We start from the raw sequence: 57,515 nt of genomic DNA, 5'->3' as shown, positions 1-57,515 counted from the left end.
CTGGCGGCGGTTTCATCCTGGAATGCCGCGTCCAGACGGCCTGCGGCCAGGTCAGAATAAATCAGGTCCTGGTTTGCATAAGCCACCACGTCAATGCCTTTCGGACGCCACTCGGCGTTAGCAAACGCTTCCTGAGTAGAGCCCTGCAACACGCCAACGTGTTTACCTTTTAGCGACTCAAGGGTCGGCCGGATTGGCGAGCCTTTGCTGGCGATCAGCCGTGGGTCAGCCGCATAGAGTTTGTCAGAGAAGGCGATTTCCTGCTGGCGCTTTTCAGTGATGGACAGCGAGGAGATAATCGCGTCGATTTTCTTTGCTTTCAAAGAAGGAATCAGCGCGTCAAAGTCGCTGCCTACCCAGGTACATTTGGTGTTGATGCGTTTGCAAAGCTCGTTACCAAGATCGATATCAAAGCCGACAAAATCCCCTTTCGCATCTTTAGAAGAGAACGGTGCATAGGTGGCGTCCGTACCAATACGAACGTTCTGCGGGATTGCTGCGTAAACGGTGCTGGTAAGGCCCAGCAGCAAAGACAGAGCGAGAACCTGCTTCTTCATAGATAACCCTCAAGTTGTCTCTTATTATGTGTGATGTCATGTGGTGTTGCGAACGAGGAGTTGCAGTTCTCATGCCACTTTTCCCTGCGTAAAAGAAAGTGCGTGGTTTTATGTTAATAAAACGTTGCAACTGCGTCGTCTGGTTGAAAGATAGCAGGTCTGACGAAGGGGCAAAGCCTTTACCAGGCAAAATGCGGACTAAATCTCGCAAAAGCGATCGGGGTTACAAAATTGCCCCAAATTGATGCAGACGGTTTTGTGACGCACCACGCTGGCGCACCCTTCAGGCACCCTGCCAGCGCGTAAATAAATCGGCAGGCAGATCGATGTCGAACTGATCCAGCACGCGGTTAACCGTCTGGTCGATAACGTCATTGAGCGTTTGTGGGCGATGATAGAACGCAGGCACCGGCGGCATAATCACCGCGCCCAGTTCAGCCGCCTGGGTCAGCAGGCGCAAATGGCCAAGGTGCAGCGGGGTTTCACGCACGCAAAGCACCAGCGGACGACGCTCTTTAAGCACCACGTCTGCGGCTCGCGTCAACAATCCGTCTGTATAACTATGAACAATGCCTGAGAGCGTTTTGATTGAGCAAGGCAATACGACCATGCCATGCGTCTTAAACGAGCCGGAAGAGATACTTGCGGCGATATCGCGGGCGTCATGCACCACATTGGCCAGCGCCTGCACGTCACGCAGGGATAAATCGGTTTCAAGGCTGAGGGTCTGACGGGCCGCATTGCTCATGATGAGATGGGTTTCCACCTCCGGTACCTGTTGCAGCACCTTAAGCAGTCGCACACCATAAATTGCGCCGCTGGCACCTGAAATTCCAACAATTAACCGTTTCATGTTTTTCAACCCGTAGTAATTATCTGGGCTGACTTTGCCGCAAGATGGGGATGGATGCAAGGAGCGGTCACTCTCGATCCAGTTCCCTCTCCCTTGAGGGAGAGGGTCAGGAGGATTCGCGAAAAGAAGTGATTAACCCTCGTTATGCATCTCTAAGTTTTCAACTTCGTTCTGACGCAGCAGCGCTTTGGAATCGTCGTTACGCAGGGATTCAAGGTATTCGAGATACTTGTGGTCAACGTCTTTGGTGACGTATACGCCGTTAAATACCGAACATTCAAACTGCGTGATATCCGGGTTCTCGACGCGTACCGCATCGATAAGATCGTCCAGATCCTGGAAAATCAGCCCGTCTGCGCCGATGATCTGGCGGATTTCATCTACTTCACGGCCGTGAGCAATCAGCTCGTTGGCGCTTGGCATATCAATACCGTAGACGTTCGGGAAGCGAATTTCCGGCGCGGCAGAAGCCAGGTAAACTTTCTTCGCGCCCGCTTCACGCGCCATCTCAATAATTTGCTCGGACGTGGTGCCGCGGACGATAGAGTCATCCACCAGCAGCACGTTCTTATCCCGGAACTCAGCGCGGTTGGCGTTGAGTTTGCGGCGCACGGATTTACGGCGTAGCTGCTGGCCCGGCATGATAAAGGTGCGGCCAACGTAGCGATTTTTCACGAAGCCCTGGCGGTACGGCTTATCGAGAATACGGGCGATTTCCAGCGCGATATCACAGGAGGTTTCCGGGATTGGAATGACCACGTCAATATCCAGGTCTTCCCACTCGCGGGCGATTTTTTCACCGAGCTTTTTGCCCATTTCCACGCGCGCGCTGTAAACGGAGATTTTATCGATGAAGGAATCCGGACGCGCAAAGTAAACGTACTCGAACAAGCATGGGTTGCTGGTCGGGTTGTCTGCGCACTGGCGGGTGAAGAGTTGCCCGGCCTCGGTGATATACACCGCTTCGCCCGGCGCGATGTCGCGCAGGAATTCGAAGCCCAGGGTATCGAGCGCCACGCTCTCGGATGCCACCATATATTCGGTGCGTCCGTCGCCCAGCTCGCGTTTGCCCAACACCAGCGGACGAATGCCGTTTGGATCGCGGAATGCGACCATGCCGTGTCCGATGATCATCGCCACGCAGGCATAAGCGCCGCGAATCTGGCGGTTAGTGGCGGCAATAGCGGCAAAAATGTTGTCCGCTTCCAGCGGATAATTGCGGAAGTTATCCAGCTCGCTGGCAAAGATATTGAGCAGAATTTCAGAATCTGAGGTGGTGTTAATGTGGCGACGTTTCTCTTCGAACAGCTTTTTACGCAGTTCGTGGGCGTTGGTCAGGTTGCCGTTGTGGGCAAGCGTAATACCGTACGGGGAGTTAACGTAGAAGGGCTGTGCTTCTGATGCGCTGGAGCTGCCAGCGGTTGGATAGCGGACGTGGCCGATACCCATATTACCCTGCATACGTTGCATGTGGCGGGCTTCAAATACATCGCTCACCAGGCCATTTGCTTTACGAAGACGGAAGCAATTTAAAGCATCAATGGTGACGATGCCTGCGGCATCCTGCCCACGGTGCTGAAGCACCGTTAACGCGTCATAGATCGACTGGTTGACCGGCATGAAACCGGCGATACCGACAATACCGCACATGTTGTCTTTTCCTCATTAAGCCACAACCCCCGCCTTATGACCGGGGCAAGAAACTTGACGAGCTTTGCAGATAGTCAAAGAACCATCTGATGATGAAACTGAATTGCGGGATAAGCTGCGACTTTTGCCAGTCATCACTTTTCGAAAAACCGGTGAATGTATCAAGAAAGAACAGAATGGCGGCGACAATCAGCGCACCGCGTAGCGCACCGAAACAGATCCCCAACACCCTGTCTGTACCCGACAGGCCGGTTTTCTCCACCAGCGCGCCAATCACATAATTGACAATCGCGCCGACGATAAGTGTCGCGATAAACAGTATCGCGATAGCAATCCCATTACGTACCAGTTCGTCTTCAAAGCCTGTGAACCAGACTGCCAGGTAAGTGTAGTAATGGCTGGCGACAAAAAAAGCGCATCCCCAGGTCACCAGCGATAAAGCTTCGCGGACAAAGCCACGAATCACACTAACCAGAGCCGAAAAGCCGATAACAGCAATAATGGCGTAATCTATCCAGACCATGACCAAATCTCGCGATAAATCGCCCTGACGTCCAGTTCGGGGCGCATTCTAACAGAAAAAGAAAACGTTTGCGTAGGGATTTCCTTCCCCCGCGTAAATAAATAATGGCGCTGAATTAATGTTCAACGCCATTAAAAAGTTGCCCTTCTGAGCCAGCTGATTCGCCTAGCGAACGGTGTAATTCATCACCACGCCGTTAAGCCCGGAAAGCGAACTCAGCTCCCCTAAAGAGGACTTCAGTTTGTCTTTTGAGGCGTCCGGCCCGACCAGAATACGGGTGACTTTTCCCTGAACCGGCGTAGACGGAGAGGTGTAAACCCGGAACCCGGCGCCACGCAGTTTAGCAACAATTTCATTCACTTTGTCGGCGTTTTTTAGCGCGCCCAGCTGTACGACATAAGCTTTCCCGGTTGGCGCAGGCTGCTCTTCGGGTTTGCCAGGTTTGTCTGTCTGAGGCGCTTGCTCGTTTTGATCAACCGCAGGCTTCGTCTGCGCTTTTTCGACCGCTTTAGGTTTCGGCTTCTCGGCAACAGGTTTAGGCTGCGGCGGTTTTTCGTGCGTGAGCGGAACTTCGTCGATATCCACGCCGTTCTCTCCTGGCAGCGTTGCCGAGTCTAAGCCTGGCGCAAACGCATTACCGGCCTGAACCTCTGCCGCCGCCCCTTCCGGGGGCTGAGAAGGCAGGGCCTGAGTTGCCGCAGGCAGCATGTCAGGCTCATCCGTATCGCCAGGCTTTGGCACCAGAGGAATCGCCGCAAATTCGTCCTGATAATGTTTTTTCTGGCCGTCAAGCAGGCCGGGCAGCACGATAACGCCCAGCGCGACCAGAATAATGGTTCCGACTAATCGGTTTTGAAACTTACTCGCCACCTGCTCTCCCCGCGTCCAGCGCTTCCATTACGTGGGCTACCGTGTGGAACGAACCACACACCAGCACGGTATCAGTCGCCGTGGCTGCCGCCATTGCCGCATGCCAGGCCTGCGCCACGCTGTCATAGACCTCTCCGACCCCCAGATGTTCCACCAGCTGTTGCGCTGTGGCACCGCGAGGCCCTTCCAGTGGAGCACAATACCAGCTATCGACCTGAGCCGCCAAACAGGCCAGCGTGCCCGCAATATCTTTATCATGCAGCATACCTATCACCGCCAGCACGCGCCCTTGTTTTGGCAGCCGGGCGAGCCGGTCAGCAAGGTAAGCCGCAGCATGTGGATTATGCGCCACGTCCAGAATAACGCGCGGCGCCTCAGAGATAATCTGGAAGCGCCCCGGCAGGGTAGCATTCTCTATTCCTGCGCGGATGGCGGTTTCGCTAACGTCCAGCCAGCTTGCGCGCAGCGCGGCCAGCGCGGTAGCGGCGTTCGGCTGCGGCACCAGCGGAAGCGGGAGCCCGGTAAGCTCGCCCTGCCCGTCTTTGAAGCGCCAGCTATTCTCCTCAACGCTATAAGACCAGTCCACGCCGCGGCGCAGCAGCTGTGCGCCCTTTTCAGACGCAACGTCTGCGATGGTATTCGGCATATCCGGTTCACCAACGACGGCGGGTTTTCCACCGCGGAACACACCCGCCTTTTCACGCCCAATACTTTCGCGATCCGGCCCCAGCCAGTCGGTGTGATCCAGCGCGATACTGGTCACTACGGCGACGTCGGCATCAACGATATTCGTTGCGTCCAGACGACCGCCCAGCCCAACTTCCAGGATAACCACATCAACGTTCAGCTGCTTAAACAGCAGCAGCGCACAAAGCGTGCTGTATTCAAAATAGGTGAGCGAGGTTTCCCCGCGCGCGGCTTCAATCTGCGCAAACGCTGCGGTGTGATAAGCCTCGTCCAGCTCTTCATTTTGTATACGCACGCGCTCGGTGTAGCGCACCAGATGCGGGGAGCTGTAGACGCCCACGCTGTAGCCGTCTGCAATTAATACGCTTTCCAGGATGCGGCAGGTGGTGCCTTTGCCGTTGGTTCCCGCAACGGTAAAGACCGTTGGGGCAGGCTTAAGCACATCGAGCGTCGCCGCCACTTTTTCCACGCGCTCAAGGCCAAGCTCGATGGCCCGGGAGTGGAGATTTTCCAGATAACAAAGCCACGTGGCCAGGGGCGACGTGGCTTGAGGGATGAGATGTTTTTCCATGATATCCGTTCTGCCTGCGGTTCAATACGGTTCAAGAAAAAAGGCAGTTCCGCGAGCGGCCCTGCCTTGGTTGTCTATCAGGCCTCTTGACCCTTTTCCGGCGCTGGCGGAACCACAACGGGTTCACCCGGCGCGTCCGGATCCGGTGCCGGCAGATTCATGAATTTAGCCAGCACGCTTGCCAGTTTCAGACGCAAATCAGGACGACGCACGATCATGTCGATCGCCCCTTTTTCGATCAGGAATTCGCTGCGCTGGAAGCCCGGCGGCAGTTTTTCACGCACGGTCTGCTCGATAACGCGCGGGCCTGCGAAGCCGATTAGCGCTTTTGGCTCTGCGATATTCAGATCGCCAAGCATCGCAAAACTTGCCGATACGCCACCCATGGTCGGGTCGGTCAGCACGGAGATATAGGGCAGGCCACGTTCCTGCATCTTCGCCAGTGCAGCACTGGTTTTCGCCATCTGCATCAGCGACATCAGCGCTTCCTGCATACGGGCGCCGCCGGAAGCGGAGAAACAGATCATCGGGCAGTTATCTTCCAGCGCCTGCTCAACGGCACGAACAAAGCGCGCGCCGACCACAGAACCCATAGAACCGCCCATAAAGGCAAATTCAAAGGCTGCGGCGACAACAGGCATACCGTGAAGCGTTCCCTTCATCACGACAAGCGCGTCTTTTTCGCCGGTTTCTTTCTGGGCGGATGCCAGACGATCTTTGTACTTTTTGGAATCTTTGAACTTCAGCACGTCTTTCGGCTCAAGCTCACTACCCAGCTCCACCATAGAGTCTTCGTCAAACAGACTATGCAGACGCTCGCGCGCCGCCATACGCATATGGTGATCGCACTTCGGGCAGACTTCAAGATTGCGTTCCAGCTCGGCGCGGTACAGGACCTGGCCGCAGCTGTCGCACTTGGTCCACACCCCTTCAGGGATGCTTGCCTTGCGGGTGGGAGTAATATTGCTCTTATTGAGAATTCGTTCAATCCAGCTCATTGATGACCTTTCTGCTTGAACCTGGTCGATGCCAGTTTTTCTGCGGCAGTGTGACCTGCCCCAGACCGTAAATGGTGCTCATTAAAACATAACGGCCCGCGACTTTGGATAAAAAAGTGGTCGAACCGCGCTATGGAGTTATTTTTGCAGGCGTGCCGCCGCGCGTTTATGGCGAATTATCTCGATGACGCCGGGCAATACCGACAGCAGGATAATCGCCACAATCAGCAGCTTCAGGTTTTCCTGCACAATCGGCAAATCACCGAACAGGTAACCAGCATAGGTAAACAGCAACACCCACAGCAACGCGCCAATGACGTTATACATCGCAAAATGACGATAAGACATATGCCCCATGCCCGCGACAAACGGTGCGAAGGTTCGCACAATCGGCACGAAGCGCGCGAGGATAATCGTTTTTCCGCCGTGACGCTCGTAAAAAGCGTGCGTTTTGTCGAGATAGCTGCGACGGAAGATCCTCGAGTTGGGATTACTGAAGAGCTTTTCGCCAAACAGCCGCCCGACGGTGTAGTTCACGGCGTCACCGGCAATGGCGGCAATCATCATCAAAATAGCCATGGTATGCACGTTCAGATCGTTGGTTGGCAACGCGGCAAGCGCCCCGGCTACGAACAACAGAGAATCCCCCGGCAGGAATGGCGTCACCACCAGACCCGTTTCGCAAAACAGAATCACAAACAGAATGGCGTAAACCCAGATGCCATATTGCGCGACCAGCTCCGCCAGATGCACATCAATATGCAAAATAAAATCAACGATAAAGCGGATAAAATCCATAGTGACTTACCTTTCTCGACTGCATCAGTCAGCTCAAAAACAGCGGACCCATAGGGGGTTCAGGTAACGCAAAACGTTCTGGATAATCAACGGATACCAGATATAAACCTTCTGCTTTGCCGGTAGCTGCCGCAAGCGTGCGATCTTTTGCCGCCAGCAGCTCGGCCATCCACTCTTCCGCCTGGTTGCCACAGCCGATTTCCATCAGGCTTCCGACAATGTTTCGCACCATATGATGGACAAAAGCGTTCGCTTTGATATCCACCACCACGTAGGCGCCATAGCGAGTAACGTTGATATGCATCAGGTTGCGCCACGGCGTGCGCGACTGGCACTGTACCGCGCGAAACGAGGTAAAATCGTTCTCGCCCAGCAGACACTGCGCGGCTCGCTGCATCCGCTCCGCGTCTAAAGGATGATAAAAATGCGTCACCCCCTGGGCGAGAACCGCCGGACGCAGACGCTGGTTATAAATAATATAGCGATAGCGACGCGCCGTTGCGCTGAACCGGGCGTGGAAATCGTCCGGCACAGCTTTAACCCACCGCACCGCGATGTCACCAGGCAAATTCGCATTTACGCCTAATGTCCACGCCGCATCTTTACGCTGCATACGCGTTTCGAAATGCACAACCTGACCGGTGGCATGCACGCCAGCGTCGGTGCGTCCGGCGCAGAACACGTTAATCGGCTCGTTTGCCACCTTAGAGAGCGCTTTTTCAAGCTTCTCCTGCACGCTGCGCACTTCATTCTGGCGCTGCCAGCCGTAATATTTACTGCCGTCGTACTCAATGCCGAGCGCAATCTTTTGCCGCGGCATTTCTGGCAACTCTTCGGACATCAGTACATATACTCCTGCACTAATTTTTCAGCCGTTTTCACCGCCATCAGCGCGCCGCCGAAACGGACGTTATCCGCAACGGACCAGAACTGGATCTGCTCAGGCATGCCATAATCGTTCTGTACGCAGCCGACAGAAAGGTGCGCGCTGCCGGAGGCGTCGGTCACCTGAGTCGGGAACTGCCCTTCCTCAGACAGCTCAAGGTCTTCGACCTGGCCGAAGGCATCACGCGCTTCTTCTGCGGCAAGCGGACGCATCGCTTCAAAATTTACCATCTGCGCATGGCCGTAGAAGATAGGCGCCTGTACGTAGCTTGCGGAGATCGGCAGGGCTTCATCCTGTAGCACTTTACGAACTTCATTAACCAGACGACGCTCCGCGCGTACGCTGCCTTCGGCGTCCGGCACCAGCGGCAGCATATTGAACGCCAGCTGACGACCAAACAGATCTTCTTCATCAATTGGCAACCCGTTAAGCAGACGGGCGCTCTGCCCCGCCAGCGCGTCAACGGCAGCTTTACCGCGCGCGGAAGCAGCCAGCAGGTTAGTCACCTGGATGCGCGACAGGCCGCCCTGCTCAATCAGCGGCTTCAGCGCTGTCAGTAGCTGGCTGGTCAGGCTATCCGCCACGGCAACCAGGTTACGATTACGGTAATCGGCGAGCACAAACGGGTTAACGTCCGGCACCACTAACGGCACGTCTGGCTCAAGGGCAAACAGGCCGCTTGAGTCAATGACCAGGCAGCCCGCATTGGCGGCTTCGTCGGCGTAACGCGCGGAAGCTTCAGCGCCCGCGACGAAAAAGGCCAGCTGCACCTGCGTCCAGTCAAACGCTTCGGCATCCTGCACCATCACCGTTTTGCCTTCATAACGCAGATTTTCCCCCGCGCTTTCGTTACGGGCGAGGGCGTATAATTCACCAACCGGGAACTGGCGTTCGGCGAGCAGTTCAAGAACAGCCGCGCCTACGGCACCCGTGGCACCTAAAACGGCAATATTCCAGCCTTCAGACATGTTGGTTTACTCCAGACTTAAAAAACAGTATCCCACCGGGGACAGCGACCGGTGGGACAGAAGATTAGGGTTAACGAGCGGTATGATAAACCGCGTTAAAGCCCAGTTTTTGCAGGGTAGTCGCCGCACTTTCATCATCACACTGAATATAAAGCGATGACCATTCACGGCGCTCCTGGTAATTTTTACGCAGCTTGTCGAACTCGCCCGGCTGGCCTGCCACTTTTCGCAGCGGCGCGTCATCGCGGCGCACATCATACACCAGATGAACCAGTCTTTTGAGCGTGGCCTGATCGAGCGGGCCATGGAACGTGATACGGCCAAATTCTGGCGCAGGAAGCAGCGTATCCAGCGCAACCTGTTGTCGTTGACCGATAAAATCGCTGAATGCTTCGAACACCTGCGTGGTGCCGCGAGCTTTACCTTCCAGCGTGTAGCCTGCGATATGCGGCGTGCCGATATCGACAAGATTAAGCAGCTCGACATTGAGTTCAGGCTCCGGCTCCCACACGTCGAGCACTACGCTGAGACGCTGGCCGTTTTTCAGGCACTTCAGTAGCGCGGCGTTATCCACCACCGGGCCACGACAGGCGTTGATTAATACAGCGCCAGGTTTAAGAGCTGAGATAAGCCGCTCATCGGCAAGATGCAGCGATTTATAAGGACCCTCTTTGAACAGCGGCGTGTGGAACGTCAGCACGTCGGCTTCACGCACAAGCCGCTCCAGCGGCTGGAAATCCTCTTCATCGCCGCGGTCGGCGCGTGGCGGATCGCAAAGCAGCGTGCGCACGCCGAAGGCTTGCAGGCGCGCCTGCAAGCGCGATCCCACATTACCCACGCCAACGATGCCCACGGTGCGGTCGGTCAGCCTGAAACCATCGCGTTCGGCCAGCATCAGCAGCGAGGAGAAAACATATTCCACTACGGCTATGGCGTTACAGCCGGGCGCCGCAGAAAACGCGATGCCCGCGCGCTCAAGGTAAGCTTCATCAATATGGTCCGTGCCCGCCGTGGCGGTTCCCACGAATTTGATGTCTTTACCATCGAGCAAATCGGCATTCACTTTAGTGACTGAACGCACCATTAACGCCTGCGCGTCGGCAAGTTCGGATACCGGGATCGGACGGCCTGCAACAGCGGTTACCTCGCCTACGCGGCTAAACAATTCGCGGGCATAGGGCATATTTTCATCAACGAGGATTTTCACGTTAGCTACCTGTCTGTTAATCGTCGAGAATAAGCCCGATAGTGTGCCATAATCTGGCGTCCGGGCATAACGAACTCCCATGTAATGTTTGCCGCTCATCAGGTCAGATTAAGGAAAAGTCATGCAACCCATTCAGGGGGCAACGCCTCGCCCTCCGGGAGAACCCGCTCCCGCGCCTTCTGCTACAGGCGAGTTACCGCTGTCATCTCAACAACGTACCGTGCTGGAACGCCTGATCACGCGTATCGTCGCGCTTAGCCAGTTGCAGAGCGCTGAGGTGTGGGCCGGGGTCAAACACGACCTGGGGTTAAAGAACGAGATGCCGCTCCTCTCGCGCCATTTCCCGGCCGCCGAGCAAAATCTCAACCAACGCCTGGCTGGCGTACAGACTACGCACGCCACGCGCCAGATTGTGCAGCAGCTCAGCGACCTGCTGCCGCAGGGAAATAATCGCCAGGCCGTAAGCGACTACATTCGCCGGGAGTTCGGCCACAGCGCGCTCAGCCAGCTTACGCCGCAGCAGTTAAAAAGCGTACTCACGCTGCTGCAAAATAACCAGTTAACCATTCCACAGCCGCAGCAGCGTCCGGCGACCGACCGCCCTCTGCTGCCTGCGGAACATAGCGCCCTGAATCAGCAGGTAGCGAAACTCACCGCGGCAACGGGTGAATCAGGAAAGCTTATCTGGCAGTCCATGCTGGAGCTGTCCGGCGTGAAGACCGGCGAGCTGATACCGGCTAAACACTTTACGCTGCTGACCACCTGGCTGCAGGCGCGCCAGACGTTAAGCCAGCAAGCCGCTCCCACTTTGCATGCCGTCCAGGCTGCGTTAAAACAGCCTTTAGAACCCGCAGAGTGGAAAGAGATAACGGACTATTCGCAGCAGCGTTTTCAGGCCACGCCGCAGACGCTGCTGACCACCGCCCAGGTGCAGGATATTTTGAACCAGGTATTTTTGAAGCGAGCCGAGCGCCACCAGGCGGCAGCGCTTGAAGTACAGAATATCCAGCCAATCTACAATCCCTTTATCGCGCCGTTCGTGGAGCCGTTTAAAGCCATTTCGGCACGGCCAGGGCTTTTGTTAATTGCGCTGATCGTAGTGATGGTTTTGTTGTGGATAGTTGTGTAACTTTGCCCCTCTTTGAAGGGGCAATGCCGCCGGGCGGCTGGCTTTGACGCTCATCCGCCCCGCCCTACAGCGTCCTTTAAATTACTTCCGGAAAGCCGCAAGCGTAACAACAATCCCTGCCACCGCAGAAATCGCGCCCGCCAGAAACACGGAAGAGTAGCCAAACGAAGTCGCTAATAGCCCCGCCAGCGGCCCGGTAATACCGTATGAGATATCCTGAAACGCGGCATAGCCGCCCAGCGCCGTCCCGCGAACCTGGGCGGGCACGCGTTTCACAACCTCAACGCCCAGCGCGGGGAAGATTAACGAACAGCCGCAGCCGGTTAACGCCGCGCCCAGCAGGGCAACCCAGGCAGCGGACGCCTGCCATAGCAGCACCAGACCAAGCGTCTCAATAGCTAACGAAACCAGCGCCACGCGCACGCCGCCAAAGCGGTCCGGCATCCAGCCGAATAATACGCGCATCATAACAAAAGCCCCGCCAAAGGCGCTCAGCGTAAAGCCCGCCCAGGCCCAGCCTTTTGCGGCAAAGTAGAGCGAGACAAATGCGCCGATAACCGCGAATCCCACGCCCTGTAATGCTAATCCCAGCCCCGGCTTCCAGATAAGGCCGACGACGGCGAACAGCGAAGGACGTTCACCTTTATGGGCCGGTACAGGATTAACTCGCCCGTTAAACAGCCAGGCGACTGGCGGCAGAACGAGGGTAGAGATCCCCAGCGCAACAAACCCCCACTGGCTGTTAAGAAACAGCCCCAGCGGGGCGCCAGCGGCTAACGCGCCATACATCGCCATGCCGTTCCACGACATGACTTTGCCCGAACGGGCCGGGCCAACCAGCCCCATTCCCCAGGTCAGGGTGCCGGTCAGCAGCTGGCTTTCGCCAAAACCGAGAATAAGCCGCCCGACGATAAGCAGCCCGAATTTGACCGCGTCTTCAACCGGCAGCAGCGCCGCCAACAGATAAGCGATGCCCGCCAGCGCACAGGCAAACATGCCCTGCATGGTTGAACGCTTTGCTCCTTGCCGATCGGCGAGTCGCCCCGCATAGCCACGCGTCAGAACCGTGGCAAGAAACTGAATGCCTACGGCGATGCCAACCATCATATTGCCGTAACCAAGCTGCTGATGAACAAACAGCGGAATAACGGGCAGCGGCAGGCCGACGGTCATATAGGTCAGAAAAATGGCAAAGGTAATTTTGAAAAGCTGTCGGTTAGCCGACTTCGTTTTTTTAAGGTGGGGCTCAGGTATAGCAGACATACTGCTTACTCCATTAACAGCAGAGTAAGGCGGGGAAACACCACGCCTCTCTATCTGATAGGTCAGATTAAAGGTGCGTTGGTTGACGTTAAACGCTTACGCATTATCGATAAAATAATGTTACGTCGGGCATAGTGCCTGCATTCAAACACAGCGTCAAGAAAGGTAAATATAAAAAAACGGGGCGTCCTGAGACACCCCGTTGCCAGATTTTACTGCGCTTATGCGTCGATTTTGCGCATCACCAGCGTGGCGTTGGTGCCGCCGAAGCCGAAGCTGTTGGACATTACCGTGTTCAGCTTACGCTCGGTTGTTTCGGTGATGATGTTCAGGCCTTTCGCCTGCTCGTCCAGCTCGTCAATATTGATGCTTGGGGCGATAAAGCCGTGTTCCAGCATCAGCAGAGAGTAGATAGCTTCCTGAACGCCTGCGGCACCCAGAGAGTGGCCGGTCATCGCTTTGGTTGCGGACATCGCCGGAGAGTTATCACCGAAGACTTCACGGATTGCGCCCAGTTCTTTCACATCGCCAACCGGCGTGGACGTTCCGTGGGTGTTCAGATAGTCAATCGACGTATCAATACCGTGCATTGCCATCTTCATGCAGCGCACCGCGCCTTCGCCTGATGGCGCAACCATGTCTGCGCCGTCGGACGTTGCGCCGTAGCCAACGATTTCAGCGTAGATGTGCGCGCCACGCGCCAGAGCGTGCTCCAGCTCTTCAACCACAACCATGCCGCCGCCGCCTGCGATAACGAAACCGTCACGGTACGCGTCATAGGTACGGGATGCTTTTTCTGGAGTTTCGTTGTATTTGGTGGAGAGTGCGCCCATCGCGTCAAATTCACAGGCCATTTCCCAGCCCAGCTCTTCGCCGCCGCCGGCAAATACGATGTCCTGTTTACCCAGCTGGATCTGCTCTACCGCATTACCGATGCAGTGTGCAGACGTGGCACATGCGGAGCTGATAGAGTAGTTCACACCGTGGATTTTGAACGGCGTGGCGAGGCAGGCGGAAACCGCTGAGCCCATCGCTTTGGTCACAACATATGGACCAACCGCTTTCAGGCCGCGCGGGCTGCGCATTGCGTCCGCACCGAATACCTGCGCTTTAGATGAACCACCGGAGCCGGCAATCAGGCCAACGCGCGGGTTGTTCTGGTAAACCTCTTCGCTCAGGCCAGCATCTGCGATAGCTTCCTGCATGGAAAGATAGGCATAGACAGAGGCATCGTTCATGAAACGAACCACTTTACGGTCAATCAAACCGGTGGTGTCCAGTTTGACGTTACCCCATACGTGGCTACGCATACCTGAATCTTTAAACTCTTCAGAGTAAGTGATCCCGGAGCGTCCTTCACGCAGAGATGCCAGGACTTCCTGCTGGTTATTACCGATGCTGGAAACGATGCCCAGGCCAGTAATCACTGCACGTTTCATTCAATACCTCTTCCACTGCACTATTTAGGATTTCGACTGGCACAATAGCGTACACTTGTACGCCGAACAAGTCCGATCAGCCAAATCGGCCTGAAATTTGCGCCGCTTCGCACACATCGTTACTATCGTTTCACTGCCTGCCAGACGAGTAACTTACGTGAAACACGCCCCTGTACAATCCGCCAGCCTTGGCTTCAACGAAGAGGGTACACCTGTATCCCGAGAATTTGATGACGTGTACTTCTCTAATGATAATGGACTGGAGGAAACTCGTTATGTCTTTCTGGGAGGAAACCGGCTGCCAGAGCGTTTCACAAGCCACGAGCGCTCACTCTTTACCGTAGCCGAAAGCGGCTTCGGTACTGGACTTAACTTTTTGACTTTATGGCAGACTTTTGAGGATTTCTGTGTAAAACAGCCTCATGCCACGCTCCAGCGTCTTCATTTTATTAGTTTTGAAAAATTTCCGCTCACCGTTGCCGATTTAGCGCTGGCACACGGCCACTGGCCGGAGCTGGCAGAGTTTGCCGAAGCGCTCCGGCAACGATGGCCGCTTCCCGTGGCCGGCTGTCATCGGCTGCTGCTGGCGCAAGGGCGCATCACGCTGGATCTGTGGTTTGGCGATATTAACGAACTGATACCCCAGCTGGATGACACTTTGACGAAACAGGTCGACGCCTGGTTCCTGGATGGTTTTGCCCCGTCGAAAAACCCGGATATGTGGACGCCAGGGCTGTTCAGCTCGATGGCGAAGCTGGCGCGCCCTGGCGGCACGCTGGCCACCTTTACCTGCGCCGGTTTCGTGCGCCGTGGGCTTATCGACGCCGGCTTCAGCATGACGAAAGCCAAAGGCTTCGGGCGCAAGCGCACCATGTTAACCGGAATAATGGAACAGGATCTCCTTCAACGGGCGCAAACCCCGTGGTATGCGCGCCCTCCGGCGCAGGGAAAAGAGGTGGCGATTGTCGGCGGCGGCATTGCCAGCGCCCTGCTCTCGCTTGCGCTGCTTCGTCGCGGCTGGCAGGTGACGCTTTACTGCGAAGATGAAGCGCCCGCGCAAGGCGCGTCCGGCAACCGTCAGGGCGCGCTTTACCCGTTGCTAAGCACGCATGACGCTTCGCTCACCAATTTCTTTGCCGCGGCTTTCACCTTCGCCCGCCGCCTGTATGATTCGCTGCCCGTTGAGTTCGATCACGACTGGTGCGGCGTTACGCAGCTCGGCTGGGATGAAAGAAGCCAGCATAAAATCGAGCAGATGCTAAGCCTGGCGTTTCCGCAGCCGCTTGCTCACGCCGTAGATAAAAAAACCGTTGCCGAAATTAGCGGGGTGGAAACAGGCTGCGGCGGCATCACCTATCCGCTGGGCGGCTGGCTGTGTCCGGCACAGCTTACCGCCGGCGCGCTGGAGCTGGCGCAGCAGCAAGGGCTGAAAACGTATTATCAGCATCGCGTTACGGCGCTGGATAAATCAGCCGCTGGCTGGAAGATAGAATTTGCAGACCAGGCGCCGCAACGGCACGCCGTCGTTGTGCTGGCGAACGGGCATAACGTTAATCAATTCCGGCAAACCGAAAAGCTGCCGGTTTCCGCAGTCGGCGGCCAGGTAAGCCATATCCCAACCAGCCCTGCCCTGGCAGCACTCCGCCAGGTGCTGTGTTACGACGGTTATCTGACACCGCTTAACCCGACCAATCAGCAGCATTGCATCGGCGCAAGCTACCACCGTGGCGTACAGGATATGTGCTACAGCGAGGAAGACCAGGAATATAATCGCCAGCGCCTGCTCAACTGCCTGCCGGAAGCCGACTGGCCGCAGGAGGTGGATATCACCGCAGGCGAAGCGCGCTGCGGCGTGCGCTGCGCCACACGCGATCATCTGCCGGTTATCGGCAGCGTAGCGGATTATAACCGTACGCTGGAAAGCTATGCTGAACTGGTTAACGGCAAAGATAACGCCGTCAGCGCGCCGGTCTACGACAATCTGTTTATGCTGGCAGGTCTGGGTTCGAGAGGCTTATGCACCGCCCCGCTGGCGGCAGAAATTCTGGCTGCGCAAATGAGCGACGAGCCGATCCCGCTTGATAGCGCAACGCTTGCGGCGCTAAGCCCGAATCGGTTTTGGGTGCGGAAGCTGCTGAAGGGGAAGGAAGTGCGTTAATTTTGTCGGAAGGCGCGGGTTGTCGGGTGGCGCTTACGCTTACCCGACCTACAAATTGTTGTGTAGGGTGGATAAGCGCAAGCGCCATCCACCGCCTGTGATGGATTACTGAAACTCCGCCTGCTGATACAGGTTATCCCACATGCCCAGCACCAGTGACTGGTCGCGCGGGGAAAGCTCGCCCGCCTGAATCGCTTTTGCCAGACTGCTGGAAACCATCGCGTGCAGCGCTTGCGGCGAGTGATCTTCCCCGTGCTCCAGCTCCGCTACCGCCAGCGTGAGATGGCCGCGCAGATAACCGCTGGCAAACAGCTCGTCATCCCCGGCGGTATCCACCATGCCATCAATTAACGCCAGAATGCGTGTTTCAAATTCCGCGATCATCGTACGTTCTTCCTCATTTGCAGGTAATTAGTTTAAATCTTCCGGCCAGGGGAACAGGTCTGCTGTTACCGGCGGGGTTTTATAATATTCACGCAGGGCGGCCATCAGGCGTGCCGGGCGTTCAGGGACGCCTTCCTCAAGCCAGGCCATGACCCGGGCGTGAACACGACGCTGAAACGCAACCCTGTCCGGCTCAAAATCACCGCTCAGATTGTCGCAGCTTACGTTAAACGGGAAGCCCGCCGCCACGCATAACAGCCATTCCAGCGCCTGGGGCTTCACTTCCACATCCTCGAACCTGCTTTGTGTCCCGGCATCGCGCCCGTCCGGGCAGTACCAGTAGCCGAAATCCACCAGTTCGCGGCGCGCTTTGCCGGCGATACACCAGTGTGAAATCTCGTGCAAACCGCTCGCATAATAACCGTGGGCGAAGACAATACGGTTGTACGGCACTTCTGCGTCTGCTGGAAGATAGATCGGTTCGTCGTCGCCTTTAATCAGACGGGTATTAAAATCGTCCTTAAAGCAGCTATCGAAAATATCGATCAGCTCCTGATAATGGTGTGCTGTGGTCATATTTACGCTACCCCCAACCAGTGGAGGATCTCCGTTCCATGGCTATCAAATAACAGTTTGGCACTCATCACCGCCGAGACAATAACTATCATCGGCCGGATAAGCTTCTGCCCCTTGCTTAATACCAGGCGCGATCCCATACGCGCGCCCAAAAATTGCCCGGCCATCATTACAAAGCCGGTTCCCCAAATCACTTTCCCGCCAATGATAAACAGCAGCAGCCCGCCGAGGTTCGACGTGGCGTTTAGCACTTTGGCATGCGCGGTAGATTTTGCGAGATTAAAGCCGCACAGCGTCACAAACGCCAGCGCGTAAAATGAACCCGCGCCGGGGCCGAAGAATCCATCGTAAAAACCTACGCAGCCACCCGCAATGAGCGCAAAAGGCAAGCCGTACAGGCGACGCTGCCTGTCTTCTTCACCGAGTTTTGGCATCAGCAAAAAGTACAGGCCGATACCGATCACCAGCAGCGGCAGGATCTGACGCAGCACGTCTGACTTAACGTGCTGAACCAGCAGCGCACCGGTTGTCGAGCCGAGAAACGTCATCGCGATATTGAGTTTCTGATCGGCAAGGTTTACCACTTTGCGACGAATAAAATAGAGCGAGGCTGAAACCGAACCGCCGCAGGCCTGCAGCTTGTTGGTGGCCAGCGCCTGCGCGGGTGACATACCGGCTGCCAGCAAAGCAGGCACGGTCAACAGCCCGCCGCCGCCCGCCAGCGCATCAATAAACCCTGCCAGCAGGGCGACAAAAAACAGCGCCACCAGCATCAGGGGCGAAACCATAAACCATTCCATCAGACTGATGACAAACCTCGTGCAGTTGGGAGGCGAAAAGTTCTCGCCAAAAAATTAACAAGGAAAACCAGTTTATTGATTTTCGTCTGCTTCCTAAAAACAAGGAAAAACAAAGGCTTCTCCTGCTTTGGCCGCAATTTTCATTCCATGAACTTATCCGTCAGAGCTCGTGGTTATCCAGTAAAGCCTGACAAGAGGCCGGAATGGGGGGAGGCGTTTTCTTTTTCGGCGGCGTACTGCCCGGAGCCGGAGGCGCAAACCAGCTTTGCAGTTCGGCACCGCAGCCGTCGCCAGGAGGCGGCAAAGGCTGATCTTCGCACTCAAGGCTGTCCGCCGGGCAGCGCAGGCGAACGTGCATATGCGCGCGATGGGCAAACCACGGACGAACTTTACGCAGCCAGTCGCGATCGGCCCCGGCGTTCAGGCAAAGCTGCTGCTTGATTGCAGGGTTGACGAAGATGCGCGTCACATCGTTATCCTTCGCCGCGAGCTTAATCAGGCTATCAATTTCCGGCTGCCACAGACGCTGGATAACGTGCTTGTCATCGCTCGCCACCAAATCCAGCGCCTGCGGTTTAAGCAACTGTGAAGATGTCCAGCGCGTTTTGGGCAGTTGCAGGAAGATATCGACATCCAGCCCGGTCTGGTGGCTGGCGTGTCCGGAGCTAAAGCGCCCGCCCGCGGCCATGCCCATATCGCCAATCAGCACCGTGCCCAGGCCAAGCTGATGCACCTGATTACTCAGGCGCTGAATAAACATCACTAAATCGGGATGGCCGAAATAGCGGCGCTGATCCTGACGCATAACCTGATAGCGGGCGTCGTTTAACGGCAGCTCGTGGGCGCCAACAATGCATCCATTGGAAAATGCGCCGATGGACTGCGGGCTGCCCGCAACCGGATGGCTGATTTTTTGCCACGGCGTGGCGGCAAGCGTTGCGGCGCTGGCAAGCAACGCCAGCAGCCCCACAAGAGCTATTTTCATCGCCTTACCAGCGCGGTAAAGAAGAGGTCACGTCGGCGTTTTGAGCACGCTGACGCAGCATGTGATCCAGCAGGACGATCGCCAGCATCGCTTCGGCGATCGGCACCGCACGGATCCCTACGCAGGGATCGTGACGGCCACGGGTGACCATCTCAACTTCTTCGCCTTCGCGGTTGATGGTGCGCCCGGGAACCATAATGCTGGAAGTGGGCTTCAGCGCCATATTCGCCACGATCTGCTGGCCGCTGCTGATGCCGCCGAGAATGCCGCCAGCGTGATTGCTCTGGAAACCTTCTTTGGTGATTTCATCGCGATTCTGGCTGCCGCGCAGGTTCACCACGCCAAAACCTTCGCCAATTTCAACGCCTTTCACCGCGTTAATGCTCATCAGCGCATGGGCGATATCCGCATCTAAACGGTCAAATACCGGCTCGCCCAGGCCCGGCGGCACGTTATCGGCAACCACGGTGACTTTCGCCCCGATAGAATCGCCTTCTTTTTTCAGCGCGCGCATCAGTTCGTCGAGGGTTTCGATTTTGTCCGGATCCGGGCAGAAGAACGGGTTCTGTTCCACCTGCTGCCAGTCTTTGATTTCAAGCGGCACGTCGCCCATTTGCGTCAGACAGCCGCGAATGGTGATGCCGTATTTATGCGCCAGGTATTTTTTGGCGATGGCGCCCGCCGCCACGCGCATGGCGGTTTCACGCGCGGAAGAACGACCGCCGCCACGGTAATCGCGCAGGCCGTATTTTTGTTCGTAGGTGTAATCAGCGTGCCCCGGACGGAACACATCTTTGATGGCGCTGTAATCCTGAGAGCGCTGATCGGTATTTTCAATCAGCAGGCCGATGCTGGTGCCGGTGGTTACGCCTTCAAATACGCCAGACAGAATTTTTACCTGGTCCGGCTCGCGACGCTGCGTGGTGTAGCGAGAAGTGCCCGGGCGGCGGCGATCGAGATCGTGTTGCAGGTCAGCTTCTGTAAGAGGAATGCCCGGCGGCACGCCGTCCACAATACAACCCAGCGCGATGCCGTGGGATTCACCAAATGTCGTTACGCGAAATACTTGTCCAATGCTGTTTCCTGCCATCACGGCTCCTTTCATACCGTTGTTGTCATTGTTGTGCTGCGAGCGAAATGGCGACGGGCCTTACGGCCCGCCTCAGACTGACGACAAAGCTCATCGAGTCGCAGGATAAGCCTGCATCACCAATCAAAAAACAAGGAAAATCAATTCATTGATTTTCGGCTGATAACGATAAAGAAGGGAAAACCACGCTTTTTCCTTCTTTGTCAGCAACCTTCGACGGGCCTTACGGCCCGCCTGCACAGATTAATCTTTATAGATGCTGAAATGTTCGCGAGCCGCAATAAGCTGCGATTTGGTCAGCATAAAGACGCCGTCACCGCCGTTATCGAACTCAAGCCAGGTGAAAGGCACGTCCGGGTACTGCTCCATCAGATGTATCATGCTGTTACCCACTTCACAAATCAGAATCCCGCCGTCGGCCAGATAATCCGGCGCGCAGGCCAGAATGCGACGCGCCAGTTTCAGGCCATCGCTGCCTGCCGCAAGCCCCAGCTCAGGCTCAAAGCGGAACTCGCCCGGCAGATCGGACATATCTTCCGCATCAACGTACGGCGGATTAGTGACGATAATATCGTACTGCACTTTCGGCAGGTCGCGGAACAGGTCTGAGCGGATTGGCGTCACCTGGTTTTCCAGACCGTGTTCGGCGATGTTTTGCTCGGCCACCGCCAGCGCGTCAAGAGAGATATCTACCGCGTCCACTTCGGTATTAGTGAATTCATACGCGCAGGCAATGGCGATACAGCCGCTGCCGGTACACATATCCAGAATGTGCTGTGGCTCGGCGTCGTAAAGACCGGCAAAACGGTTAGTGATCAGCTCACCGATCGGTGAACGCGGCACCAGCACACGCTCGTCCACATAGAATTCGTGGCCGCAGAACCAGGCTTTGTTGGTGAGGTAGGCGACCGGAATGCGCTCGTTCACACGGCGGATCACGCGCTCAACGATGCGATGACGCTCGCTGGGAGTCAGACGTGCGGTGCGCATATCTTCAGGAATATCCAGCGGCAGATAGAGGCTTGGCAGCACCAGCTGAACGGCTTCATCCCACGGGTTGTCGGTGCCGTGACCATACCAGATGTTGGCGGCGCTAAAGCGGCTGACTGCCCAGCGCAGCATATCCTGAATGGTGTGCAGTTCATTCACTGCCTCATCGACGAAAATTTTATCCACGTTGCCCTCCGCAGGCCGTTCGCGCTAATTCAATAATCGATTAGTTTGCCATGAAGGTCGCGACAAATCAGCATGCAATCACCGTAGCGGGGTGGAAATTTGCGTTTTATTTAGTGGTGAGCGCCAAAGCAGGTAAACTGACGTCAAAGCAGATGCAAGACGAGAAAGCGATGAAGAAGAAACCTCCGCTCAGCGTTGACGAAAGGAACCTTTTCCGTGACTTGATGAGCGGCACGAAGAAACTTGCCCAGGACACTATTGTCCACCGCCCGGTGCGCAAAAAGATCCAGGAAGTACCGGTGAAACGGCTGTTGCAGGAGCAGGCCGACGCCAGCCATTACTTTTCCGACGAATTCCAGCCAAGACTGGCGTCTGAAGGCCCTACTCGCTATGTCCGTGAAGACGTTAGCCATTTCGAATTAAAAAAGATCCGCCGGGGAGATTATTCCCCCGAGCTGTTTTTGGATTTGCACGGCCTGACGCAGCTTCAGGCAAAGCAAGAGCTGGGCGCGTTAATCGCCGCCTGTCGCCGTGAACACGTGTTTTGCGCCTGCGTAATGCACGGCCATGGTAAACATATATTAAAGCAGCAAACGCCGCTGTGGCTCGCTCAGCATCCGCATGTGATGGCCTTTCATCAGGCACCGAAAGAGTACGGCGGTGATGCGGCTTTGCTGGTATTGATTGAAGTCGAGGAGTGGCAGCCGCCGGAGTTGCCTTAGCTTCAGCATTGACTGGAACCCTCAGCCCTGAAGGGAAAGGGAGAAGAAAAGTGATAGCCTTCTCCTCTTCAGACAGGGAGAAAGTGATAACCCTCTCCCTGTCTAAGAGAGAAAAACAAGAAAAGCCGCATTTCGCGGCTCTTTTTTCATGCTTACGGCTGTCAGATAGCTTTCGCTATTTTCAGATTGCAGGGACTCATCTGCCAGTTAAACACCCCTTTTCCGGTTTGGGCATCCAGCGTTACGCTGGCGATAGCCGAGGTGCTGAACATCGGCGGGGTTTCTTCAGGACAGAGTTCAGACACCAGGTAACCCACCAACGGCAGGTGAGAAACCACCAGCGCCGATTCAACGCCTTCATTGGCCAGGGCCTGCAGATAGCAGCTTACCAGGCCAACATCGCCGCACGGGGTCAGTTCCGGCAGGATGTCTTCTTTTTCCGGGAGATTAAGCGCTTCCCGCACCACGCCCAGGGTCTGTTCAGCTCGCAGGTAAGGGCTCACCAGAACACGTTCGATATCCGCTACCTGACTTTTTAACCAGGTCGCCATAACACGGGATTCGTCACAGCCACATTGGGTCAAAGGACGTACCGAGTCGCTGGCGGCATCGAGTGCTGCGTCGCCATGACGCATGATAAAAACTTGCATATTGCACCGCTTTTGTTAACCAGGAATGCCGTAACACACCCTTTCAGCAGAGAGGATATATTCAGCAGCCGGGCATTGTGCCTTATTCGTATTCCGAATGAAACGCTGTTTTTTACTCCAATGCTGCAAGTATAGTCAATCATAGTTTACAAAATGATCGACCAGCGTCCGTTCACCGAGTTTATAACCCTCCCCCTGGGGAGGCAAAACTCATGCTTCTTTGACCCCAATTTCTGCTTCTTGTTTCAGCGAATCATTGAAAGCGAGGTTATTCCCGGCCATCGTTAACAGCCTGTCGCAGGGTGAAAACCGCTCGCCGTACTGGCTGGAAAGGCGTTGCAGCGTTGCGACAATTTCACCCGCGCCTGTGCTATCCATATAGCGGAACGGACCGCCGAGGAACGGCGGGAAACCAATACCAAATACGGCGCCAATATCGCCGTCGCGAGCGCTGCGCACAACGCCTTCATCAAGGCAACGGGCAGCTTCATTGAGCATCATCATCACGCAGCGTTCGGCAATAGCTTTTGCTTCCAGCCGCCCCTTCGGCGTTACGCCAATAAGCTTATAAATTGCAGGGTCGACCTGCTTTTTGCTTTTACGCCCTTTCGGGTCATAAAGATAGAAACCGCGACCATTTTTTCTCCCTTTGCGATCGTCGTTCAATATTGCTGCAATCGCATCCGGGGCGGCAAAGCGCTCGCCGTAAGCCTGCTGAAGAATTGGGCTAATTTTAGTTCCCACGTCGATTCCCACCTCATCCAAAAGTTGGATTGGGCCAACGGGGAAGCCAAATTTGACCAGCGCCTCGTCGATTTTATCGACGGGCTCTCCTTCTACCAGGCAACGCATCGCTTCGTTGACATACGGAGCCAGGATACGGTTAACGTAAAACCCTGCGCTGTCCCCAACCACAATCGGCGTTTTACCCTGTTTCTTCGCCAGGGCAACGGTTGTGGCAATCGTTTGTGCAGAAGTACCGGCATGGGGAATAACCTCCACCAGCGGCATTTTGTCTACCGGGCTGAAATAGTGCAGGCCGATAACCTGTTCCGGACGCGCGGCGTTAGCGGCAATATCTGCGATAGGCAATGAAGATGTGTTAGAGGCGAAAACCGTCTGCGGCGCGGCGTGCTGTTCAATTTCTGCCACCATTTTTTGCTTCAGCGCCAGATCTTCAAACACGGCTTCCACCACGATATCGCGGCTGTGAAAACCGCTGTAATCCGTTCCGCCAGAAATACGTGCCATCTCGCGCTGACGCTCTGCCGCTTTCATATGGCGGCGGCGCACTTTTTTATCCAGCAGATCCCAACTGTATTGCAGCGCGTGATTAATGCCTTCGTTGCCGATGTCTTTGATGCGCACTGGAAGATGGCCTTTCGTCGCCGTGACGTAAGCGATACCGCCGCCCATCAATCCGCCGCCCAGCACGCCAACCGCATGAATTGAACGAGGCGCAGCATCGCTGCCATGCTCTTTTTTCAGTTCCGTGCTGGCAAAGAATATCCCACGCAGCGCGGCGGACTGCGGCGTCATCGCCAGCTCGCCAAAGGCTTTTGCCTCAGCCTCGTAGCCGCTGTGCGCTCCCTGCTCCAGCCCGAGTTTTATCACCTCAAGCACGCGCCGCGTGGCCGGGTAGTTGCCTTTAGTTTTTTGTTCCGTTTTTTTGCTCACGATGTTGAACAACAGCGAGCGTCCAAGTGGACCGGCAAGAACCCGTTCGCGAACGGGTAAAACTCGTGCAGGCTTACGGCCCTTGAGCGCCAGCTCAACGGCGGCATTAAGCAAAATGGATTGCGGAACAACATCGTCAACCAGCCCCAGCTTCAGCGCCTGACGAGGGCGTAGCTGCTTGCCGGTGAGGATGGTGTCCAGCGCGTTGCTCACGCCAATCAGACGCGGCAAACGCTGCGTGCCGCCAGAGCCGGGCAGCAGGCCCAGCTGTACCTCCGGCAGCCCCAGCTTCGTTTTTTCATCGTCGGTACAGATTCTTGCATGACAGGCCAGCGCCAGCTCAAGCCCGCCGCCAAGACAGGCGCCATGAATTGCCGCCACCACCGGGACCGGCAGCGCGGCGATCTCTGCCATAATCTGCTGGCCCTGGCGCGCCAAATCCTGCGCTTCCTGCGCGGTCTGGCAGCCCGCAATCATATTGATATCCGCGCCCGCAATAAAGTTATCGGGCTTACCGGAAATAAACACCAGGCCTTGCAGGCTGTTGTTATCCCTCACCTGTTTGATAAGGGCGTGAACCTCAGGGCCAAACGATGCTTTGAGAGTGTTCATTTTTTCGCCTGGCACATCAATCGTGACCACCGCGACGTTGTCAGGTCGAATATGCAGTGAGAATGCGTTGATTTGTTCCATTATTCGACCTCCAGAACCATTGCTGCACCCAGCCCGCCCGCCGCGCAGGCGGTCACCAGCCCCAAACCTCCGCCGCGACGGCGAAGCTCATGCAGCGTTTGCGTAATCATGCGCGCCCCCGTTGCGGCAAAGGGATGCCCATAAGCAATCGAACCGCCGAGCACGTTAAATTTTGCCTCGTCCACTTCGCCGGTAGCATGAGATCGCCCCAGCACATCGCGTGCAAAGCGTTCGCTGGAAAGCATTTTCAAATTGGCGAGCGTCTGGGCCGCAAACGCTTCGTGCATATCAAACAGGGTTAAATCGTTAAGGGTAATACCCGCTCTTTCCAGCGCCAGCGGCGTGGCCCATGCCGGGCCTGACAACATATCTTTCCAGACATCGACCGCGGTGAAAGCATAGCTGCGCAAAAAACCCAGCGGTTTGAGGCCAAGCTCTTTGGCCCGGGATTCAGTCATCAGGATGACTGCGGCCGCACCGTCGGTTAATGGCGTGCTGTTAGCCGCGGTCACCGTTCCGTGTTTACGGTCAAAAGCCGGACGAAGCTTTGCGTAATCTGCAAGCGATGAATTTTTACGCACAACGTTATCTTCGCTAAGCGGCTGACGATATGGTGGAATAAAAGCCGTCATCACCTCATCGGCCAGCTTTCCTTCCTGCCAGGCGAGCGCCGCACGCTCGTGAGAACGGTGCGCGAGAGCATCCTGCTGTTCGCGAGTAATCCCGTGCGTTTTCGCCATTTGCTCGGCGGTATCGCCCATTCTCAGGCCGGTGGAATATTCAGCGACCGCCGGGGGAACGGGCAGGAGATCGCGTGGACGCAGGCGGGAAAAGAGTTTCAGACGCTGAGCAAAAGTGCGGGCTTTATTCACATCCACTAACGTGCGGCCCAGCTTTTTGCTTACGCCAATCGGCAGGACGGAAGACGAGTCCGCCCCGCCTGCAATGCCGGCGCGGATAGTACCGGCCAGCAGGCTTTCGGCTACGTTTGCGACGGCCTGAAAGCTGGTTGCACAGGCCCGGCTCACGCTGTAGGCGTCCGTGTGCACGCTCATGCCGGTGCCGAGGACGATTTCACGGGCGATGTTCGGCGCTTCGGGCATCTGTACAACCTGGCCGAAAACGAGTTGCTCGATGATTTCGGGGGAAATTTCACTGCGTGCCAGCAGCTCGCTGACCACCATATTGCCAAGATCGATTGCGGGAATGCCGTGGAACGTGGTCGCCTGACGGGCAAATGGCGTGCGCAAACCACTGACGATGGCAATGCGGTCACCCTGGCGGGTCACCAGCGGAAGTGCCTGACTCATAACGCTCCCCTGTTAAAAATTGTAAACAGACGCAAAGTGGTCTGACCTGATCACAGTTTTAACCAAAAAGTTACATTCAGCCAACCGGGCGACTAAAAAATTGGGAGGATGGACACGCTTTGGCAGAGGAAAAGACTGAGACTGATGACCAACCTCCCGGCGTCACAAAATTAAAGAAGGCGTCATTTAAAACCAAGCAAAATCAAGCCACTGATTTTCGGCTGATGACCGCAAAGAAGGAAAACCCATGCTTTTTCCTTCTTTGTCAGCAACTTAACGCTCCCGGCAACAGAGCGTGAGGAAAAATTAACGCAGGCCGAGCTGGAAGATCATGGTTTCAGCCTGGCAGCTGAAGACGAAGTCAATATCCAGACGCACGCCTTCGTCGGCCTCTGTATAACGCGGAACTATCTGGCATGGCTCAGATTCAACTTCACGGGCCTTTGCGCTCAGCGCGGCCAGCGTTTCGTCTGCCTGTGCTTTGTCGGCGAAAACGCGGCTGTACGTCGCGGTGCAGTCGGTGTTGTCAATAATGGAGCCGACGTCAATACAGCAGCAAACCGGGGTTTCATCGGCGGTATTTTTACTCATTATGATTTCCTCTGTATACAAAGCCAAAACGGATTCAACAATAGCTGCTTATTTTACGCTCCCCGTTGAAGCCTCTCCAGTCGTTAATTTTTCCTGCGTCCGTAAGTGACCAAAATCACACTTAAAAATGATCTAAAACAAAATTCATACCTTTGAGTGAATAGCCCTGGCCGCTATTTTGCCGGGCGGATCTCGTTTTCATGATCAACTTTGAAAAAATTTAGATACAAACTTGCAACATACCATCTGGTCAGACCTATACTCTCGCCACTGGTCTGCTTTCTCTGTATTCGATCGGTCCCTACTATTCGCGCTCCTGTTACCATGTGTAACGTTATTTGTATAAAAATAAATCTATGAGGTTTTGGTCATGAGCCAGAAAAACCTGTTTACAAAATCAGCCCTCGCGGTTGCAGTGGCAATTGTTTCCTCGCAGGCGTACTCAGCCGGCTTTCAGTTAAACGAGTTCTCTTCCTCTGGCCTTGGCCGAGCGTATTCAGGGGAAGGTGCGGTTGCGGACAATGCGGGCTCAGCCAGCCGTAACCCTGCTCTTATTATGATGTTCGACCGTCCGTCATTTTCCGGCGGTGCGATATTTGTCGATCCGGACGTCAATATCTCCGGCAGATCGCCATCAACCCGCAGCACCGACGCGGATAACATCGCGCCGACGGCCTGGGTACCTAACCTGCATTTCGTCACGCCAATTAATGAACAGTTTGGTATCGGCGCGTCCCTGACCTCCAACTACGGCCTGGCGACAGAGTTTAATAATGGATACACGGCGGGTTCCGTTGCCGGTAAAACTGACCTGGAAACGTTAAACCTGAACCTCAGCGGCGCTTACCGTTTAAACAATAACTGGAGCTTCGGCGTTGGTTTTGATGCGGTTTATGCCCGCGCGAAAATCGAACGCTATGCCGGTGACTTGCCGCAGCTGATCGCGGGTTCTGGTGCGCTGCCGCCAGCGCTGGCAGGCCCGGTATCCCAGATCCCAGCGGATACGCAAATCGCCCGTTTGAAAGGTGACGAGTGGGGCTTCGGCTGGAACGCCGGTATCCTTTATGAAATCGATAAAGACAACCGCTACGGCTTTACCTACCGTTCTGAAGTAAAAGTCGACTTCGACGGCGACTATAAGAGCAGCCTGCCTGCCGCCTACAACCCGTTGTTGTCTAACTTTGGCTTACCGGCTGGCACCAACGGACAAACTGTCCCTGGTTCTCTGACTCTGAACCTGCCTGAAATGTGGGAGCTGTCTGGTTACAACAAAGTCGCGCCGCAGTGGGCTATCCACTACAGCCTGACCTACACCAGCTGGAGCCAGTTCCAGGAGCTGAAAGCAACCGGCAGCGATGGCCAGACGCTGTTCCAGAAAGATGAAAAATTCAAGGATGCGTACCGCATTGCGCTGGGTACTACCTACTTTATGGATAAGAACTGGACCTTCCGTACCGGTATCGCATTTGACGATAGCCCGGTTCCGGCAAACAACCGTTCCATCTCCATTCCGGATCAGGACCGCCTGTGGCTGAGCGCGGGTACAACCTATGCGTTTAACGACGACGCGTCTGTTGACCTCGGCATTTCCTACATGCACGGCCAGCACGTGAAAATCCAGGATGGCCCGTATACCTTCAGTTCAGAAGGGAAAGCCTGGCTGTACGGCATGAACTTCAACTACGCGTTCTAACCAACGCGCAGAAACGAAAAAGGCGAACCGAGGTTCGCCTTAGCTTACTGACAAAGAAGGAAAAAGCGTGGTTTCTCCTTCTTTGTGGTTATCAGCCGAAAATCAATTGCTTGATTTTCCTTATTTTTTATTCGGTGGTATAGGTTCAACCTGTGCTGGTTGAAAGTTTGTCATCAGTCTGAGGCGAACCGAGGTTCGCCTTTTTTATGCCCGCCGTTTACTGCGAATCGATGTCTTTCAGATCGTCCTGAATCAACGCCGCATTCGGGTTGACCTGTGGAGCAAGCTTGCCGCCGTTGGCGATAAAATCATGGCGCTGGAAGTAGGCTTCACGCACCATAATGTACGGATCGGAAGACTGTTTAAGCAGCCCGTCAGAATCCAGCAGCTGCGCGCGGGTTTCGATACCTTCAATCGTCCATTTACCGATAGACATCGGCCAGGTCAGCCATGACAGCACCGGATAGAGCGTATCCGCATAATCGCCGCCTTCATCACGCAGCGTAAAACTGCCATAGAACGGCAGTTGAACATACGGGCCATAGCCGACGCCATAATGGCCAAGCGTTGAGCCAAAGCGATGCGGCTCTTCACGCTGCAGTTTCGTATTCGCCATGCCGGCCACGTCGATAAAACCGCCCATGCCAAGCAGGGAGTTCAGGAAGAAGCGGGTAAAGTGCACCATGCCCTGATACGGGTCGCCTTGCAGAAAATAGTTCACCATGACGGCGGGTTCTTCAAGGTTGCTGGTAAAGTTGCTTAACCCGTTACGCGCAGGTTGCGGCACATAATCACGCCAGGCAACGGCGACAGGACGAACGATATACGGATCCAACACGTTAAAGTTGAAGTTGTACATCGTGCGGTTGAACCCTTCAAACGGGTCCGAGCGCCCCTGTGGTTCCTGGTCGCCGGAGCTGGCGCAGCCGACTAATAACGTCGTGGCCAGAGCCAGCCCGGTCAGGCGAAAATTCATATGCGTCTCCCTGTTATTGTTTATCTACGCTCTCAGGTTTGATGATAGTCTGACCTGCCTGTGACTTCGCCTGTTCGATACTTCTTTCGACGACGGTGCGGCGCTGGTCGTTCGCCGGCAATATCCGCAACATTATCTGCCAGGCGCCAATCGCCTCGCGATACTGCTGTTGCTCAAAGGCGTTAAAGGCAAACAGGCTAAGCGCGCGCACATTAGTATGGTCGGATTTCAGCAGCTCACGCAAAAGACGTTCCCCCAGAAGGTTGTCTTGCGGATCTATAGAACGGGTCAACACTTCAGCATAGCCCAGCTTTACATCACCGTTAGCAGGCGACAGTTTATATGCATGTGCAAAGGCTTGTGTAGCGGTTGTTGCGTTATTTAACACCATACCAATTCGCCCAAGCATCAGCCAGCCTTCAATATTATCAGGCTCTTGCTGCAAACGGGTACGCAAACCTAATCCAAGACGCGCCATATCTTCCATATCCAGCGGCTCGGCGTTGGGATCCATGACGCGCTGTAACAATCGTGGCGTTTGCTGCGTAACCTGCTGCCATTCGCGCACCTGCTTGAGGCCTGAGACTTTCAGATAAACCCCAACGCTTATGACGATAAGCACAACGGCGCCCGGCGCAAAAATCCAGTAGCTGGCTTCAGGTAATGGCTCACACCGCTCGCGCCCTTCGCTTTCCTCACTGAAATAGACCCGCCGTTTGCGGCTGCGAACCACAATCACGCAAATCCCGCCGATAATAAATAGCGCCGGCAGGAGCCACAAAATAATCGTCGACGGGGTAACCGGCGGCTCATAAGTCACAAAGTTGCCGTAACGCGCGACCATGTAATCAATAACCTGCTGCTTGTTTTTACCCTGCTGCATCAGCTCATACACCTTCAGGCGCATGTCGGAGGCGATCATCGCGTTGGAATCGGCGATGCTATTATTCTGGCATTTCGGGCAGCGCAGTTGTTCGGTGAGCTGACGAAACTGCTGCTCCTGCGCTTCGTCTTTGAATTTATAGGTGTCGATGGCGGCACAAGCGTAAAAAGAAAACAGCAGCGCCGCGATAAAAAGCAAAACCCGCGTCATGCGCCCGCCTCCTTATTGTATTTATCCCACAGCGGCTTAATTTCCTGCCGCCAGACGCGATCGTTAAGATCGCCCGCGTGGCGATAGCGCACGATCCCCTTGCCGTCGATGAGGAAGGTTTCGGGCGCGCCGTAGACGCCCAGATCCAGCCCCAGCATGCCGTTGCCGTCAAATAAACTCAGCGCATAAGGGTTGCCCAGTTCGTTCAGCCAGTTAATCGCTTTCAGACGATCGTCTTTATAATTCATGCCGATCATGCGAATCCCCTGCGCCTTCAGGCCGTTCAGAAACTGATGTTCCGCGCGGCAGGTTGGGCACCAGGTCGCCCAGACGTTGAGCAGAACAGGTTTGCCATCCGTCAGCACCGCCCGATCGTAGGTTTTACCGGGGTTTTCAAGGGATTCGAGGCGGAACACCGGCACCGGTTTGCCGACCAACGCCGACTCAAGATCGGTAGGATCTTCGCCCTGCGCATTACGCGCAAGCTGCCACAGCAGCGCCGCCGCCAGCAGCAAAAACAACGCCAGCGGAATAAACAATACTTTGCGCTTCATGCGGCCTCCGGCATTTTTTTACGCGAACGGTAGCGGGGGTCGAACAGGCAGAAAATGCCGCCCAAGGTCATCAGTAATCCGCCAGCCCAAATCCAGCGCACGAACGGCTTGTAATACAGCCGCACCGCCCAGCTACCGTCATCCAGCTCCTCACCCAGCGCAGCGTACAGATCGCGGGTGAAGCCGCCGTCGATGGCCGCTTCGGTCATCATCGATCGGCTGCTGTTGTAGAAGCGTTTTTCTGCACGAAGCGTCGCTTCCGGTTTGCCGTTGCGCGTCACGTCGATAATCCCAACGCCGCCGCGATAGTTAGGCCCGGTCAGATCCCGAACGTCGCGCAACGCAAAATGGTACTGGTGAATATCGATGCTTTCACCGGCTTTCATACGCACGTCGCGTTCGATGCTGTAATTCTGGCTAAACGCGATGCCGACCACCGTCACCGCAAGCCCTGCGTGACCAAGCACCATGCCCCAGTGGCTGCGCGGCAGTTTCCACAAGCCCTGCAACAGGCCACGGCGGTGAGTCGCTCGCTCGTAAACTTCCATCAGCGCCAGCACAAAGACCCAGACCGCCATCAGCAAACCGACCACCGTCATTGCCTCAATGCGATCCTGCATCAGCCACGGCAGCGCCAGCGAGAGAACTACAGTGCCAGCCAGGGCAACGATCAGGCGCTTAGCCAGCTTCTGCGGCTCATCGCGACGCCAGCGCACCAGCGGCCCGATGCCGAGCAGCAGAGCAAACGGCGCCATCAGTGCGGTAAACATAGTATTAAAGAACGGCTCGCCAATGGAGATGCTGCCCAGCCCCAACTGTTTATGCACCAGCGGCAGCAGCGTTCCCAGCAGCACCACCAGCATGGCGGCAATCAGCAGCACGTTATTGCCGAGTAAAAACGACTCGCGCGACCACAGACTATTTCCCACCCGCGAGCGCACCTTGCTGCCCTTTACCGCATACAGCAGTAACGAACCGCCGATAACAATCACCAGAAAAGCGAGGATAAACATGCCGCGCGCCGGGTCGGAAGCGAACGAATGCACCGAAACCAGCACGCCGGAACGCACCAGGAAAGTCCCCAGCAGACAAAGTGAAAATGCGGTAATCGCCAGCAGCACCGTCCAGGCCTTAAAGCTGCCGCGCTTTTCCGTAACCGAAAGCGAATGAATCAGCGCGGTGCCCGCCAGCCACGGCATAAACGAAGCGTTCTCGACCGGATCCCAGAACCACCAGCCGCCCCAGCCCAGCTCGTAATAGGCCCAGCCGGACCCCAGTACAATACCGATAGTTAAAAATGACCAGGCGGCGAGCGTCCATGGACGAGTCCAGCGCGCCCAGGTCGTATCGAGCTTGCCCGCCATTAGCGCGGCAATCGAGAAAGCAAAAGCGACGGAGAAACCGACGTAGCCCATGTACAGCAAAGGCGGATGGAAAATAAGCCCGATATCCTGCAATAGCGGATTTAAGTCACGCCCTTCGACGGGAAAATCCGGCAGCGTGCGGGTGAACGGGTTTGAGGTGAAAATGATAAACAGCAGAAATCCGAAGTTAATCATCCCCATCACGGCCAGTACGCGCGCGAGGGCATCCTTTGGCATGTTACCGCTGAGCAACGCTACCGCAAACGTCCAGCCGCTCATCAGCAACACCCAGAGCATCAGCGAGCCTTCATGTGCGCCCCACGTCGCCGCCACGCGGTACCAGACCGGCAGCTCGGTATTGGAGTTGCTGGCGACATACGCTACGGTGAAGTCATTAATCACGAAGGCGTGAACCAGCAGCAGAAACGAGGCGAAAACCGTCAGGAACAGCGCCCAGGAAAGCGGACGCGCCGAGGCCATCAGGCGCGCATCGTTACGCTTCGCGCCCCACAGCGGATAAACGCCCAGCAACAGTGACCAGCCCAGCGCCAGGCAAAGCAGAAAACTACCGGCTTCAGGCATCATGGCGCGCTGTCCTTATAAGCCTGCGGCGCTCGCCGATGATTTTTGTTCATCGCCTCTTTTACTTCCGGCGGCGTGTAATTTTCGTCATGTTTTGCCAGCACTTCTTTTGCCGCGATGAGATTGTCTTTCTCCAGCACGCCCTGCGCCACCACGCCCTGCCCCTCACGGAACAGATCGGGCAGAATGCCAACGTAAGTCACATCCACCACGCCGTTAACATCGTAAAGTTTGAAGGTTACCTTAAGCGTTTGCCTGTCCCGCTTTACGCTGCCCGGCATCACCATGCCGCCCACGCGCAACCGTTGTCCGACCTCGGGCAACTGCTGGCTTTCGCCTTTGCCATAGAGAATTTCGCCCGGCGTATAAAAGAGATCGATATTGCTGCGTAGCGCATAGAGCAACAGCGTGATAGTGAGACCTAACCCCACCAGTACAGCCACCGCCAGATAAAGACGGTTTTTACGACGAGTATTCACTTACATTGCCTCTGTTTGCTTTTGCGCACGAATACGCCGCTCGCGCGCCTGCTGGCGTTCCACGCCATTGAGGATTTCACGACGCTGCAACCTTGTGTGCATCACCAACGCCAGCAGCGGAATGACCGTAAAAGCGACGGCCAGCCAGACATAAAATGCATAGCCGCCCATCGCAAAAAACTCAGCCCAACTGGTAAACGCACCGTTCATGTTTTGCTTCCTTTTTGTACCAGCGCCAGCACCCACGGGCGGCGACGTTCCTGAAGTAAAATGAGATTGCGCAGACGCATCAGCGTCAGCGTGATAAACAGCAGCAGGAAACCAAAGATGGCCAGGCGCAGCGGCGTACGCATGGAAGGATCAATGCTTTGCTGCATATTGGTTGAGCCCTGATGCAGCGTATTCCACCATTCCACAGAGAAGTGGATTATCGGCAAATTCACTACGCCCACCAGTACCAGAATACCCGCAGCGCGCCCGGCCAGGCGACGATCGTCAAAAGCGTTATAGAGCGCAATCACACCGATATAAAGGAACAGCAAAACGAGTTCTGAGGTCAGGCGGGCGTCCCATATCCACCAGGTTCCCCACATCGGTTTACCCCAGGCGGAACCGGTTATCAGGGCAATAAAGGTGAAAACCGCCCCAACCGGCGCCATGGCGGCAACGGCCAGATCGGACATCTTCATCTGCCACACCAGACCGATGAAGGCGGCAATCGCCATCGACGCGTAAATTCCCATCGACCAGATGGCCGCCGGGACATGCAGATACATGATTCGGTAACTCTGCCCCTGCTGATAATCGGCTGGCGCATAGACAAACCCCCAGATGCAGCCGACCGTCAGCAAAACCACGCTCGCGACGGCAAGCCAGGGCACGAATCGCCCGCACAGCTGATACAGCCGTTCTGGTTTAGCAAGCTGATGTAACGCTTTCCACATGATTAATCGCTCATAAAAATAGAAATAAGTTACTGCACGCTGACGCGCAGTGCCGCCGCCGTTGCAAAGGGGCTTAACGTTGCGCTCCCCGCAAGCAGCGCGCCGAGAATGGCCATATAGCCGTCAACCGGCAGATTCATCGATGCGGCGTCCATCGCAGCCGTGGCAAAAATCAGCAGTGGAATGGTCAGCGGCAGCACCAGCAGGCTAAGCAGAACGCCGCCGCGCCGTAGTCCCACCGTTAAACCCACGCCAGGCGCTCCAAGAAAACTCAGCGTTGGCGTACCCAGCAGCAGCGTTAACGCCATCACCTGCCAGCTATAAAAATCCAGCCCAAGCAGTAAAGCCGCCAGCGGCGAGAGGATCAGTAACGGCAATCCCGTAACCACCCAGTGAGCGGCTACTTTCGCCAGTACCACCATCGGCAAAGGCACGGGTAACAACATAAGCTGTTCAAGCGACCCGTCCTGAAAGTCGTCCCGAAACAGCCTGTCCATCGCCAGCAAAGATGCGAGCAGCGCCGCAACCCAGATGACCCCCGGCGCGATGCGCGCCAGCAACTGTGGTTCAGGGCCGATGCCCAGAGGAAACAAAGTAATAACGATAAGGAAGAACCACAGCGGGTTCGCAATCTCTGCGCCTTTGCGAAAAACCACGCGCAGCTCCTGCCAGAAAATTCTGCGCATCATGACTGCGCATCCTGTAAAACAATTTGCCGCACGCAAGAAAGGGCGAGCGGTTGATGCGTGGTGAGAATCACCATTCCTCCCTCTCTGGTATGCCGCATCATCTGCTGCGTGAGCTTTTCTATACCGACGACGTCAAGCGCGGTGAAAGGCTCATCCAGAATCCAGAGCTTTGCCTTACTCAGCCATAAACGCGCCAGCGCCACACGGCGCTGCTGCCCGGCGGAAAGTTGACTGACCGGCACATCTTCAAACCCGACTAAACCGGCCCCGGCTAATGCCTGCCAGCGCTGCGCTGCGGCGCAATCCCCATGAAAGAAACTGAGATTTTCAAAAGCGGTGAGCACGGTTTTAATGCCGGGCTGATGCCCGAGCCACAATAAATCCTGATGATAAATATCGCGGCTACGCCGCAGCGTTTTTCCCTGCCAGTGAACGTCGCCCTCTTCGGCCTGAGAAAGCCCGGCGAGAATACGTAATAAAGAAGTTTTCCCCGCGCCGTTCTGGCCTGCCACCTGAACCATCTCCCCTGCCGACACGGAAAACGACAGTTCGCTAAATAGCGTTCGCTCGTCGCGGGTGCAGGTCAATTTGATGGCATTAAGCATGGGAAAAATCACTACATTTCTTAGGGGCAGAAATAATACCACATCATCCAGGCCGCTCCAGGGCAGGCACAACGCCAGGGAGTACTCAAAAAGAGGTAATACACCCATATCAGATCAAACTTCGGGCGGATTATCCTCTAAGCCGGAACAAGCAGCTAAAAACCGCTACGCTTAACAGAACGGCAAAAGTGCGGAGTACTTCGAAAAATGGATAAATTAAAGGAAGAAAAAACCGGTCAACTCAGCGACGAACCGGAAGTGGAAAGCGAGGAAAACGCAAGCGGCGAGGACATTGATGTCGATGAGGAAAACCTGCCGTCCAAAGCGATGGCTATCCACGAGCATATTCGTCAGGACGGGGAAAAGGAGCTGGAACGCGACGCCATGGCGCTGCTGTGGTCAGCCATTGCCGCGGGGCTGTCAATGGGCGCTTCGCTGCTGGCAAAAGGCGTGTTTCATGTCCATCTTGATGGCGTGCCGGGCAGCTTCCTGCTGGAAAATCTCGGTTATACCTTCGGGTTTGTCATCGTGATCATGGCGCGTCAGCAGCTCTTTACCGAAAACACCGTCACCGCCGTTTTGCCCGTGATGCAAAAGCCCACCGGCAGCAACTTCCTGCTGTTGATACGGTTATGGGGAATGGTGCTGCTCGGCAATCTGATTGGTACCGGCATTGCCGCCTGGGCTTTTGAATATATGCCTATTTTTGATGAGCAAACGCGGGATGCGTTCGTCAAAATCGGGATGGAGGTAATGAAAAATACGCCGGGGGAAATGTTTGCCAACGCGATTATCTCCGGCTGGATCATCGCCACCATGGTCTGGATGTTCCCGGCGGCGGGCGCGGCGAAAATCGTGGTGATTATCATGATGACGTGGCTGGTTGGACTTGGCGATTTAACCCATATCGTGGTCGGATCCGTCGAAGTCCTCTATCTGGTATTTAACGGCACGCTTCACTGGAGCGACTTCTTCTGGCCCTTCGCCCTGCCAACGCTTGCAGGTAATATCTGCGGCGGCACCTTTATCTTCGCCTTGATAAGCCATGCTCAGATCCGTAACGATATGAGCAACAAGAAAAAAGCTCAGACAAAAGCGCAAGAGAAAGGCCGAAGAGAGGTTGAGAATGGAAAAGCGGAAAAAAGAGACAAAATGTGATGCCTGTCTGGTCACGTTTCAGGCAAACAGCCTGCCAGCCCCTTAACGTGACGCGAAAAGCGGGTATACTACGCCCGCTTGTCTCCTTAGTTAAATGGATATAACGAGCCCCTCCTAAGGGCTAGTTGCAGGTTCGATTCCTGCAGGGGACGCCATATATACCTCTCCTGACGCCTACCGAATTCAATAAAATCCCTTTATCATCAAAAAGAAGCACTTAATGCTGGCTATACGATCTCAACCGACGCAACCCAATTAGACGTAAACCAACTATCGTTTGGGGCTTCTGGTGAGGGCTCATCTTGTTCAACCTAAAGTGAGGCCCCCAAACTGCCTTTGAATGCGCGTCAGGTAGAAGCTGCAAAGCCTATAAACTTGCTGACGGAGGTGGGTTATACATTATGGCCAACACTAACGGCTCAAAGTACTGCGCATGAAGTATTGATTTGCCGGGAAAGAGAAAAAGTTATCATCTGGAATCTATCCCGACATATCACTTGCAGAAGCTCGCACTAGACGAGATGAAGCAAGAAAAACGTTGGCGAATGATAAAAATCCAGGCAGCCGAGCAGCTTGCCAAAAAACTCTTAATTACAGACACCTTTGAAGCATAGTTATTTTCCAGAAAGGTTAAATCCCCGACGGTCCACCTGGCACGGTTATTACGGTAACAGGCTGAATCACTTATAATTTTTAGCACCATTTTTACTCTGATGCATTCTGTTTTATTTCAGCATAGCGGGCTGCCAATTGTTTCAGATGCATCTCCAGTTGAGCCCTGGCAGCAACGGGTAAAGGTACTCCAGCAGGGATTTCTGACAATACCCGCAGTTGCTCTTCAGCCGGTATGGATTGATTAAAGGACTGCATAGTGGAAAAGACCACTGATTTCAGCTCACTGACCGTCATGTATTTTCCTTTCTGCTCATCCAGTCCGTTCAGCCTGTCACTCAGTTTCTGAAGCCTCGTCATTCCCTGATACCAGCCATTCAGATGTTCTGTAGGCAATACGGCGGCATTAAGTTGTTGCTGCCACTGCTGTGCCAGAGATTTTGCTTGCTCTGGCCACAGCGCCTCAGCCTGTTCTATAAGCTGTCGACTGTAGTCAATACTCCAGCCTGGCGAGAATTTGTCCAGACGGGTCAGTTGTTGCCGTGTCTGTGCGATAAAGTCCTGCGGTAGGGGAGTCTGCTGACGCAATATATTCACCTGTTCAGATGTGAGAGTTGCAGGTAAAGGAGCCAGGGATGCTGCAAGCTGAATTTGTAATGGGTCAGGCCGATGAAGATACTGCCAGCTCCACGCTGCGACGGTGCTTATCACCAGCATGGTACACATTCCGGCGACGAAGGATTTCCACTTTTTTACCGGAGTGGGCATTGCCGCCAGTACTTCTACATTCGCCTGGTGTTCCGGCTGCGCAACGTACACCCACTTCACTGCACTGTCAGACGTATTTTCAGGCGGACTACCAGCAAGGCCCCTCGTGGATGCTGCCGCATCATTCATCACGGTGGCAGGCAACACAATACCTGGCTGATTAGTCGCCATTGTACTGGTTGTATCATCGCTGTTTTCCAGCCGGACAGCGCTGTTGTGCATCAGAGCACGCAACGTATCGAACTGGCTAAGATGCTTAAGTTCCAGGTGCTGCAGCACCTCCCCCAGACTAGCAAGCAGTTGCTCCGCCCGATACAACTGGCTGAGGTCGCTGTAATTGAGCGGGAGCGAGCGCATCCGTTGCTGCAAACGCTGACTCAGGATGCTGAGGATTTCCATGCGGGCATGGACTGGCTGCGGCCACAAAGTTCCCCACTGATGGCTTATCAGCACCTCAAGTATCGCCAGACCTTCATTGAGCCCGAACACCCCGGCCAGTTGCGTACGGGCCAGCGTATACCAGGCCGCTGTCTGTAGCTCCACACCGTTCTGCTCAAACAGTGAGAGACAGAGTTTTTCGACATACCGCCAGTTCACATCCGGGCGAGCTGGATGTGTCAGCTTACCTAGCTCATCGCGCAGGGCGGCATAATCCGGCAGCGTGCGTGGGTCACCACCGGTTTTTAACGTTTTATGCATAGTCATCCTGTCGCTCCTGCAGGTCCACGCCAGCAAATTTCGTCAGCTGACGACTGATGCTGTTTTCTTTGTAGCAGGTCACCAGTAACGAACGCGTCGCACGGGTAAACGCTACATAAAGCGCCGGAATGGCTTCCGACTCATCCCCTGCAGCCTTATGGACAAAGGACGCATTGATGACGGCAACGTAAGGAAATTCAAGTCCTTTACTGCTCTGGAAGGTCATGAGGTGTACGACATCGTCGCGATGTGAGTAGACTTTTTTATCCCCGGAGGTAAAGCTGATGGCGGCAGGTATCTTATGCTGCTCCAGCAATCTGGTGAGTCTGTCTGCTGAATAACGCGTCGGGCACAGTACAGCCATGTCTCCCCAGCGACCTGCAAAGCGTCCATCCGATGTGCAGTGCGCGATACCGCCTTTTGAACCTGAACAGGGCTGCCTTCCACGCGCAGCATCGGCTTGTGCCGTGAACAGTATTCCTGAAAACAGAAGGAAGATTAATTTTCTCATTTCCATGTCCGTGATTTATTTTGTTATTTTGGGGCTCTGTTCCCCGTCAGCTAATGACTGCTTCGTCAGGTAAATACGCAATGACTAACAGGCAAAAAATAACTATTACTCATTCCGGTTCCGCTATGGAAGGAGCGCTAAAATCAGGCCAAAAAACGTGCTCTCATCAAAACCCTGCCCAGGGCGAGATAAAGCACCAGGCGGAGTAAAGGCCCAGTCACTCACAGTACCTGACCGCATAAATAAACGCCCCAGTGAAGTAACATGCCCTCCATCATGGAAGGTAGCCTCCACGCATCCGGTCACACCCTGACCATACAGGAATACCGGCACAAACTTTACGACCCGGTCGCCGTAACGCAGGAGGATAGCTGCAATCTCAAAAGCCCTGCCCTCCACCAGCAGGTCCGTGACGGATGCTGAGAGCGGTTCCACGTTCAGTCCGGTATCCATCAGCCATTCGTCCATTTGTTCCTGAAGCTGCCCCATTCGCAGGCGAAACTCTGCAATATCGGCCTGACTCTTGCTGACAGATGAAGCCGGAGCGGGCTGTCTGGTCTGCAGTTTTTTGAGAAACTGTGATTTGACTGACATGGTGTTATCAGGCCTTACATTCGGGTTGCTGTGTCGAGGTACTGCTGTTGCTTCAGATGGCGCAACAGGACCCGCCCTTCGGGCATAAACTCGGTGTCATAACGTACAAGACCGACATCTTTGAGTTCAGCATCAATGGCGTAACGCAATTGACCCGGGACACTCTGCTCCAGCAGGACAACGGCTATTTTTTTCAGACGTGGCTCATATTTGAGCAGGACGGCAGACAATGTGCCCATCAGTTCATGGGCCGTTCCCGGCATGCCCTGCAGGATTTTGGTCATATCCGGGAGACCATAATCAGGCAGGTGCGCCAGCGTACCTGCGCGGCAGTTGAGGATACGCTGCATATTGTCGAGCACAGACAGAATGACCTGGTTCTGCTCGCTGACCTGATGGAGGTCGAGGCCACCGGTGAAGTTGCCGTAGAGCATTTCATACAGTGAAGGACGGGCTGACTCACTCATCTTTCAGCGCCTGCAGGGTCAGTCGGTTGTTGCCCGCTTCGATGACGCGTGCCTTATCCGGATCAAGGACATCACGGCTGAGTACCACCCGCCAGGTGTTGTTCGCCTGATCCGGTGACATAAACATTCCGGCCACAGCCACATACTGGGCGCTCTCCTCCATCGGCATATCGACCATCACCGCTCCGCCCGGCTGCAGGCGAATATCTCTCTCCGCCACCAGGTCTGCTTTAATGGCCTGACTGTCAGCTTTAAACAGTGACGGGTAGTCCGTGCTGTCGAAGGTTTTGCGGTCTTTAAGCTGGTAGATACGCACTACCGTGGACAGCGCAACGCCGCCTGCATTGTTGTTGACCGCCTCACGGGCCTGGATATCGAGGTGCAGGGTTTTCACCTGCTTATAAAATATTGATTTGGTCACAGCAACCGTGCCATCTGTGACTTTTTGGGTTAACCCACAGCCTGCCAGCACCAGTGTGATACCGGCGACCAGCGCAGCCAGGGGGAATTTACCAGCGATAATCGCCATCTTCATCGGTCTCCCTGCGGTGAATATTTTCCTGTACTCGCTCATAGCGGCCAAGATTGATGGTTATGGTTTTGGGGTGTGCGGTGGTATTCGCCGCATTCAGCGGCCGCATCACGGCGGTGCCCCCCAGCTGAACAGCGCCTGCTTTGGGTTTCGTGCTCATCGTCGCGTTCGGTAGCAGGCTGCGGTCGACACACAACTGCAGGCGGACATCGAGGCGCGAGCCAAGATACACATGCAGCAGCGCCATTAAATCAGTGTGAAGCTCCCCGCCCGGTAACCAGCCCTGTACTTCAGTCGGGTCAGTGGTGGTCAGGCGCATCAGCGCCTGGCTGTTCACGTCGGTGGCATAGTTGCCCATCACCGGACGGTTTGTCAGGGTGACAGGCTGGCGCACGCTCATGGTCAGGGGCTTCTTCAGCGGCACACGGCGTTTGTCGTGGTGCCAGATTTTCGCCTGCGTGTTGGGTGCCAGCAGACGCACCAGAGAGGCCATACCTTCTGCAGTCCGTCCTGGCAGCAGCATGACCGGCAGCAGCGCCAGAAAGCGCGAAGCCGGGGTCGCGATACTGTCCGTGCAGCCGTCAATCCCGAGTCCTGCCAGCCCCAGCAGATACTGCGATGTTTTATCCTTACCACCTTCCTCAAAGGTTGCCGGATACGAATATTTCCGCCAGATGCGGTAGTACTGGGCAATCAGCCGGTGATTGAAGATATCGAGGAAATCGGCGGTTGCCTCGTACCCTTCCCGTCGCTGGGTGATGTCATTGATATAGTGCGTCGGCAGCGGAGACTCCACGCCGTAGAGCCCCATAAAGGTGATACGTACCGTCGGCGGCAGGTGCGGATGCTCAGGTAGCTCAACGCCTTTGATTTCAGAGGCCGGGAATCCCATCCCCGGATGGGGCCGGAAGCGCACCGGCTCATGGCGCACCTGCCAGGTGCTGCCGGTGACCGGTTTATCCGGCTGACTCTGCTCCAGCAACTGGCAGAAGCGGTAAAAATTTATGTACGGCAGCCTGTCATCCAGCTGCGCTATCAGCCGGGCAGGCGCGGACTGTGATTCTCTTTCCACCGGAGGCATTTTCCTTCTGGCTGAACGATGAGGGTGATCTGGTTGAACTGGTTCATATCGGCATACAACGCAAAGAACCGGTTAAGCATTTCACCGAACAGGTGAATATCGCCCTCGCCCGTAAATCCATTGCTGTCGAGGGTTACCTCAATATCCAGCCCCCGCAGCAGGAAGCCCTGCTCAAAACGTTGAAGGCGGTGGTGCTCTACCTGCTGAATCGCCTCCAGACGGCGGGTGTTCAGTTCATCTTCCTGCCAGTTATAGAGCGCCAGCGTCCCGCGCAGCACTTCGGCGGTGCTCATCATGTTCAGGAACCCGGAACCGAGATGGCTCAGCACCCGCCAGTGGAAACGGTCTTCCACAGGCGGATAAACCGGCAGCGTGGGTTTGCAGAGGTTTTTCACCGACAGCGGCGTCTGCACCACCTGCTCACAGCTGTCGAGCAGCGTGCTTTGCAGCGCCCGGCGCGGTAGCTGGCCGTTAGTCCCGGTGATTTGCAGCGAGACGGCTTCGCGCTCAAACAGCCGGTCATCCTCCCACTGATGACCGCCCAGAATCAGCCAGGTGTCGTACAGCCCGGTCACGCTGCGTTTTACGCGGGTGTGATAGTAGCGCGGCGGGGCATGGCGACGCATCATCCCGCCTTTGTGGCGGAAGCTGCTGAACGGCACGTACTCTGCGTCATTAGTCCGGTTTGAGCCGGTAACCGAATCCACGGCATAAATCTCGGTGTGTCCGTCCTGCAGCCGTTTGGGGCGCAGCAGGTACTCACTCTCAAGACCGGTGATGGTGAGCGGGTCAGCTTCCAGGGTGAACAAATTAATCACCGGTACGCAGTGGAGGCGAACGGCATCATCAGTGACCGGCAGGTCAGACGGCCACGGCGCGCTGAACACCACTTCAATATCAAAGTACTCCGCCCCGGCAGGTGGCGTAATGCCATCCAGGCCGTTGAGGTGGACAAACATAAACTTGTCGCGGAAGGTGAAGTACTCCAGCAGCAGCTGGTAACCACTGAAGGCAGTATCACCCTTCGGCCACAATCCGTCTTCCTCCGCAAATCCTCCCGGCGAGAAATACCCGTCAAGGTGAATGCGGTCGGTCTGCCCGGGCAGGCGCATATACAGGGCGTCCTGCCGTTTGGTCAGCATCAGGTGCAGCTGACTGCTGACGGGGGCATCCGCGCCGAGATAGAGGCTCAGGTGACTGAGGTCCGCATGTGACCAGTCCGCCTGCGCGCTGCAGGCAAAGCGCATCCGCAGCAGCGAACGCCCGTCAGGCTCAGTGGCCATGGTCACCCCTGAAATATTCAGCGGGTTGAGCATCACATCGCGGGTGGTGCGGTAGCGGCAGATCGTGTTTTTCGGCCCCACCGGGCGGGAGTACACTTCCAGACCCGCGGGCATCACTTCCGCCATCTTCACCGCCTGAAGCGCAGGCGTGAACGCCACCACCGAAAGCGATGGAATGGTACGCAGGTAGTATGGCCAAAGCATACTGACCAGCCCTTCGGTCAGTTCCGGCAGGTCGTCGTCAATCTTCTCCCTCAGCCGTCCCATCGAGAAGGCAAAACCTTCAAACAAACGTTCAACGTAGGGATCGGGTGTTCCGGCCTTATCAAGGTCGAGCATGGCGGCGCGGTCAGGATGGGTTTGCGCGAACTCTTTCGCGGCTTCACGCAGATAGCGCATTTCTGCATCGAAATAGCGCAGGGTCAAATCTTCCATTTATTTCTGTTCCTGTGGATTTAACCGCAAAGCACGGCGGCACGGGCAGGATCGACGGCGATCAGCCCGGCAAGTAACTGGTCCATTACCGGTGTAAGGCGGGCTTTATCAGCCTCACTGCGACCGGCTTTCAGCCGCAGGAGTTTCAGATGGCGGGCCTGTACCTCGAACAACAGCTCAGGCTCCCAGTCACTGAGGGTCACTTCTCCTGCACGCTCACCCAGCTCTGCAAACAGGTGCACCGCCAGGTCATTTTTACCGTACTGCTCGGCAATTCGTCCCATCAGCAGACGCAACAGCCATTTCTGACGATCGGTGGTCATACCCGGCCGGGTCTGTAGCCAGCCCAGCGCGGCATCCGGGCCTTCACTGTCGGCCAGCGCCACGGCTTCCGGCTCCAGCGCCAGAATGTCATCGTTACCGGCGGTGACCGGAGCGGATGAGGTGTCGTTGCCCCAACCGCCGACCGTATCCAGCACACCCTGCTGGATCCAGTTCAGCGTCACTTCGTCCGCAAACGGGGTACCGTCACTGAATGCCAACGTCTCCAGCCCGGACAGTCGCGACAGCAGCCCTTTCAGATCAGCGGCGACAATGTCGGCCAGCGTCTCCTGGCCGGATTTCGTCAGCGCCTGGTGGATATACCACTGCAAATCCAGCCACAGGTGATTAGCACCGCGGGAAAAGGTGCTGTCGGCCGTTTCCAGCATTTCAGTCCAGTTCTGTTGCAGGTAGAGGCGTTTGAGTAACGCGCGCTGATCCGCCCTTGGCGGCTCGATGCGCGTACGGCCCTGCGCATCCGGGGCAGGAATAGCCCGCAGGGTGTCATGGCGCAGGCTTTTCATCAGATGGTGCGCTGACAGCCAGCCATCCGGCTGCTCGCGCAGGTATTCGGTGAGTGTGCGGGCCTGGGCCAGCAAATCCTGACCGGACGTGATCCGCCCGATTGACGGCGCATCGCTGTGGCTCGCCGGAGGCGGTGTTTCTCCTGCACTGGCGTTCTGCGGTACCACGGCATCCACACCGCCGGCTTTCTGCAGGCGACTCTCCAGGGCGCCGTACAGCGCATTGAGTTCCGGGCGGGTTTCATCCTGCTCATTTTCGGTAAGCCCGGCTATCAGCAGAAGCGCACCGGTGGTACGCATCGCCTCTTCCCTGACCACTTCCGGGTACAGGGAAAGTGAGTCGGTCATGCGCGACCCCGCCAGCCATTCCAGTGCCGCCTTGCGGCTGCGGTCACGCTGCGGGTGCAGTTGTGTACCAAAGCGCTCCAGCAGACCGGCCAGCAGTTCGAGCCCTTCCGCCAGCCCCTGCTCGCCTTCGCGGTGCAGTTTCGCCCAGCAGTAGTACGTCGTCACACGAATATCTTTGGCGGTGGTGGTCAGTAACTTCTCCGCCAGCCGACAGATAAGCTCCGTGTCCGCCCCGGAGAGTTTGTTGACCTCCTCGCGCATTTGCTGGAAGTCATCGTCGTAACCCGGATCTCCACCAACGGGCGAGGGTCCGGACAGCGGCTGGAACCAGCTGTCCCACTGCGCCACACGCTCACGGGTGGCGGCAAGCAGCGGTGCCTGCTCGGTCTGGCAGGCACTGAGTAAGGCATTGAGCGTGCTCATCAGTACGCCTCCCCGGCATCATCGCCTGCACTGGCAACCGGGTCTGACGCTGTCGCGCCGGTTACGCTGAAGATGGTCTCCGGCAGACGGAAATTACGCAGCTTCAGCAGTGCCAGCGGGCCTTCTCCCGCTTCGGTGCGCAGGGTGTAATTGAGCGAGCGGCCGTCCGGGGCCTTCCAGCTCAGGCTGTAACTGCTGCCCACGCCCGGGTAAGCACTGACGGCGGCTTTATCGAGTAGGCGGATCCAGCCCCAGGCACCAGGAATATCTGCATACTGGCGGGTGCCCGCCTGTGTGCTAATCCAGCTCAGGTTTGCACCCGGAGCCTCAGTATCTGCAGGCCAGGTGAAGCGCTTCCACGCCGGTAGCTGGTTCACATAAGTCAGCTTCTGGCTGTCGATAATTATGTCGGTCTGCATCACGCCATCGGCAGTACCCGGACGCAGTTCGAAGTTCATGCCGGCATTGCCTTCGGTGAAGGCCATATCCGAGATATGACTCAGCGTGTTGATGGCGTTAAGGAACGCCGGGTTAAAGGCCAGCCCCTGCGAGTTGATGCTGTCCGGCACCCAGTGGTTGCCTTCCTTGTGCAGCACACCTTTAAGGCGGGTCTGCAGGAACTGTGCGATACGCCCGGAATCTGCGTTGAGGTATTTAGCCAGCAGCGGCAGTGAAACATCGCTGCTGGAATTGTTAAACGGATAACGGCCGCCAAAGGCACTGTTCCACTCAGCAACCACCGCCTGTTGCCACTGGGCATTGAGGCCGCCAGCCGCCGGGGTCAGAACCTGCTGCCAGGCCTGCTCCATCGGGCTCACAAACACCGTGCGACCAAAGCCGCTCCACTCCTGACCCAGACCGGCGGCAATCAGACTGCCGTAGTCACGGGTTTCTGTGAGGTCCACGGCTTTACCCTGGAATACGGTCTGGGCGATGGTCTGGGTCATTGCCTGAGGGTCAGCGGCATTAGTCACCTGCTGCAGGCGCAAACGCACCTGCGTCACGCGGGTCAGGTATGACTGCAAACTTTGCTCCTGCGCACCGGTACGATTCTTGTCCATCAGTGCCAGAACCGGGCCAAAGGTTGCATCCAGTGGACCGTGTACGCCGGCACTCTGGTCAATGGCATCCTTGTTGTCACCGCCCAGCAGATTTTTGGCTGATTTCACCAGGGAGTCTGAAATCGCCTCGCCAGTCTGCCCGGTGCGCCCCTGCACGTTCAGGGTGTTCATTAGCGCCACCAGAGGTGACTGGCGTACGTCGGCCATCAGTGTCAGCTGGTCAATAGAGTCCGACAGCGTGGCGGCCTGGTTCCAGCGCAGGCTGTTGAGAAACGCCAGCCAGGCCCCGCCGAAGTCGGCAAAGTAACGCTCAGTCAGGCGATTTTTCAGCGCTTCCGGGGAGGTATCATCCTGTTTATTCGCCTGCTGTTTGCTGTCCGTGAGCACCCAGTCCAGCTCATCCCGGCGCGCCTTCACCACTTTCTCAATGGCAGGCTGTACCGCCTGCTCCCATGCCTGTCGGGTAAACATCCCCGGTACAATTTCGGTGGTGCTGAACAGGCGGGCAGCATCGGTATCACCAGTCATCTCTTCAAGACGCATATCGACATACAGACGCGCCACCTGGGAGAGCATCTTCTGGTACAGGGTTGATTCGCTGTTACGTACGCCCATCAGGCGTACCAGCAGGGAGCGCGCCTGGCTGACCATGCTCTCATCCGCACGGAGCTTCCACTCAGTATGTGTCGCCAGTTGCGCGCCATAGAACGACAGCAGTGACGGGGCTACGCCCTGCCAGACACCGTCTTTCACGCCATCACGTTTTGGCCAGTCGTGCAGTAGCGCCGAACTGAACCAGGCGGCGTCCATGTGTTCCGGACGGGCCAGCATCAGGTAGAGCCTGAGCTGCTCCCAGGTGGTTTTTGCCATCTGTTCACGCAGCGGGCTGCCCGGCGGCAGCGCATTGAAGGCACTGAGCTGAGTCTGCAGATGGTCCGCTGCCGCATCGCGCAACAGAGGCTGGGCGCTGTTCTGGTAACGAGGCCAGAGTGCCGCCAGCAACGCATTGTTCTGGCTCAGCCCGGCCTTCTCGTACCACGGCACACCATGCTCAGAACGGTACTGCAGACGTGCCAGCGTTTTCTGGAGTTCAGACAGCGCGTGCAGGCGCTGCTCCAGCGGCTGATTCTGTCGGGCGGCAAGTGCGGCATGGGCATTAGCGCCATCTATCTGGCTGCGGTTGGTGACATACGCGATACCCATCCACACAGCCCAGCCCACCATCGCCAGGGCAGCAACTGACGCAAACACTTTGCGCCATGGAATGCCCGGTTTACGCGGTCGCAGTCCGGCAGGGAGCGTCCGGACAGACTCAGGCAGAACATCCCAGCGCTTATCCATGCCCCAGTGGTGCGGCACGGCGCGTTCGGCACCGGCAGAAGGCTGACTGAACACCACGCCGGCCAGCGGCAGCGGGCGGTACGGATTGAGCATCACCGACAGCGGCGCGGTCACGCTTTCCGGCTCACGAATGAGCTGGTCGGCAAGCGTCAGCAGGAAGTTATGTTTCACCGCATCGCAGGTCTGCTGCAGACCCTGTGAAGTCAAATCTGGCGTCAGGGCAGAGAGTTGCTCTGCAAGCCCTTCGGTACGGCAACCGTCAGGTAACAGACAACCGGTAGCCTGAGTAATGCGCCCTTCCGGTTTACCGGCGCGCGGGTGCAGGGACCAGACATACAGCGGGAGATGCCAGCCAAGCGCTTCCATACGTGCGCTGATGGCGTGAGACAGGGAATCCATGGTGCCTTCAGACGGTACCGGCAGCGGCTGTTCCAGCCCTGGTGCTGAGAGCTGGTCAAAGGCCGAGGTGACCCACACCAGCCCATCCACCGGGCGACGGCGCAGTTTGCGCAGCGCGGTCAGCCAGGCACTGTCAGCTGGCGTATTGAGGTCACCGCCCCACAGCAACAGCGTGCCGCGGTCTTCCTGCCAGAGCTGAGCCGTAAGACCCGGGGTCAACTGCTCCACTTCAGGAGCTGTACCGGTTATTAGCAGGATGCGGGTTTTACAGCCCCAGCGTCGACCGTAGAGGTTACGCATGGCGTCACGGATGGTGTCAACGGTAACGTTATGGGGGGCAGTCTGCTCAACACGCCCCTCATCGACGGGCAGAACATTTTTGCGTTTTGCCTGAAAGCGATGCCAGCCCTGTTTGATGGCAAGCGTAATGGTTTTGCCGTGGCGCAACAGCATCAATAAAATCAGGGCACCGGCAATGACCAACCCTTTAAGTAGCGGAGTATGCAGCCCCATTTGATCGCCAAAGTGCCAGATACCCCAGGCAATTCCGCCTGCTAAAAGCACGGAGAAGCCCAGTCTTCCCCAGCCTCCGCGCCATGCTGAATCACCCGTGGTCATCGTTTCGGTTCCCTGTTTGCACTGTATTAATAAATTTCTGCTCACCATCTGTAGAAAGCATCAGACAGTCTGCTTTTTGTATGTTCACGATATCGCTGGCGACTGCTGCCATTACCCATGGAGAAAAGGGGCCGCTGAGCCCGGCATATTTTTCCAGCCAGTGGAGTTGTTCAGGTTTCCAGTGACCGCCATAATCCTGTGTCGCTGCGAGCAAATCAGAAAATGCCTTACCCCATTCCACTCTGTCGCCGACAATACTGGCGGTGGCACAGGCCTGAGTTTGTGTCGAGAAAAATGTATCCAGCAATTTTTCTGAAATCGCCATATCAAAAGCCATTGGCCGCAAAAGACGGGCATTAAGCGAAAGATTGTATTTTGTGGCGACATCATCGGAGGTCAACAACAGGATTGCGAGTGCATCACTGTACGCGTCCCGTCCCTGTGTCTGGTGAATAAGGATTAAATCCACATCCAGCGTTGGTGATTTAATTCGCTCATCCAGTGAGAGGAAGGTCTTTGACGTAAGAATTGTCAACTGTGGAACAGGGAGATCCAGAATGGCTGGCTGCCAGGCCTGCGCAAATGCATCCTGCAATACCAGTATGTCATCGTGAGAATCTGTCAGTAGCGTGACCGCTGGTGCTAAATCTAAAGGCAACTTTGCCAGTACTGGACTTAACCCGGTCAACAGAACTGAAAAAAGCGTCTCATGATCTTGCAGACAAATTCGTTGGGTCAGAGATGTGCTCTGCTCCAACGTTGGCGGGGCTGCAATAAAATTTTGAGATGTCAGATTTGCAGGCAGCATTACACCACTGTGTAATACTGCGATATTGCGTCCAGACCACTCCATCCATTGTTGTTGCGCATACTCTGCCTCATTGGCTTCAAATTCGTGTCTGTCAAAAGCATTGTTATAGATCCAGCCACGCAGACACAAAAAGAAAAACCAGACAACTGCAGGGCCTGCGGTGACAGCCCAAAGATTAAATGTTTGAAGTGGCCCTGCCAGTTTATTGGCATGCAGGACAAACAGCAGTACACAACCGACCAGCGCGAAAACCCCCAACATCATCCACAGGATGAATGAAGGTTCTTCAGGCTTAGTCGATATTGTTGATTTCTGACGCTCCCAGCTCATTACTTATCCTATTACACAATCCGGTGCACTGGAGATCACCTGACAACCGCACTCACAGTGGCAACCATCCACAACCACGGCTTTACCGTCAGAGGTCCATTCAGGCGATCCTTCAATAATGGCATTAATGCCATGCCCATCTTTTGGGCAACTGACCTTATCACCCACGAGAGCTACCTTTTTTCCATTTACTACTATTGTTAATGAGGCAGAAATGACCTGGCCGCCATGCGTGGTTTTATCACCAATCAATACAAAGCCTTTAGACATACGAAACTCCACTTTTTTGATTTCCGCATATTCATTTCTTTATGCAGGTAAAAACATTATTTCTCTATATTAATTTCCTTTAACTTATCACACGCATTAGAATCACCTTCGGAGCAGCTTTTTTGGAACAGTGGGATGGCCTTACTTCTATTTACAGCTATCCCTTTACCATCAAAATACATCGTACCTAAATGATACATGGCTGAAGGCTCGCTTTGTTTAACTGCAATCTCAAGAAAATTTTTGGCTTTATCATAATCCACAGCGACGCCCTTTCCATTAAGGTATGCGTAACCTAAATACATCTGAGCTTTAGCGCTGTTATTTTTCGCAGCCTTCTCATACCAATAATTGGCCTTTTCGTAACTCTGAGAAATTTCTTCGCCAGAATAATACATATCACCTAAATCGACCTGAGCATCCGTGTTTCCGAGTTCAGCAGCGACCTGATAGAGTTCAAATGCTTTTTTCATATCCTTCGGAACACCCATGCCCATACGATACATATTGGCAATTGAGTTTGCATCGTCGGCTTTAGTTGTTGCGGACGTAGGGTCGATAACGATTGATTGAGAAAAAACAGGGATAGAGATAGACAACAAAAATAAGTAGAAAAGTGATTTCATAACCCCCCATTGCAGAACAATCACAAAAAATTAGAGACTGCTGGCAACCAACTTTCATTTTAAATAATGATAACTCACCAAGTTCCATAAGGATATTTTTTCCCACTTACAAATTTTTTTATACTCTCGCTATATTCATAGCCATTAGGAAAGTTCGTTTCACCTTTACACATATCAAGGTCTTTACCTGAAACTGTAGTTATTCTTGTATCATTTAAAGGAATATCTGAATGGCCATATTGTCTTAGCCAGACTCGTACTTTCCCCTCCGGGGCCAAACCTATCAGCATAGTCTGTCGGTATGCATTTTTTGCAGGTTCTAAGACATCAGGATAAGGGGTAGTCATCTTATTCCATGTATCTTGAGTAAAGAATAAAGTGGACTGATAAACCTTTTTATCAATGATTGAGTCCCAGCAAAATATCATTATCTGTAGCAATCTATCGGCTTTATTAAATTGTGTATTCCCCGCAGAGTTACGTTCACTCCATTTACCTACATTGATCCCTTGTGGCTGATCGATAGTCCGATACGTCGATGCATAACCATCAACATCCAAAAGCTTTAATAGTGTAACCTGTGCCGGTAAAGCTTTTGGGGTAGTAAAGGCGAAATACCATTTGCCCCAAGGGGTTTTAAGACTGTTAGGTTGCTCACTGGCACAGGCACTAACAGAACCCGCAAGTAATAAAAGCGAAATTAGTCTGGCGATTGATTTCATGATTTCCCTCCCTGCATATTCCAGACAGCGCCCCCCCAACCGAGGTTTGGATGATTCGCGGATATTTAGTGCACTACCGTCTTTTAAAGATGATGTTTCACCATAACCCATAAGGGTATTTTTTGTTTTTTATAAACCCTAAGATATCTTCATCATAACCATAACTAAAATTGCTTTTGGTTACCTCTTTACACATATCAAGGTCTTTACCTGAAACAGTTGTTATTCTTGTATCATTTAATGGAATATCCGAATGACCATATTGTCTTAGCCAGACTCGTACTTTCCCTTCCGGGGCTAATCCTATCAGCATCGTCTGCCGATATGCATCTTTCCCAGGCTCTAAGACATCAGGATAAGGGGTTGTCATCTTATTCCATGTATCTTGAGTAAAAAACAAAGTGGACTGATAAACCTTTTTATCAATGATTGAGTCCCAGCAAAATATCATTATCTGTGGCAACCTGTCGGCTTTATTAAACTGTGTATTTCCTGCTGAGTTACGCTCACTCCATTTTCCTACGCTTATGCCTTGTGGCTGATCAATAGTCCGATATGTCGATGCATAACCATCAACGTCTAACAGCTTTAATAAAGTAACCTGTGCCGGTAAGGCTTTTGGGGTAGTGAAGGCGAAATATCACTTGTCCCATGGCGTTTTGAGACTGTTTGATTTCTCACTAGCACAGGCACTAACAGAACCCGCAAGTAATAAAAGCGAAATTAGTCTTGTGATTGATTTCATGATTTCCATCCCTGAATATTCCAGGCTACTTAAACCGACCAAAAGTTCAGACGACTAGAGAGTATTGAACACGACACCGTCTTCAAAATACGATTATTCACCATAAACCATAAGGATATTTTTTACCCTTGATGAACTCTTTGGTTGTATTACTATACCCATAGGAAAAATCACTTTCCGTAACGCCTTTGCACATATTCAGTTCATTACCCGAAACCGTTGTGATTTCAGTGCCTGTTTGTTCAAGATTAGGTCTACCATTGTTTTTAGCCAAACCCTGACTTTACCTTCAGGTGCAAGACCAATCACTATATATTGAAAGTAACAAGTATCTTCAGAGTTATAGTTGCTGGGCTCCGTAGTAAGCATTTTATTTTTAGGTTCAGAAGAGAAAACTAATGTAGTTTCATAAACTTTTTTGTCAATAATTGAATCCCAGCAAAATTGTATAACTTGCGGGGGGGGGAAGATACTTTATTAAAAGGCGAAGTTCCTTTTCCGGCATGCTGGCTCCAGGTCCCCACACTTTGCCCTTGTGGTTGGTCTATTGTCCAAAAAACTTTTCCATAACCGTTGACATCAATAAGCTTTACAAGTGTCACCTGAGCAGGTAATGCTTTAGGTGTCGAAAAGGTAAAGTACCACTCATCAAAAGGGGCTTTAATCTTCCCTTGCTAGCCAGTGGCCGAACTACTGTTGCAGCCCACCAGAAAAACCAATGATAATAATGTGGTAATTAATCTCATGCTTTTTGTCCTTTTATATTCTATACCCATCATACTTCAAGCTGCAGGGGCGTTGGCTGCACTCTTTCCCCCAGCCACCTTCCTACAACTCGAATTATTTAGGGTAAATACAACACAAAGCCTATTTAATGTTGAGACTTTTAAATCCTTCGCTATTTTAATTTCTACCAAACACCGTAAGGATATTTCTTGCCTTTTATAAACTCTGGAGTATCTCCATAGTATGTAAATCCATTGGGATGGCCAGTTATGTTCTTACACATATCTAAATCCATCCCTGAAACCGTTGTAATTTCTGTGCTAGTTTGTTCAAGATTAGGCCTGCCGTTATTTTTTAGCCAAACCCTGACTTTTCCTTCAGGTGCAAGGCCAATCACCATATACTTAAAGTAATACGTGTCTTCAGGACTATAGTTATTGGGTTCCGTGCTAAGCATTTTGTTTTTAGTTTCAGAAGAGAACACTAATGTGGTTTCATAAACTTTTTTGTCAATAATCGAATCCCAGCAAAATTGTATAACTTGCGGTGGGGAAGATGCTTTATTAAACGGTGAAGTTCCCTTTCCGGCATGCTGACTCCATGTCCCCACACTTTGCCCTTGTGGCTGGTCTATTGTTCGAAAAACCTTTCCATATCCATTAATATCAATAAGCTTTACAAGTGTTACCTGAGCAGGTAATGCTTTAGGTGTCGAAAAGGTAAAGTACCACTCATCAAAAGGGGCTTTAATCTTCCCTTGCTGGTCAGTAGCCGAACTGCTGTTGCAGCCCACAAGAAAAGCAAATGGTAATAGAGTGGTAATCAATCTCATGCTTTTTCTCCTTTCATATTCCATACTGTGCGGGCCCAGCCGGGATTCGGACGATTAATAAATCCAAACACCTCTGTCGCTTTTACTGCCCCATATATAGTCCTAATATGATCACCATCAAGCCATACAGTTTTGAATTCAACGGGGTTCCAGTTTGCTGAGCAGTGAATATATTTACCTATCAGCTGAATTTCCGATGCGGTAAAAGGTACAGATGCATAACCGCTCCTTACCGCCTTTCCTTGAGCAATAGCTTTCTCACTTAGTGACTCAAGATCTGGTGGTAGCTTTATATCTGGAGATAAAGGATCATATGCATTAAAAACTAATCCAGCTTCCTTTGCGGCATCCAGCATTACCCTTAAGCTGACCTTGCTCCAGTCATTAGGGACAACTCGCTTAAGCGTCACAGCAGCGCCGACGCGTTTCTCTATTATCTCCTGACGCCGTTTATCATGGTTTACCAGATAATCATACCAGGCTTCAGTTTTTACCTCTCCACTGGACATTACAGAGGTTAGGTTAGGAAATGTCCTCAAATCAGGTGTTTCAGCTGCAGTCTGTCGATAAACGTCAGTAATCCCTGGGGGAACACTATCCCTTACCGTTTCATTTTTCGGCTTAGTTAAAAAATAATATTCCTGTTCATTTGGGTTGTAGCCGCCGCCAATATCGGAATGTACCCCGGGGAGAGATAGTTCTGGCCACGATTCTTTTATACTGTTCAGGCTAAAGTTATATCGACACTCGTGCATCGCCGCTATCTGGAAAACTTTCTGTGCGATATCGGGAGGTAAATCCAGATCTACTCCCGGATTTATGGCATCGTGCGGGTCAAGCCCAACGGCGCAAACGGTGTCAAACAATCCGATAAACCGCACTTCACCGGCAGGCTGACCATGCTGATTTCGGCCATCAAGCCCCTTAGTGATTGCCAGTTGTATCGCCTTATCATTATTTCTGACGCGATTTGCAAAATGACGGGCTGCTGCTGCACCCCGACTGAAACCAAAAATATCGAACTGAATTTTTTCAATTGCGCTCGTTATGCCATTTCCTTCACCCAGCAAAGTTCGGATTTCATTTGCGATTTGAGAAACATCTTCATCGGTCTTATCAACCACACCTTCTGATAAAGTCCCGGTCCCCATTGCTACCAAGCTGTCTTCTTTGCCTTTTTGTGTGCCAATACCTTGAACGTAAACAGCACGCTGGAATTGATTTTTATCCTCAACAACCTCATCATCAACGAAATAAAGTGTATTTAACCAATGAATATTGGAATAATATCCCATAAAGCTACCACTGCCATTTACACTCATTCCCAGCTTTTTGGTACAAAGCTCAAGATCTTCTTTTTTGAGACCAACATCAAGGTGAGTACAACTTTTCAATAAGCGCTCATCTGTATTGAAAACATTATTACCTGTACCATCAAAAAACATCCCAATAGTAATGGTAATACCAGGAACAGGCTTTCGTTTACAAACGATTGTTTTTTCTGAGATGTTTACATCAGTGAAATGTTCGCAATCATTGGCCTCCCATGCATGGTAATCTGTCATGCTTTATTACTCCTTGCTGAATTGCCGGTACCCAGTATTTCAATGTTAAGTTTGCCAGGCATAGAGGTATAAATAGGCATTGTTTTGCCACTTTCGTCAGAGATACCAGTAAAGATCTGACCTTCGGCGGTAGTAACTTTGTACTCAGTCTTCGGAATGATGTTTCCACTCTCATCATTAAGAGCATAAACACCTCCATAACCTTTAGGGAATTCATGTGGAGGTGAACTTATCGTCGCTGGTCCCATTTTCTGCGCATTAGCGCACTTCCACAAAATATTTCCTTCGCAGCCCAAAATAATATTCTTACCTTGTACCTGAATAAATGAACCATCGAGGTTTTTTAGCACTATATCTTTCGCTGCGGTGATTTCCACTCGTCCTTCTGTGCTGGTTACAGTGACATCTTTTTTGGCTATTGCATCAAGCGCATCGTCCTGAGCCTGGATATCTACTTTTCCCTTAGCCGCAAAGAGTTTCATTCCGGCCTTTCGGGCCAGCATGCTCACGGCTTCACCCGCAGCCACTGTAAAGCGCTTGAGTGCACTGATATCAGTGTTTTGTTGTGACATGATCCCGACACTGGCGCTTCCCGAGGCCATACGAACTGCCTGAGGGCTGGTGATGCTCACACCTTCTGGTGCATTCAGTACCATCCCGGGCTGAACCAGTTCTTTCAGGGCGTCATTCAGTGCCACCTGGCTCTGAATATCAGCAGGCAGGGCATCTGCCGTTTCTGCGGCGTCAGACAGGCTACGGGCAATACTGAGCGCGTTTTCCAGCTGGGAAATAGCTTCTTTCATCGAGAGCATTTTATCGCCAGCAAATGGCTGTTTATCGGCCGTAATGAACACGCCAGCCCCTCCGCGAATGGAGACGTGTCGGTCTGTGCGAAGCTCTGCCCCCTCACCACGAAGGGCCCTAGAAGCATCGACATTGTGACCTAAATTAAGTTGGGTCTTACCACCGTACACTGTACTGAGCTTCACATGCTCTTCGCCGCGCTTATCCTCCATCCGCAGTTTGTTCAGACCGGCAGTGCGTATTACGTTGCGCGTACTGTTCAGTTCGGTGACATGGTCCACATGGCGGGAGTCGTGCAGAGCATGGGCAATATACGGACGATCCGGATCGCCCTCATGGAACGCAATGGCGACTTCAGTGCCCTGGATCAGCGGGAAGTGGAAGCCGTACTTGTCACCACCGTAAGGCTTGGCAAAGCGTACCGGCATACTTTCCATGCCCTGGCGTTTATCGTCGCGGTCAGCATCGAATTTCACGCGGTACATCCCCGATGCATCCTGCCAGGCGTAAATGTCGTTATCCCTGGCGCTGGTCACGCGCGCCATCAAAGTGCCGCTGACCACCGGGCGCTTTTTAGCTGCAGGACGCCAGCAGCGGTTCTCGTAATAAGGCATCCCCTCCCACATCACTGTCAGGGCATCTTTACGGCTGGCAATATAGCCCGTGCGGGTAATGATTATGCCGTTGTCTGTTTCTGATGGCAGTGTCGGCGGCACCGC

55 protein-coding genes, 1 tRNA gene and 3 pseudogenes (1 of these 59 running past the window's edge) are annotated in these 57,515 nt (G+C 54.4%); 7 read left to right on the top strand and 52 right to left on the bottom strand.

Translation table 11 applies throughout. The features are described 5' to 3' along the window. From argT to pdxB, 11 genes are all read right to left on the bottom strand, one after another. Window positions 1–557 carry the 5' portion of a lysine/arginine/ornithine ABC transporter substrate-binding protein ArgT gene (gene argT / locus E2L00_RS00280; protein WP_167605468.1) on the bottom strand. Its footprint begins 220 nt before the window's first position, so the window shows 557 of its 777 coding nt (coding positions 1–557); its start codon is at window positions 555–557; the stop codon falls past the left edge of the window. A gap of 283 nt (window positions 558–840) precedes the next feature. Continuing rightward, window positions 841–1,410 (bottom strand): UbiX family flavin prenyltransferase, encoded by a 570-nt coding sequence (locus E2L00_RS00275; RefSeq protein WP_167605466.1) that lies wholly within the window; start codon window positions 1,408–1,410, stop codon window positions 841–843. Between the two features lie 132 nt (window positions 1,411–1,542). Continuing rightward, a complete protein-coding gene (gene purF / locus E2L00_RS00270) occupies window positions 1,543–3,060 on the bottom strand; it encodes an amidophosphoribosyltransferase (RefSeq protein ID WP_167605464.1) in 1,518 nt (505 codons plus the stop codon). A gap of 34 nt (window positions 3,061–3,094) precedes the next feature. Further along, window positions 3,095–3,583, bottom strand: coding sequence for a colicin V production protein (gene cvpA / locus E2L00_RS00265; protein WP_167605462.1), 489 nt, complete (start codon window positions 3,581–3,583; stop codon window positions 3,095–3,097). Window positions 3,584–3,748: 165 nt separating this feature from the next. Next, window positions 3,749–4,453: a cell division protein DedD gene (gene dedD, locus E2L00_RS00260; RefSeq protein WP_167605460.1), complete on the bottom strand. Its 705-nt coding sequence runs from the start codon at window positions 4,451–4,453 to the stop codon at window positions 3,749–3,751. Next, window positions 4,443–5,711: a bifunctional tetrahydrofolate synthase/dihydrofolate synthase gene (gene folC / locus E2L00_RS00255; protein ID WP_167605458.1), complete on the bottom strand. Its 1,269-nt coding sequence runs from the start codon at window positions 5,709–5,711 to the stop codon at window positions 4,443–4,445. The genes dedD and folC overlap by 11 nt, the downstream gene beginning before the upstream one ends. 77 nt (window positions 5,712–5,788) lie before the next feature. Further along, window positions 5,789–6,709 carry an acetyl-CoA carboxylase, carboxyltransferase subunit beta gene (accD, locus tag E2L00_RS00250; protein WP_201279248.1) on the bottom strand — a complete coding sequence of 307 codons (921 nt, stop codon included), beginning with the start codon at window positions 6,707–6,709 and terminating at the stop codon, window positions 5,789–5,791. Between the two features lie 138 nt (window positions 6,710–6,847). After that, the gene (locus E2L00_RS00245) at window positions 6,848–7,507 is read right to left on the bottom strand and encodes a DedA family protein (RefSeq protein WP_167605456.1); all 660 of its coding nucleotides are present in this window, start codon (window positions 7,505–7,507) and stop codon (window positions 6,848–6,850) included. A 28-nt stretch (window positions 7,508–7,535) separates the two neighbouring features. After that, on the bottom strand, window positions 7,536–8,348 hold the full coding sequence (gene truA, locus E2L00_RS00240; RefSeq protein WP_167605454.1) for a tRNA pseudouridine(38-40) synthase TruA: 813 nt from the start codon (window positions 8,346–8,348) through the stop codon (window positions 7,536–7,538). Next, window positions 8,348–9,361, bottom strand: a complete 1,014-nt coding sequence (locus E2L00_RS00235) for an aspartate-semialdehyde dehydrogenase (RefSeq protein ID WP_167605452.1) — start codon at window positions 9,359–9,361, stop codon at window positions 8,348–8,350. The genes truA and E2L00_RS00235 overlap by 1 nt, the downstream gene beginning before the upstream one ends. Before the next feature lie 70 nt (window positions 9,362–9,431). Beyond that, window positions 9,432–10,568 carry a 4-phosphoerythronate dehydrogenase PdxB gene (gene pdxB, locus E2L00_RS00230; RefSeq protein WP_167605450.1) on the bottom strand — a complete coding sequence of 379 codons (1,137 nt, stop codon included), beginning with the start codon at window positions 10,566–10,568 and terminating at the stop codon, window positions 9,432–9,434. Window positions 10,569–10,689: 121 nt separating this feature from the next. On the opposite strand from pdxB, the gene flk reads away from it, so the two are divergent. Next, window positions 10,690–11,697, top strand: coding sequence for a flagella biosynthesis regulator Flk (gene flk, locus E2L00_RS00225; protein WP_167605448.1), 1,008 nt, complete (start codon window positions 10,690–10,692; stop codon window positions 11,695–11,697). An 81-nt stretch (window positions 11,698–11,778) separates the two neighbouring features. Here the strand turns inward: flk and E2L00_RS00220 are convergent, their stop codons facing one another. Next, window positions 11,779–12,960, bottom strand: coding sequence for an MFS transporter (locus E2L00_RS00220; protein ID WP_167605446.1), 1,182 nt, complete (start codon window positions 12,958–12,960; stop codon window positions 11,779–11,781). 221 nt (window positions 12,961–13,181) lie between these two features. Beyond that, window positions 13,182–14,399, bottom strand: a complete 1,218-nt coding sequence (gene fabB, locus E2L00_RS00215) for a beta-ketoacyl-ACP synthase I (protein ID WP_167605444.1) — start codon at window positions 14,397–14,399, stop codon at window positions 13,182–13,184. A 157-nt stretch (window positions 14,400–14,556) separates the two neighbouring features. Here fabB and mnmC point away from each other — a divergent pair, with 157 nt between their 5' ends. Then, complete coding sequence (gene mnmC / locus E2L00_RS00210) at window positions 14,557–16,557, top strand: bifunctional tRNA (5-methylaminomethyl-2-thiouridine)(34)-methyltransferase MnmC2/FAD-dependent 5-carboxymethylaminomethyl-2-thiouridine(34) oxidoreductase MnmC1 (RefSeq protein WP_338031866.1); 2,001 nt, start codon at window positions 14,557–14,559, stop codon at window positions 16,555–16,557. 105 nt (window positions 16,558–16,662) lie between these two features. Here mnmC and E2L00_RS00205 read toward each other — a convergent pair whose 3' ends face one another. From E2L00_RS00205 to prmB, 6 genes are all read right to left on the bottom strand, one after another. Further along, window positions 16,663–16,941, bottom strand: coding sequence for a YfcL family protein (locus E2L00_RS00205; protein WP_167605440.1), 279 nt, complete (start codon window positions 16,939–16,941; stop codon window positions 16,663–16,665). A gap of 27 nt (window positions 16,942–16,968) precedes the next feature. Then, window positions 16,969–17,517 (bottom strand): elongation factor P hydroxylase, encoded by a 549-nt coding sequence (locus E2L00_RS00200; RefSeq protein WP_167605439.1) that lies wholly within the window; start codon window positions 17,515–17,517, stop codon window positions 16,969–16,971. A gap of 2 nt (window positions 17,518–17,519) precedes the next feature. Beyond that, on the bottom strand, window positions 17,520–18,317 hold the full coding sequence (locus E2L00_RS00195) for a sulfite exporter TauE/SafE family protein (RefSeq protein WP_167605436.1): 798 nt from the start codon (window positions 18,315–18,317) through the stop codon (window positions 17,520–17,522). A gap of 160 nt (window positions 18,318–18,477) precedes the next feature. Then, window positions 18,478–19,302, bottom strand: a complete 825-nt coding sequence (gene mepA, locus E2L00_RS00190) for a penicillin-insensitive murein endopeptidase (RefSeq protein ID WP_167605434.1) — start codon at window positions 19,300–19,302, stop codon at window positions 18,478–18,480. Window positions 19,303–19,306: 4 nt separating this feature from the next. Further along, entirely contained in the window at window positions 19,307–20,392 is a 1,086-nt protein-coding gene (gene aroC, locus E2L00_RS00185) for a chorismate synthase (protein ID WP_167605432.1), read from the bottom strand. Between the two features lie 243 nt (window positions 20,393–20,635). After that, window positions 20,636–21,568, bottom strand: a complete 933-nt coding sequence (gene prmB, locus E2L00_RS00180) for a 50S ribosomal protein L3 N(5)-glutamine methyltransferase (protein ID WP_167605430.1) — start codon at window positions 21,566–21,568, stop codon at window positions 20,636–20,638. Window positions 21,569–21,738: 170 nt separating this feature from the next. On the opposite strand from prmB, the gene smrB reads away from it, so the two are divergent. After that, on the top strand, window positions 21,739–22,290 hold the full coding sequence (gene smrB / locus E2L00_RS00175) for an endonuclease SmrB (RefSeq protein WP_167607468.1): 552 nt from the start codon (window positions 21,739–21,741) through the stop codon (window positions 22,288–22,290). Window positions 22,291–22,451: 161 nt separating this feature from the next. Here smrB and sixA read toward each other — a convergent pair whose 3' ends face one another. From sixA to E2L00_RS00155, 4 genes are all read right to left on the bottom strand, one after another. After that, window positions 22,452–22,940 (bottom strand): phosphohistidine phosphatase SixA, encoded by a 489-nt coding sequence (gene sixA, locus E2L00_RS00170; protein WP_167605428.1) that lies wholly within the window; start codon window positions 22,938–22,940, stop codon window positions 22,452–22,454. Between the two features lie 210 nt (window positions 22,941–23,150). Then, the gene (gene fadJ / locus E2L00_RS00165) at window positions 23,151–25,310 is read right to left on the bottom strand and encodes a fatty acid oxidation complex subunit alpha FadJ (RefSeq protein WP_167605426.1); all 2,160 of its coding nucleotides are present in this window, start codon (window positions 25,308–25,310) and stop codon (window positions 23,151–23,153) included. Then, window positions 25,310–26,620 (bottom strand): acetyl-CoA C-acyltransferase FadI, encoded by a 1,311-nt coding sequence (gene fadI, locus E2L00_RS00160; RefSeq protein WP_167605424.1) that lies wholly within the window; start codon window positions 26,618–26,620, stop codon window positions 25,310–25,312. Before fadI ends, fadJ begins: the two co-directional genes overlap by 1 nt. A 306-nt stretch (window positions 26,621–26,926) precedes the next feature. Beyond that, the gene (locus E2L00_RS00155) at window positions 26,927–27,211 is read right to left on the bottom strand and encodes a YfcZ/YiiS family protein (protein ID WP_167605422.1); all 285 of its coding nucleotides are present in this window, start codon (window positions 27,209–27,211) and stop codon (window positions 26,927–26,929) included. A 370-nt stretch (window positions 27,212–27,581) separates the two neighbouring features. Here E2L00_RS00155 and fadL point away from each other — a divergent pair, with 370 nt between their 5' ends. Beyond that, complete coding sequence (gene fadL, locus E2L00_RS00150) at window positions 27,582–28,904, top strand: long-chain fatty acid transporter FadL (RefSeq protein ID WP_167605420.1); 1,323 nt, start codon at window positions 27,582–27,584, stop codon at window positions 28,902–28,904. A gap of 217 nt (window positions 28,905–29,121) precedes the next feature. Here the strand turns inward: fadL and mlaA are convergent, their stop codons facing one another. From mlaA to ccmA, 9 genes are read right to left on the bottom strand one after another with little or no spacing between them, the layout of a single operon-like run. After that, a complete protein-coding gene (gene mlaA, locus E2L00_RS00145) occupies window positions 29,122–29,880 on the bottom strand; it encodes a phospholipid-binding lipoprotein MlaA (RefSeq protein ID WP_167605418.1) in 759 nt (252 codons plus the stop codon). 13 nt (window positions 29,881–29,893) lie between these two features. Beyond that, window positions 29,894–30,973: a cytochrome c-type biogenesis protein CcmH gene (locus tag E2L00_RS00140; protein WP_167605416.1), complete on the bottom strand. Its 1,080-nt coding sequence runs from the start codon at window positions 30,971–30,973 to the stop codon at window positions 29,894–29,896. Next, on the bottom strand, window positions 30,970–31,527 hold the full coding sequence (gene dsbE, locus E2L00_RS00135) for a thiol:disulfide interchange protein DsbE (RefSeq protein ID WP_167605414.1): 558 nt from the start codon (window positions 31,525–31,527) through the stop codon (window positions 30,970–30,972). The genes E2L00_RS00140 and dsbE overlap by 4 nt, the downstream gene beginning before the upstream one ends. Continuing rightward, window positions 31,524–33,476, bottom strand: coding sequence for a heme lyase CcmF/NrfE family subunit (locus E2L00_RS00130; RefSeq protein ID WP_167605412.1), 1,953 nt, complete (start codon window positions 33,474–33,476; stop codon window positions 31,524–31,526). Before E2L00_RS00130 ends, dsbE begins: the two co-directional genes overlap by 4 nt. Continuing rightward, a complete protein-coding gene (gene ccmE, locus E2L00_RS00125) occupies window positions 33,473–33,952 on the bottom strand; it encodes a cytochrome c maturation protein CcmE (RefSeq protein ID WP_167605410.1) in 480 nt (159 codons plus the stop codon). Before ccmE ends, E2L00_RS00130 begins: the two co-directional genes overlap by 4 nt. Further along, window positions 33,953–34,162: a heme exporter protein CcmD gene (gene ccmD, locus E2L00_RS00120; protein ID WP_167605408.1), complete on the bottom strand. Its 210-nt coding sequence runs from the start codon at window positions 34,160–34,162 to the stop codon at window positions 33,953–33,955. It abuts the gene before it with no gap. Then, on the bottom strand, window positions 34,159–34,896 hold the full coding sequence (locus E2L00_RS00115; RefSeq protein WP_167605406.1) for a heme ABC transporter permease: 738 nt from the start codon (window positions 34,894–34,896) through the stop codon (window positions 34,159–34,161). Before E2L00_RS00115 ends, ccmD begins: the two co-directional genes overlap by 4 nt. Before the next feature lie 29 nt (window positions 34,897–34,925). After that, entirely contained in the window at window positions 34,926–35,585 is a 660-nt protein-coding gene (gene ccmB / locus E2L00_RS00110) for a heme exporter protein CcmB (RefSeq protein ID WP_167605404.1), read from the bottom strand. Next, window positions 35,582–36,190, bottom strand: coding sequence for a cytochrome c biogenesis heme-transporting ATPase CcmA (gene ccmA / locus E2L00_RS00105; RefSeq protein WP_167607466.1), 609 nt, complete (start codon window positions 36,188–36,190; stop codon window positions 35,582–35,584). The genes ccmB and ccmA overlap by 4 nt, the downstream gene beginning before the upstream one ends. A 207-nt stretch (window positions 36,191–36,397) precedes the next feature. On the opposite strand from ccmA, the gene E2L00_RS00100 reads away from it, so the two are divergent. The 3 genes and pseudogenes from E2L00_RS00100 to E2L00_RS21450 form a co-directional block, all read left to right on the top strand. Next, window positions 36,398–37,348, top strand: a complete 951-nt coding sequence (locus E2L00_RS00100; protein ID WP_167605403.1) for a formate/nitrite transporter family protein — start codon at window positions 36,398–36,400, stop codon at window positions 37,346–37,348. Window positions 37,349–37,428: 80 nt separating this feature from the next. After that, window positions 37,429–37,503 (top strand) — tRNA-Arg (locus E2L00_RS00095). A 175-nt stretch (window positions 37,504–37,678) separates the two neighbouring features. Further along, a pseudogene (locus tag E2L00_RS21450) lies at window positions 37,679–37,959 on the top strand (Arm DNA-binding domain-containing protein); the annotation flags it as partial. 94 nt (window positions 37,960–38,053) lie between these two features. Here E2L00_RS21450 and E2L00_RS00090 read toward each other — a convergent pair. From E2L00_RS00090 to E2L00_RS00005, 20 genes and pseudogenes are all read right to left on the bottom strand, one after another. Further along, entirely contained in the window at window positions 38,054–39,433 is a 1,380-nt protein-coding gene (locus E2L00_RS00090; RefSeq protein ID WP_420808823.1) for a VasL domain-containing protein, read from the bottom strand. Further along, window positions 39,420–39,806: pseudogene (locus tag E2L00_RS00085) on the bottom strand (3'-5' exonuclease); the annotation flags it as partial. The pseudogene E2L00_RS00085 and the gene E2L00_RS00090, both read right to left, overlap by 14 nt. A gap of 255 nt (window positions 39,807–40,061) precedes the next feature. Next, a complete protein-coding gene (locus E2L00_RS00080; protein WP_167605399.1) occupies window positions 40,062–40,532 on the bottom strand; it encodes a hypothetical protein in 471 nt (156 codons plus the stop codon). Window positions 40,533–40,546: 14 nt separating this feature from the next. Beyond that, entirely contained in the window at window positions 40,547–40,999 is a 453-nt protein-coding gene (gene tssE / locus E2L00_RS00075) for a type VI secretion system baseplate subunit TssE (protein WP_167605397.1), read from the bottom strand. Beyond that, complete coding sequence (tssJ, locus tag E2L00_RS00070; RefSeq protein WP_201279268.1) at window positions 40,992–41,528, bottom strand: type VI secretion system lipoprotein TssJ; 537 nt, start codon at window positions 41,526–41,528, stop codon at window positions 40,992–40,994. The genes tssE and tssJ overlap by 8 nt, the downstream gene beginning before the upstream one ends. Next, complete coding sequence (tssG, locus tag E2L00_RS00065; RefSeq protein ID WP_167605393.1) at window positions 41,509–42,612, bottom strand: type VI secretion system baseplate subunit TssG; 1,104 nt, start codon at window positions 42,610–42,612, stop codon at window positions 41,509–41,511. Before tssG ends, tssJ begins: the two co-directional genes overlap by 20 nt. Next, window positions 42,567–44,330, bottom strand: coding sequence for a type VI secretion system baseplate subunit TssF (gene tssF, locus E2L00_RS00060; protein ID WP_167605391.1), 1,764 nt, complete (start codon window positions 44,328–44,330; stop codon window positions 42,567–42,569). The genes tssG and tssF overlap by 46 nt, the downstream gene beginning before the upstream one ends. A gap of 20 nt (window positions 44,331–44,350) precedes the next feature. Continuing rightward, entirely contained in the window at window positions 44,351–45,946 is a 1,596-nt protein-coding gene (tssA, locus tag E2L00_RS00055; RefSeq protein ID WP_167605389.1) for a type VI secretion system protein TssA, read from the bottom strand. Then, window positions 45,946–49,365, bottom strand: a complete 3,420-nt coding sequence (locus E2L00_RS00050) for an ImcF-related family protein (protein ID WP_167605385.1) — start codon at window positions 49,363–49,365, stop codon at window positions 45,946–45,948. The genes tssA and E2L00_RS00050 overlap by 1 nt, the downstream gene beginning before the upstream one ends. Continuing rightward, window positions 49,352–50,506: a hypothetical protein gene (locus E2L00_RS00045; RefSeq protein WP_167605383.1), complete on the bottom strand. Its 1,155-nt coding sequence runs from the start codon at window positions 50,504–50,506 to the stop codon at window positions 49,352–49,354. The genes E2L00_RS00050 and E2L00_RS00045 overlap by 14 nt, the downstream gene beginning before the upstream one ends. Window positions 50,507–50,509: 3 nt before the next feature. Next, complete coding sequence (locus E2L00_RS00040; protein WP_167605381.1) at window positions 50,510–50,776, bottom strand: PAAR domain-containing protein; 267 nt, start codon at window positions 50,774–50,776, stop codon at window positions 50,510–50,512. Between the two features lie 56 nt (window positions 50,777–50,832). After that, a complete protein-coding gene (locus E2L00_RS00035) occupies window positions 50,833–51,402 on the bottom strand; it encodes a tetratricopeptide repeat protein (protein ID WP_167605379.1) in 570 nt (189 codons plus the stop codon). A 74-nt stretch (window positions 51,403–51,476) separates the two neighbouring features. Continuing rightward, window positions 51,477–52,124 carry a DUF2931 family protein gene (locus E2L00_RS00030; RefSeq protein WP_167605377.1) on the bottom strand — a complete coding sequence of 216 codons (648 nt, stop codon included), beginning with the start codon at window positions 52,122–52,124 and terminating at the stop codon, window positions 51,477–51,479. A 97-nt stretch (window positions 52,125–52,221) separates the two neighbouring features. After that, window positions 52,222–52,749: pseudogene (locus E2L00_RS00025) on the bottom strand (DUF2931 family protein); the annotation flags it as partial. A 217-nt stretch (window positions 52,750–52,966) separates the two neighbouring features. Then, entirely contained in the window at window positions 52,967–53,143 is a 177-nt protein-coding gene (locus E2L00_RS21445) for a DUF2931 family protein (RefSeq protein ID WP_236127681.1), read from the bottom strand. After that, a complete protein-coding gene (locus E2L00_RS21780) occupies window positions 53,068–53,295 on the bottom strand; it encodes a DUF2931 family protein (protein ID WP_338031886.1) in 228 nt (75 codons plus the stop codon). The genes E2L00_RS21445 and E2L00_RS21780 overlap by 76 nt, the downstream gene beginning before the upstream one ends. Beyond that, complete coding sequence (locus tag E2L00_RS21775) at window positions 53,265–53,471, bottom strand: hypothetical protein (RefSeq protein ID WP_338031865.1); 207 nt, start codon at window positions 53,469–53,471, stop codon at window positions 53,265–53,267. The genes E2L00_RS21780 and E2L00_RS21775 overlap by 31 nt, the downstream gene beginning before the upstream one ends. Before the next feature lie 308 nt (window positions 53,472–53,779). Beyond that, window positions 53,780–54,427 (bottom strand): DUF2931 family protein, encoded by a 648-nt coding sequence (locus tag E2L00_RS00015; protein WP_167605375.1) that lies wholly within the window; start codon window positions 54,425–54,427, stop codon window positions 53,780–53,782. Further along, window positions 54,424–55,992 (bottom strand): T6SS phospholipase effector Tle1-like catalytic domain-containing protein, encoded by a 1,569-nt coding sequence (locus E2L00_RS00010; protein ID WP_167605373.1) that lies wholly within the window; start codon window positions 55,990–55,992, stop codon window positions 54,424–54,426. Before E2L00_RS00010 ends, E2L00_RS00015 begins: the two co-directional genes overlap by 4 nt. Next, the coding region (locus tag E2L00_RS00005; protein WP_167605371.1) for a DUF2345 domain-containing protein at window positions 55,989–57,515 on the bottom strand (1,527 nt) is incomplete at its 5' end. The genes E2L00_RS00010 and E2L00_RS00005, both read right to left, overlap by 4 nt.

Origin of the sequence: Cedecea colo (assembly GCF_011808225.1) — a bacterium.
Taxonomy (GTDB): Bacteria; Pseudomonadota; Gammaproteobacteria; order Enterobacterales; family Enterobacteriaceae; genus Dryocola; species Dryocola colo.
Note: the sequence above shows the minus strand (reverse complement) of the source record. Positions and strands in the feature narration are given on the sequence as shown.

Excerpts from the sequence above, each read along its gene's own strand:
- cvpA (WP_167605462.1), bottom strand. The coding sequence starts at position 3,583 with ATGGTCTGGATAGATTACGCCATTATTGCTGTTATCGGCTTTTCGGCT.
- E2L00_RS00115 (WP_167605406.1), bottom strand. The coding sequence starts at position 34,896 with ATGTGGAAAGCGTTACATCAGCTTGCTAAACCAGAACGGCTGTATCAG.
- E2L00_RS00195 (WP_167605436.1), bottom strand. The coding sequence starts at position 18,317 with ATGGAATGGTTTATGGTTTCGCCCCTGATGCTGGTGGCGCTGTTTTTT.
- dsbE (WP_167605414.1), bottom strand. The coding sequence starts at position 31,527 with ATGAAGCGCAAAGTATTGTTTATTCCGCTGGCGTTGTTTTTGCTGCTG.
- E2L00_RS00090 (WP_420808823.1), bottom strand. The coding sequence starts at position 39,433 with ATGACTATGCATAAAACGTTAAAAACCGGTGGTGACCCACGCACGCTG.
- E2L00_RS00030 (WP_167605377.1), bottom strand. The coding sequence starts at position 52,124 with ATGAAATCAATCGCCAGACTAATTTCGCTTTTATTACTTGCGGGTTCT.
- E2L00_RS00245 (WP_167605456.1), bottom strand. The coding sequence starts at position 7,507 with ATGGATTTTATCCGCTTTATCGTTGATTTTATTTTGCATATTGATGTG.
- fabB (WP_167605444.1), bottom strand. The coding sequence starts at position 14,399 with ATGAAACGTGCAGTGATTACTGGCCTGGGCATCGTTTCCAGCATCGGT.
- E2L00_RS00045 (WP_167605383.1), bottom strand. The coding sequence starts at position 50,506 with ATGAGCTGGGAGCGTCAGAAATCAACAATATCGACTAAGCCTGAAGAA.
- E2L00_RS00200 (WP_167605439.1), bottom strand. The coding sequence starts at position 17,517 with ATGACCACAGCACACCATTATCAGGAGCTGATCGATATTTTCGATAGC.
- purF (WP_167605464.1), bottom strand. The coding sequence starts at position 3,060 with ATGTGCGGTATTGTCGGTATCGCCGGTTTCATGCCGGTCAACCAGTCG.
- smrB (WP_167607468.1), top strand. The coding sequence starts at position 21,739 with ATGAAGAAGAAACCTCCGCTCAGCGTTGACGAAAGGAACCTTTTCCGT.
- E2L00_RS00155 (WP_167605422.1), bottom strand. The coding sequence starts at position 27,211 with ATGAGTAAAAATACCGCCGATGAAACCCCGGTTTGCTGCTGTATTGAC.
- tssG (WP_167605393.1), bottom strand. The coding sequence starts at position 42,612 with ATGCCTCCGGTGGAAAGAGAATCACAGTCCGCGCCTGCCCGGCTGATA.
- fadL (WP_167605420.1), top strand. The coding sequence starts at position 27,582 with ATGAGCCAGAAAAACCTGTTTACAAAATCAGCCCTCGCGGTTGCAGTG.
- flk (WP_167605448.1), top strand. The coding sequence starts at position 10,690 with ATGCAACCCATTCAGGGGGCAACGCCTCGCCCTCCGGGAGAACCCGCT.
- E2L00_RS00050 (WP_167605385.1), bottom strand. The coding sequence starts at position 49,365 with ATGACCACGGGTGATTCAGCATGGCGCGGAGGCTGGGGAAGACTGGGC.
- E2L00_RS00010 (WP_167605373.1), bottom strand. The coding sequence starts at position 55,992 with ATGACAGATTACCATGCATGGGAGGCCAATGATTGCGAACATTTCACT.
- E2L00_RS00220 (WP_167605446.1), bottom strand. The coding sequence starts at position 12,960 with ATGTCTGCTATACCTGAGCCCCACCTTAAAAAAACGAAGTCGGCTAAC.
- folC (WP_167605458.1), bottom strand. The coding sequence starts at position 5,711 with ATGGAAAAACATCTCATCCCTCAAGCCACGTCGCCCCTGGCCACGTGG.
- fadI (WP_167605424.1), bottom strand. The coding sequence starts at position 26,620 with ATGAGTCAGGCACTTCCGCTGGTGACCCGCCAGGGTGACCGCATTGCC.
- fadJ (WP_167605426.1), bottom strand. The coding sequence starts at position 25,310 with ATGGAACAAATCAACGCATTCTCACTGCATATTCGACCTGACAACGTC.
- sixA (WP_167605428.1), bottom strand. The coding sequence starts at position 22,940 with ATGCAAGTTTTTATCATGCGTCATGGCGACGCAGCACTCGATGCCGCC.
- ccmA (WP_167607466.1), bottom strand. The coding sequence starts at position 36,190 with ATGCTTAATGCCATCAAATTGACCTGCACCCGCGACGAGCGAACGCTA.
- E2L00_RS00235 (WP_167605452.1), bottom strand. The coding sequence starts at position 9,361 with ATGTCTGAAGGCTGGAATATTGCCGTTTTAGGTGCCACGGGTGCCGTA.
- tssA (WP_167605389.1), bottom strand. The coding sequence starts at position 45,946 with ATGAGCACGCTCAATGCCTTACTCAGTGCCTGCCAGACCGAGCAGGCA.
- E2L00_RS00275 (WP_167605466.1), bottom strand. The coding sequence starts at position 1,410 with ATGAAACGGTTAATTGTTGGAATTTCAGGTGCCAGCGGCGCAATTTAT.
- ccmD (WP_167605408.1), bottom strand. The coding sequence starts at position 34,162 with ATGAACGGTGCGTTTACCAGTTGGGCTGAGTTTTTTGCGATGGGCGGC.
- E2L00_RS00100 (WP_167605403.1), top strand. The coding sequence starts at position 36,398 with ATGGATAAATTAAAGGAAGAAAAAACCGGTCAACTCAGCGACGAACCG.
- E2L00_RS00205 (WP_167605440.1), bottom strand. The coding sequence starts at position 16,941 with ATGATCGCGGAATTTGAAACACGCATTCTGGCGTTAATTGATGGCATG.
- E2L00_RS00130 (WP_167605412.1), bottom strand. The coding sequence starts at position 33,476 with ATGATGCCTGAAGCCGGTAGTTTTCTGCTTTGCCTGGCGCTGGGCTGG.
- mepA (WP_167605434.1), bottom strand. The coding sequence starts at position 19,302 with ATGAAAATAGCTCTTGTGGGGCTGCTGGCGTTGCTTGCCAGCGCCGCA.
- E2L00_RS00035 (WP_167605379.1), bottom strand. The coding sequence starts at position 51,402 with ATGAAATCACTTTTCTACTTATTTTTGTTGTCTATCTCTATCCCTGTT.
- accD (WP_201279248.1), bottom strand. The coding sequence starts at position 6,709 with ATGAGCTGGATTGAACGAATTCTCAATAAGAGCAATATTACTCCCACC.
- E2L00_RS00080 (WP_167605399.1), bottom strand. The coding sequence starts at position 40,532 with ATGTCAGTCAAATCACAGTTTCTCAAAAAACTGCAGACCAGACAGCCC.
- aroC (WP_167605432.1), bottom strand. The coding sequence starts at position 20,392 with ATGGCAGGAAACAGCATTGGACAAGTATTTCGCGTAACGACATTTGGT.
- truA (WP_167605454.1), bottom strand. The coding sequence starts at position 8,348 with ATGTCCGAAGAGTTGCCAGAAATGCCGCGGCAAAAGATTGCGCTCGGC.
- E2L00_RS00140 (WP_167605416.1), bottom strand. The coding sequence starts at position 30,973 with ATGACGCGGGTTTTGCTTTTTATCGCGGCGCTGCTGTTTTCTTTTTAC.
- E2L00_RS00015 (WP_167605375.1), bottom strand. The coding sequence starts at position 54,427 with ATGAGATTGATTACCACTCTATTACCATTTGCTTTTCTTGTGGGCTGC.
- tssJ (WP_201279268.1), bottom strand. The coding sequence starts at position 41,528 with ATGGCGATTATCGCTGGTAAATTCCCCCTGGCTGCGCTGGTCGCCGGT.
- ccmB (WP_167605404.1), bottom strand. The coding sequence starts at position 35,585 with ATGATGCGCAGAATTTTCTGGCAGGAGCTGCGCGTGGTTTTTCGCAAA.
- tssE (WP_167605397.1), bottom strand. The coding sequence starts at position 40,999 with ATGAGTGAGTCAGCCCGTCCTTCACTGTATGAAATGCTCTACGGCAAC.
- tssF (WP_167605391.1), bottom strand. The coding sequence starts at position 44,330 with ATGGAAGATTTGACCCTGCGCTATTTCGATGCAGAAATGCGCTATCTG.
- E2L00_RS00040 (WP_167605381.1), bottom strand. The coding sequence starts at position 50,776 with ATGTCTAAAGGCTTTGTATTGATTGGTGATAAAACCACGCATGGCGGC.
- mlaA (WP_167605418.1), bottom strand. The coding sequence starts at position 29,880 with ATGAATTTTCGCCTGACCGGGCTGGCTCTGGCCACGACGTTATTAGTC.